Genomic DNA, 55887 nt, shown 5'->3' with positions numbered 1-55887 from the left:
TGGTGGCGTTGATGGCGCCGATGCCGAGCAGGCCGGTGATGTTGTGGCCGTTGGCGGCCAGAACGCGGAACGAGTCTATGCCCTGGAAATTGCTGTTGCTGGACACATTGAACGTCACCAGCGAGCCGCTGTTGTCGATATCGCTGACGCTCTGGCTCAACGTGGCGCCGCTGACGGCGGAACCGTTGAGGTAGCCCACCAGCTGGACGGTGCCGCCGGAGAAAGTGGAGTCGTAGCCATTCAGCACCACGCCGATGGAGTTCAGCGTGAACAGGCTGCTGTCGTTAGGCTTGACCGAGAAATAGTTGATCTGCTTGACCCCGTCGCTCAGCGCGTCCACCGTTTCCACCGAGCTGGAGCCGTCCTTCTCGATGATGATCATCTCGTTCTGGCCGTCGCTGTTGGAATTCATCTGCATCGTGAAATTCCAGCCAAGAACATTGCTGACCGTCAGCGAGGAAACGCCAGTGGGCACCACGGTGGTGGAGCCGTCCTGCGAGTCGAAGGTGGTGGTGCCGGAAGTGGGCCGGGTCAGCAAGCCGTTATAGTCAGTCAAGCTCAGCGCGGCGACGTGCAGCCGGTCGGTCGAAAATTCCAGCGTCCAGTCGCCGCCCAGGCTGGCGGCGCCGGTGGCGTCGGTGGAGGCGGCGGTCACCCGGCCGCTTTCCCGCGCGATGGCATTGACCAGCGCGGCGCCGTCGCTGCCCTCGGCCACGTCGCAGCCATACAGCAGGATGTCGCCGCCGGGGCGCAGCGCCTGCCCTATGGCGGCCAGCTCGGCCTGGTAGTTGGCGACGTTGGCGGTGGTCAGCTGGGCGGTGCCCAGTTGCAGGTCGTTTTCCTGGCCGTGCGAAATGATGTGGATGGCGCTGTAGCCGCTATGGGTTTGCGCCCACTGCGCGATCTGCGCCAGGCCGTCCTTGCTGCTGTCCAGAATCACCACCTGGTAATTGGACGGCAGCTGGGCGATCAGGCTCTGGTAGTTGGCGACGTTGGACTCGACGAACACCACCTGCGGCCCCTGCGCATGGGTGTCGCGCGCGCTGGCGGCGGCATCTCGCGGCTGGGCGGTGGCGGCGACCGCAGCCGCCGTCTCGCCGTGGCGCTGCTGGGCGTCGACGCGCGCCGCGTCGTGCGCGGGGTCGACATGATGCGCGGCCTCGCCGACCGAAGCCGCCACCCCGCCGTCGAACATCATCCTGGGCTCCAGCGCCTGCAGCAGCAAACGGCCGGCCGGACGTCCAGCCTGTTTGGCCGATTCCCGGCCCGTCGATTTCCACCACGCCATGTTCCTGCTCCCGCGCCTGCGCTACGGCTGCCGCCGATTGCGTTTGAATAAAAATATCCCTTCTAAAGAAATAGACTAGTTGAGCGCATAAAAAAATGTCGTATGAGTAAAGGTTCTTTAGATAAATCTACTTAGCACCCCTCCGCTGAGCGCCGCCGCTTCCCTTCACCCGGCCAGCCGCGGCTTGCGACGACGCTCCGCATCCCGTATCGTGCGCAACAGATTTTGAAGGACCGCCGATGACCGCCACACCGCTTTACTGCGCCGAACCCGCCCGCCTCGACGCCGCCCGCCGCCTGTGCGAGCGTTTCTCCTTGCCCCTGATCAAGCAGCGGCCGGCCGACGGCTACTGGCTGGAACTGGGCTCCGAACGGTTGGAATTGCTGACCACCGGCAAGCACGGCGCGGTATACGCCGAATTCGTCGATGGCGCGGCGCGCCACCGCCGCGAACAGGGCGGCGGCCGCGGCCAGCCGGTGGCCAAGGCGGTGGGGCTGAGGGGAGCGAGGGATCTGCCTCACGTGGTAGACGCCACCGCTGGCCTGGGCCGCGACAGCTTCGTGCTGGCCACGCTGGGCTGCCGGGTGACGATGGTGGAGCGCTCGCCGGTGGCGGCGGCGCTGCTGGCCGACGCGCTGGAGCGCGCGGAACGCGACGAAACCACCCGCGACATCGCCGCGCGGATGACGCTGGTGCTCGCCAACTCGCGCGACTGGCTGGCCGGCCTCGCCGAAGCACAGCGCCCCGACGTGGTGTTCGTCGACCCGATGTTCCCCGACACCGACAAGAAATCCGCCGCCGCCAAGAAAGACATGCAGGCCTTCCAGCACGTGATTGGCGACGACATGGACAGCGCCGAGCTGCTGGCCGCAGCCATCGCCGCCGCCAAGGTGCGGGTGGTGGTGAAACGGCCGCGACTGGGCGCGGCCATCGCCGGCGTGAAGCCGTCGGCGGTGCTGGACGGCAAGTCCACCCGCTTCGATCTCTACGTGATCAAGGCCCTGGCCTCAGGCTGAGTGCGCGGCGCGGCTGTCCGTCGGCGCCTGCCCGCGCTCGTTCATGCCGTAATCGCGCAGCACCGCCGCCACTCGCAGCCGGTAGTCGGCGAACACGCCTCCCCTTCCCGCCGCCTGCGCCATCCGGTGCGATTCCAGATTGCGCCAGGCGGCAAGCGCGGCCTCGTCCCGCCAGAACGACAGAGACAGCAGCTTGTCCGGCTGATTCAGGCTCTGGAAACGCTCGATGGAGACAAAACCATCCATCGTCCGCAGCTGCTCCGCCAGCCGCGCCGCCCATTGCAGATAGGCCTCGCGGCCGCCTTCGGCCAGCGTCGCCTCGAATATCACCGCGATCATGCTCGTTCTCCCGCGCCGAAGCGGCGCATTCTGACATTGGGCGGGCCAGCAAAGGTGACGCCGGCGCCCAGGGCCCCCCAGTCCGGACGGCTCTCCTCCAATGCATGCAAAGCGCCGCGGGCGGTGGCCAGGGCCAGCGCCTCGCCCGGGCAGGCATGCCGGCCGCCGCCGAAATCCATGGCCTCTGCCGGCCCGGCCGGATCGCGCGCGGCGGCGGCCAGCAACACCAGCACCTGGTCGCCGGCCCGCAAGGTCTGGCCGGCCAGCGTCACGTCCGCTTCGACGAAACGCCGGGTGTGGTGCAGCACCGGGTCTTGCCGCAAGCGCGCGCGCCACTCGACGGGATCGGCATGGTCCCACTCTCCTTCACAGCGCCAGGCGATGCCGGCCGACAGCAGCCCGGCGCCGGCATCGCGGCTCTGGAACAGGATGCCAAGCAAATTGGCGTACAGGGCGGCATCGTCCAGGCCGGCGAACGCATCGCGCCAGCGCCGCAGCCACCCATCGGCCGATAGAACGGCGAGATCGGTCAGCAAGGTCCGGCAAGCCTCCGCGCCCCGCTCGCGCGCCGCGGCATCGGCATCGATCGCCAAGGCCCGGCACACCCGCGCGATCCCTGCCGCCGCCTCCGCCAGCGCGGCTTCCGGCCAACCCAGCAGCGAAGCCAGCGTGGCGACCGGCAAAAAATCGACCAGCGCGTCCAGCCGGCGGCCATCGACCTCGCCGGTCGGCAGAAAAGCCCGCGCCAGCCGCCGCGCCGTCTGCTCCGCCTCGTCGCAGGACTGGGCCGCCAAGCCCTCGCCCACCGCCGTCCGCAAGCGGGCATGCGCGTCGCCCTCGCACATCCGCGGCCAGCGGCCGAACGCCTCTCCCAGCGGCGACCCGGCGATGCCCGCCGGCACCGGCTCCCGCGCCGGCCGCACGCGGCAGACGGTGCTGGCCAGCACCGCGTCCACCGCCCGGCGCGAGGCGGCCAGCCACAGCCCCAGTTGCTCGTCGCGCCGCCAGCCATCCTGCACCAACGCCCGGTAATAAGGATAAGGATCGGGATGGCCGGCGGCGGCCAACGCGTGTTCCGGCCAGCCGTTCATGCTCCGCCTCCCAGGTATCGCCGCCGCGCGCCGTCGACGCAGCGCGCGCGGGAACTGGCCGCGCGCTCGTGCGGCGCGAACCACGCCTCCACCTCGTCCAGCAGGTCCACCGCTCGGCGCAGCAAGGCCAGCTCGGCCTCCGGCAAAAAGGCTCGGGTCTGGCGTTCGGTCAGCCGGTCTATCAGGGCCACCATCGCCTCTTTGGCCGCGATCTGCTCCACCCGGCCATGGCGGGTGCAGACGCCGTAGGCGCCGGCCAGGAAATGCGCCCACTCCTCGTCCAGGCCGCCCGCAGGCTCCGCGGCAGGCAGCCCCTGCTCCGCCAGACGCGCCAGCTCGGCCCGGTAGCGCCGATCGAAACGCGCGCGCAGCGTCGCCGCTTCGGCATGCTCGGCCGCTATCAGCCACTCGGTCATCGCCTGCGGATACCAGGCCAGCTCGCCGCCCAGCGCCCGCTCGCCAAAGTAAGACGTAACGGTGCCGGCGCAGCGCAGCCGATAGGACGGCAGCGGCGCGCGTCCTTCACGTTGCAGCTCGGCCAGCCGCTCCGGCGCCAGTCCGCAGCGGAACAGCAGCTGCGGCTCGCTCATGAAATAGGTGTGTAGATAATCCAGCAGGGCGCGCATGTCGCAACTCCTTGGCATGTCGTTCGAATGCCCGTATCGTAGCCAGGCATCGACCACGATGTTTCACGCTGGAGTGAACCATGACCGCCGCCCATCTCCCCGACATCAGCCGCCTGGCCAGCCTGCTGGCCGATCCCGGCCGCGCCCTGATGCTGCTGTTGATGCTGGACGGCCGCAGCTACCCGGCCAGCGAGCTGGCTCAGCACGCCGGCCTCAGCGCCCAGGCCGCCAGCAACCACCTGGCCAAGCTGCTGCAAGGCGGCGCGGTCAAGGTGGAGCAGCATGGCCGCCATCGCTACTACCTGCTGGCCAACGCGGCCATCGCCCAGGCGCTGGAGGCGCTGAGCGCCGCCGCCCACGGACACGATCTGGCCCGGCCGCGCGCGGCCAGCCGGGTGACGCCGGAGCTGCGGCTGGCGCGCACCTGCTACGACCACCTGGCGGGCCGGCTGGGCATCGCCATCGCCGACGCGATGCTGGAAAACGGATTGCTATTGCTGGACGAGGACAGGCAGTTCGCGGTGACGGCAGCCGGCCGCGGCTGGTTCGCCGCGGCGCTGGAGGTGGAAGCGCCTGCCGGCGGCAAGCGGCCGCTGGCGCGGGCCTGCCTGGACTGGAGCGAGCGGCGGCCGCATCTGGCCGGCGCCCTCGGCGCGGCATTGTGCCGGGAATTCCTGCGACGGAACTGGGTGGAGCGGCGGCTGGACAGCCGCGCGCTGCGCGTCACCCCGGCCGGGCAAACCTTCCTGCGCCAACAGTGGGGCATCCGGCCGGATACGCTGGCGGAATAGACGCGGCGGCAGACTCAGGCAGTCAGCCGCTCGGCGAAGCCTTCCGGAATGGCGGGGCGGCCGCGTTCATTGATCGCGGTGCCGATCACCAGGCCATCCAGCACCACCTTGCCGTCGGCCGCGCGCACCACCTGCTGGCGGAAGCCGAAGCGCACCTTGGACACCGCTTCGAAAGCCACGGTGACGGCGAAGGTGTCGCCGCTGGTCAGCGAGGCCTTGTAGTCCATCTCCGAGCGCACCACCACCAGATTGATCTTGTCGCGCGCCAGCTGCGCGAAATCTATGCCCTTGGCCAGCAAGAACTCATGCCGGGCATGTTCCAGGTAATTGAAATAGACGCCGTTGTTGACGATGCCCTGCATGTCGCACTCGTAGTCGCGCACTTTGAATTCAACGGAAAAGACTGACATCAAGCGGCTCCCTGTTTCGAAACGATGAAGCGCCCGCCGCGGCGGACAAGCCGCTTGGACGCCGACGATGGCAGGGAGTTTCTCAGATAGGCGGCCGGGGAACCAGCGCCGCCATCCGATTTCAGCGGGAGGAAGGGGTTGTCGGCGGCGCGACGCGGCGCCATTCCACCTTGGGCGGCGCCTGCAGCGCGGTGCGGCCCAGCAGCCAGGCCAGCCAGTTTTCGTTGCCGGAAAAAATCATGACAGCCTCCTCCAGCCATGGTGGCGCAAACGCTGCTCGACCGCGGTGGCGGAACGGCGGCAGGCCAGCACCGGGATGCCCAGCGCGGCGGCGCGGTCGCGGTAATGCCGCATCACGTTGTGGCCGAGAAAATCGGTGAGCAGGATCAGCACGTCCGGCCGGCCGGGCAGCGCCGCCTTGCGTTGATGCGCGACGTTGCGGCCGCAGATGTGGCGGGCGATGCGGATGTCGTACAGGCTCAGCACCTCGGGAATATTGCCCAGGCTATCGGCTCCCACCAGCAGCGCTTCCATCTTGCCTCCTTGCCGCCTCGAGCGGAATCGGGTGATGGTTTGACTGTAAAGCGGCCGCTTAATCCCTCAAAGTAATAATAAATTTTATTTCAATACCCATTTGATATATAGATGGCATGGAAGGTCAGACTGCTAGACAGTCCCCGGCAAACCCGTTACCCTGCCCGCCCCGCGCAGCCGCGCATAAGCCACTGATTTGTCTATACAAATGAATGCCGTTGTACTAGCCGTGGGCGCCATGCTCACCCTGACCCTGCTGCGCACCCATGTCGTCATCAGCCTGCTGATCGGCGCCCTGGTCGGCGGCCTCGCCGGCGGACTGTCGCTGCCCGCCACCCTCGCCGCCTTCAACCAGGGCATCACCGGCGGCGCTTCGGTGGCGCTGTCCTACGCGCTGCTGGGCGCCTTCGCCGTCGCCATCGCCAAATCCGGGCTGCCGCACGCGATGGCCGACCTGGCGGTGAAGAAGCTGGAGCACGCCAGCGCCCACCGCAAGCTGAAATGGACGCTGATCGCGCTGCTGGGCTGCGTCAGCGTCGCCAGCCAGAATCTGGTGCCGATACACATCGCCTTCATTCCGATGCTGATCCCGCCGCTGCTGTACGTGATGGCGCGGCTGCAGCTGGACCGCCGGCTGGTGGCCTGCGTGATCACCTTCGGCCTGGTGACGCCGTACATGGTGTTTCCGGTGGGCTTCGGCGACATCTACCTGAAGCAGATCCTGCTGGGCAACGCCGCCAAGGCCGGCATGGACACCTCGGGCATCAACGTGATGCACGCGATGGCGATTCCGGCGCTGGGCATGGTGGCGGGCCTGCTGTCGGCGGTGTTCGTCAGCTACCGCAAGCCGCGCCGCTACTCGCTGGGCAAGATCGAAAACGCCGAACGCACCCACGCCCGCGTCAGCCGCAAGTCGCTGGCCACCGCCTTCGCCGCCATCGTCGCCGCGTTCTCGGTGCAGCTGTACACCGACTCGATGATCATGGGCGCGCTGTCGGGCTTCCTGTTGTTCCTCGCCGCCGGCGTGGTCAAGTGGAAGGACGCCGACGGCGTGTTCAACGAGGGCATGAAGATGATGGCGATGGTGGGCTTCACCATGATCACCGCCCAGGGCTTCGCCGAGGTGCTGCGCGCCAGCGGCGAGATCGCGCCGCTGGTCAAGGCCGGCGCGGCGCTGTTCGAGGGCCAGCGTTCGCTGGCCGCGCTGGCGATGCTGGCCATCGGGATGACGGTGACGCTGGGCATCGGCTCGTCGTTCTCCACCGTGCCCATCCTCACCGCCATCTACGTGCCGCTGTGCGCGCACCTGGGCTTCTCGCCGATGGCCACCGTGGCCATCATCGGCACCGCGGGCGCGCTGGGCGACGCCGGCTCGCCGGCGTCGGACTCGACGATGGGCCCGACCTCGGGCCTGAACCTGGACGGCCAGCACGACCATATCCGCGACACGGTGATCCCCACCTTCCTGCACTTCAACCTGCCGCTGATGACCGCCGGCTGGATCGCGGCGATGGTGTTGTAGAATGGCGGGCATGCATACCGAAAACGAAAACCGCGTCGAGGCGCTGGAAGTGCGCCTCGCCTTCCAGGACGAGCTGCTGGACGCGCTGAACGCCACCGTCGCGCGCCAGCAGAAGGAAATCGACCTGCTGCAGCAGCAAATCCGCCTGCTGTACCAGCAGTTCAGGAGCGCGCAGCCGGACGACGGCCCCGGCGGATCGCCGCGCGACGAGATTCCGCCGCACTACTGAGCGCGGCGCGCTTCACGCCGCGCGCGTCTCCCCGTTCACCGCATATGGGCAGCGCATTCCGCGCCGCCCATATTCGGGGAGACCGCCATGCGCACCTTCCGGCTTCATCTGGGCAATGGGTTCGAACACACCTTCACCTGCAGCCAGAACGCCAAGCTCACATTCCTGGTCAACGGCAGCCCCGCCGACTGCAGCGTCTTCGACATGACGGACGCTAGCGCGCCCAAGCTGCTGAGCCAACAGAAATCGATCTCCCCCGGCAATATCTCCAGACCGGTCTCGCTCAAGGCCAACACCCGCTACAAGGCGCAGATCAATCCCCACGGCGATCCCAAGCTGTCCCATGCCACGATCAACTGGTGAACGCCGCCTTATCGGAAAAACAGGTTTGCAAATGCAAAATCTTGCAGACAAATGTGTCGATATACCTGCTTTTATAGGATATCTGCCGACATAAATCGGCTGGCCGCAATCCCAGTATCCGCGCCCGGCCGCCAACGCTAGGCTGGTCACACTTCCCGCCGCCCCTGCGGCCACTACCCGAAAACGGAGACCTTCCATGACCGCGACACGCCCCCACGCCTTCTGCTGTTGACCAACCCCAACGCAGGAGTATCCGACATGGCACACAGCATCGCAGTGAACGTTCCCGCCAGGCAGGAAATCGAAGCCGCCGACGGCGTCGTCAAACAGCTGAAGGAGTATCAGTCGAAAAACTGGGCGATAGGCCTGAACGGCGACAACCTGGCGCCGGACAACTTCCTGGCCTTCTTCACCGAGCGCCAGCTGCCGTTCGCCTACTACGTCCGCGCGCAGGGCGTCAGCGTCGGCGAGCCGTCGGCCTATCAGATCAACATCGATACGCTGAACCACTACGTCGCGCTGATCCGCAGCGCCGAGGGCATCGCCGTGCACGGCGCGATCACGCAGCTGAACCACTACAAGGCCAATAATTGGGCGATCGGCCTGAACGGCAGCACGCTGCAGCCGGACGACTTCCTGCCCTTCTTCGACACCCGCGGCGTGGCGTTCGCCTACTACGTGCGCAGCGGCGGCGTCGAACTGGGCACCCCGGCCGCCTACGACAACAATGTCCGGGCGCTGCAACAGTACCTGGACAATCTGTAAACTCCCGCTTCCCGCCCCGCCGGCTCCCGCCGCGGGGCGGCCTCCCCCTCAGTCCCGCTTGCGCCGCCGCGACACCGTCGCCTCGATATTCTTGCGGCCGATCAGCTTGACCGGCTCCGGCATCGCCGGCGCTTCCGCCTCGCCCAGCCACTTGTACATCACCAGGCAGTCCACCAGCCCGTGGACCGCGTGACGGTACGCGCGCGGCAGCCGGCCGACGACGTCGAAGCCCAGCTTCTGCCACAACGCCACCGCCGCCGCGTTGGTGGCCACCACGCTGTTGAACTGCAGCGCCAGAAACCCCCGCTCCCGCGCGCGTTGCTGCGAATGCTCGCACATCGCGCGGGCCACGCCCTTGCCTCGCGCCGCCGGCGCCACCATGTAGCCGCAGTTGCCGACGTGGCCGCCGGGCCCGGCGGCGTTGGCCTTGAGGAAATAGCTGCCCAGCAGCTGGCCGTCGTCTTCCGCCAGCCAGGTTTCCAGCGGCGCCTCGCACCACAGCCGGCGCGCCGCCTCCTGGTCCATGTCCGGGTCGAAAGCGTAGGTTTCGCGGGCGGCCACCACCTCGCTGAACACCGGCCAGAACGCCGCGAAATCCCGCGGCTCCATCAATCTGATCTGCATCTTGTCTTTCCGATTCTCGATACTCAAGGCGTGGGCTGCGGCTTGCTGCCGGGCCGGCTCATGCCGCCGGACAGCAGGCTGGCGCCGGCGATCAACGCGCCGCCCAGCCACTCCTGCAGCGACATTTTCTCGCCGGCCAGCAGATAGGCCGACACCGCGGCGAACACCAGCTCCATCAGCATCAGCGTCATCGCCTGGGTAGCCGGCATGATGGACAGGCCGTACTGCGACACCACGCTGGTGCACAGCAGCACCACGCCCAGAATCGACAATACCAGCCAGCTCTCGGCCGGGATTTCCAGCATCCTGGGAAGCTCGCCGCTCTGCAGCAGGCAGAACGCGCCGATCAGCGCCACGCCGAACCACACCGTCGCCGACTTCACCGGCACCGGAATGCCGTGCGAGCGGCGGCTGATCACATTGCCCAGCGCGAAAGCCATGCCGCCTGACAGCGCCAGCCACTCGTAGCGGTGGGTCAGCGGCAGCTCGCCGGCGAATAGTTCCGGCCGGTAGATGAACACGCAACAGCCCAGCAGCGACAAGCCCACCACCGCCCAGCCGCGGCGGGTCAGGTGCTCGTGCAGCAGCAGCCTGGATAGCAACGCGGTCCACAGCGGCGACAGGTAGAACAACAGCAGCACCCGCATCACCTGGCCTTCGGCCACCGCCATCGTGTAGCTGAAATTGCACCAGCCGAACAACAGCGTCAGCAGCACCAGCACCGGCTCGAAATGGAACTGGCGCCGGTAGACTTTGAAGAACAGCGTCAGGCCGGCGGCGATGGTGACCAGATAGGTGGCCAGCGAGGCCATCGGCACGCTGACGCCCTGGGCGTTGAGGCTACGGAACGGGTACCACATCAGCCCCCACACCAGCGCGGTGGTGAGGATGCCGGAGGTGGCGACGATTTTTTGTTTTACAGGTGTCATGGCTGTTCTTAAGATGGTCGATTGCCTGTGCCGAATTTCCGATGGAGACGCCGCTTTGAATCCCCGCCTGGACCAATTGCACCCCTACCCGTTCCAGCGCCTGGCGACGCTGCTCGCCGATGCCAAGCCGCCGGCGGCATTGCCGCACATCAGCCTGGCGATGGGCGAGCCCAAGCATCCGGCGCCGCGACTGGTGAAGGACGCGCTGTGCGCGAATCTCGCCGGCCTGTCCGGCTACCCGGCGACGCAAGGCACGCCGGCGCTGCGCCAGGCCTGCGCCGACTGGGCCGAGCGCCGCTACGGCGTGAAGCTGGACCCGGCCGGCGAAGTGCTGCCGGTCAACGGCAGCCGCGAGGCGCTGTTCTCGCTGACCCAGTGCCTGATCGACGCCGGCGGCGCGTCCCAACCGGTAGTGGTGTCTCCCAATCCCTTTTACCAGATTTACGAAGGCGCGGCACTGCTGGCCGGCGCCGAGCCCTACTACCTGAACTGCGAGGCGGCGAACCGCTTCCAGCCGGACTGGGACGGCGTGCCGGATGACGTGTGGCGGCGCGCGCAGCTTGCGATCGTCTGCAGCCCCGGCAATCCCACCGGCGCGGTGATGGACCTGGCCGCCTGGGACAAGCTGTTCGCGCTGTCGGACCGCCACGGTTTCGTCATCGCCAGCGACGAATGCTATTCCGAGATCTATTTCGACGCGCCGCCGCTGGGCGGCCTGTCCGCCGCGCGCGCGCTCGGCCGCGGCTTGGAGCGGCTGGTGATGCTGACCAGCCTGTCCAAGCGCTCCAACGTGCCCGGCATGCGCTCCGGCTTCGTCGCCGGCGACGCCGCCGTCCTGAAGCAGTTCCTGCTGTACCGCACCTACCACGGCAGCGCGATGAGCCTGACGGTGCAGGCGGCAAGCCAGGCCGCCTGGAACGACGAGGCGCACGTCGAGTCCAACCGGGCCGCCTACGCCGCCAAATTCGCCGCGGTGCTGCCGCTGCTGCAGCCGGTTCTCGAGGTGGAGATGCCGGAAGCCGGCTTCTACCTGTGGGCGAAAGTGCCGGACGGCGACGACGCGGCCTTCGCCCGCGCGCTGTTCCAGCAGCGACACGTGACGGTGCTGCCAGGCAGCTTCCTCGCCCGCGACGCCCACGGCGCCAACCCCGGCCGCGGCTACGTGCGCATCGCGTTGGTGGCCGAGCAAGCTGAATGCGTGGCCGCCGCGCAAAGGATTGTAGAATTCCTCCAGACCCAGCGCGCCGCGACGCCGGCGTGACGCTCCGCCACAGGACCCAGAATCACAGATGACGACTTCGATTCACATTGCCAAAGGACTGAACCAGATGCATCCGATCCAAAGCCTGATCGAACAGGCATTCGAAAACCGCGCCGAGATCACCCCCGCCACCGTGTCGCCGGAACTGAAGGCCGCCATTGAGCAGGTCGTAACGGAACTGGACAACGGCCATCTGCGCGTCGCCGAGAAGCAAGGCGGCGACTGGGTGGTGAACCAATGGGTGAAGAAGGCGGTGCTGCTGTCCTTCCGCATCCGCGACAACGCGGTGCAGGACGACGGCGTCAACCGCTACTTCGACAAGGTGGACACCAAGTTCGCCGACTGGAGCCAGGCCCGCTTCCAGGAAGCCGGCTTCCGCGTGGTGCCGGGCGCGGTGGCGCGCAAGGGCAGCTTCATCGCCAAGAACACCGTGCTGATGCCGTCCTACGTCAATATCGGCGCCTACGTCGACGAAGGCGCGATGGTGGACACCTGGGCCACCGTCGGCTCCTGCGCCCAGATCGGCAAGAACGTGCACCTGTCCGGCGGCGTCGGCATCGGCGGCGTGCTGGAGCCGCTGCAGGCCAACCCCACCATCATCGAAGACAACTGCTTCATCGGCGCGCGCTCGGAAATCGTCGAGGGCGTGATCGTCGGCGAGGGCTCGGTGATCTCGATGGGCGTCTACATCGGCCAATCCACCAAGATCTACGACCGCGAAACCGGCGAAGTGATGTACGGCCGCGTGCCGCCGGGCTCGGTGGTGGTATCCGGCAACCTGCCGTCCAAGGACGGCAGCCACAGCCTGTACTGCGCGGTGATCGTCAAGAAGGTGGACGCGCAAACCCGCAGCAAGACCAGCATCAACGAACTGCTGCGCGGCGTGTGATCCCGATCCAAGACGCCTCCCGGCGTCTTGGCGCCGGCCGCGAACCGATCCACGGGCGCGGCCGGTGTGCCATTATGGCAACACCCCTGCCTCTGTCTTAATGACATAGGCATCAAACTGCGGCGATTTTGCACACCGTAACATAGCGAGATTTGGCGCAAAGTCGCCAACGCTATAAAATCCAGCTATTCGAGACCGGATAGTACGCTACCATAAACCGCGGCCGGCCTGATTCCCGCCGGTAGCGAAGCAGGTTGAATTTCACCGTCGCAGCGGGGTCAGATACGAGACCCCTCTTTCAAGCTGTTTGGAATTTTTGTGTCCACAGACCATTTCATCGAATTCAGGAACGTCAGCTTCGCCTACGGCGACCGGCCCATCCTGAAGAACCTTACGCTCAGCGTGCCGCGCGGCAAGCTGGTCGCCATCATGGGCGGCAGCGGCAGCGGCAAGACCACGCTGCTGCGGCTGATTTCCGGCCAGATTCGCCCGCAATCGGGCGAAGTGCTGGTGGACGGCCGCGACATCGCGCGGATGAGCCAGTCCGAGCTGTACCAGCACCGCCGCCGCATGGGCATGCTGTTCCAGTTCGGCGCGCTGTTCACCGACCTTTCGGTCGCCGACAACGTCGCCTTCCCGCTGCGCGAGCACACCAAGCTGCCGGAAAGCATGATTCAGGACCTCGTCACCATGAAGCTGGAGGCGGTGGGCCTGCGCGGCACGCAGAAGCTGATGCCGGCCGAACTGTCCGGCGGCATGGCGCGCCGCGTCGCGCTGGCGCGCGCGATCGCGCTCGATCCGCAGCTGATGCTGTACGACGAGCCCTTCACCGGCCTGGACCCGATCTCGCTGGGCGTGATCGCGCTGTTGGTCAAGAAGCTGAACGACGCGCTGGGCACCACCGCGGTGATGGTCACCCACGACGTGCACCAGTCGCTGGCCATCGTCGACCACGTGCTGTTCGTCGCGGGCGGCCAGATCATCGCCCAGGGCACGCCGGACGAAGTCCGTGCTTCCGACTCTCCTTGGGTGAAGCAGTTCATCAACGGCGAGGCCGACGGCCCGGTGCACTACAACTTCCCCGCCGCCACCTCGCTGGCTGCGGACCTGGGTCTGCAAGGAGGCGGGCATGCTTGACTTTCTGACCTCGCCGCTGCGCCGCCTCGGCCATGCCACCATCAACGCCGTCTGGCGGCTGGGCTTCGCCGCCCGCTTCCTGGCCGCCATCCTGCTCAACAGCGGCCAGAGCCTGCTGCGGCTGCAGATGACGATACGCGAGATCTACTTCGCCGGCGTGATGTCGCTGATCATCATCGTTGTCTCCGGCCTGTTCGTCGGCATGGTGCTCGGCCTGCAGGGCTACACCACGCTGGCCAAGTTCGGCTCCGCCGACGCGCTGGGCGCGATGGTGGCGCTGGCGCTGCTGCGCGAGCTGGGTCCGGTGCTGGCCGCGCTGCTGTTCGCCAGCCGCGCCGGCAGCGCGATGACCGCCGAAATCGGCCTGATGAAAACCACCGAGCAGCTGGACGCGATGAGCGTGATGGCGGTCAACCCGATGGCCCGCGTGATCGCGCCGCGCTTCTGGGCCGGCGTCGTCTCCATGCCCATCCTGGCCGCGCTGTTCAACGTGGTCGGCATCTTCGGCGGCTACCTGGTCGGCGTGGTGATGATAGGCCTGGACGCCGGGACGTTCTGGTCGCAGATGCAGGGCAACGTCGACCTGCACTACGACGTGGTCAACGGCATCATCAAGAGCCTGGTGTTCGGCATCGCCGTGACGCTGATCGCCGTGTTCGAAGGCTACGACGCCACCCCGACCGCCGCCGGCGTGTCGGCCGCCACCACCCGCACCGTGGTCACCTCGGCGCTGGTGATCCTGGCGCTGGACTTCGTGCTGACCGCCTTCATGTTCTAGGAATAAAACAAATGAAACGCTCTACCATTGATTTGTGGGTCGGCATTTTCGTCGCCCTCGGCATCGCCGCCGTCGTCTTCCTGTCGCTGAAGGTTGCCAACCTGACGCCGCAGAGCGCGTCGCAAACCTACATCGTCTACGCCGATTTCGACAACGTCGGCGGCCTGAAGGTGAAGGCCCCGGTCAAGGAAGCCGGCGTGCTGGTGGGCCGCGTGTCCGACATCCGCCTGGACCCGAAGACTTACCGCGCCCGCGTCGCGCTGAACATCGACAAGACCTACCAGCTCAGCGACGACGTCAGCGCCTCGATCCTGACCTCCGGCCTGCTGGGCGAGCAATACATAGGCCTGCAGCAAGGCGGCTCGGAAACCAATCTGGCGCCCGGCGGCACCATCACCATCACCTCCTCGGCGCTGGTGCTGGAACAGTTGATCGGTAAATTCATGACCGGATTTACCGGCAAAGACGCAAGCAAATAGCGTCGCAAGCGGGGCCAACCCTCCTCGCGGCACCGCGTGCCGCCCGACTAGTGAAAAATGGAATGTCGCAAATGAAGAAACTGCTTACCCTGTTCTGTCTGATGCTGGGCCTGTCCTCCACCCAGGTTCTGGCCGCCGCCGACAACCCGGTAGAGCTGATCAAGGACAGCTCGCGCCAAGTGCTCGACATCCTGAAGCAGGACAACGGCAAGAACACCAAACAAGTGCGCCAGCAGGCCGAAGCCGTCGCCGTGCCGCTGTTCGACTTCCCGCGCATGACCGCGCTGGCGGTCGGCCTGGGCTGGCGCCAGGCGTCGCCGGATCAGCGCAATGAGCTGACCCAGCAGTTCCAGACCCTGCTGGTGCGCACCTACTCCACCACCATGACCCGCTTCAAGACCGCCCAGGTCAATGTGCAGCCCAACCCGGTGGCCGGCGCCAACGGCAAGGACGTCACCGTGAAATCCAGCGTCACCCTGCCGGGCAACACCAATCCGGTGTCCGTCGACTACGTGCTGAACAAGGGCGACAAGGGTTGGAAGATCTACAACGTCAGCGTGGAAGGCGCCAGCCTGGTGACCGTGTACCGCAACAGCTTCAACGAGGAAATCCGCAAGAACGGCGTGGACGGCCTGATCAAGCTGCTGCAGGACAAGAACGCCGGCCCGGCATCTGCCGCTGCGGCCGCCAAGGGCAAGGGCTGATGCTGAACGCCACCGCCCCCGGCGCGGCCAGCCTGTCCGGCCGCATCGACATGGACAGCTGCGCCGGCTTGGCGCGGCCGCTGGTCCAGCTGGCGGCCCAGGGGCCGCTGCGGCTGGACCTGTCCGGCGTGGAAGCCGCAGACTCCGCCGCGCTGGCGCTGCTGCTGTCGGCGCGCCGCGCCGCCGCCGCCGCCGGCCACGCCCTGACGCTGTCCGGCATGCCCGCCGGCCTCGCCACGCTGGCCGGCCTGTACGACCTGGAGGCGCTGCTTTGCGCCGGAGAATGACCATGCGCCCCGCCCGATTCCTGGCCCCCGCCGCGCTACTGCTGCTGGCAGGCTGCGCCAGCCACCCCACCACCGCTTACGACCCGTACGAGCCGTACAACCGCGCGATGTTCACGGTTAACGACAAAGCCGATCAATGGGTGATCAAGCCGGTGGCCCAGGGTTACCAGGCCGTGGTGCCATCGCCGATCCGCACCGGAGTAGGCAACTTCTTCGACAACCTGAAGGATGTCTACAGCTTCGCCTTCAACATCCTGCGCGCCGAGCCGGAAAAAGCCGCCAACGACTTCATGCGCGTGGCGATGAACACCGGCTTCGGCCTGTTCGGCCTGATCGACATCGCCGACCAAGCCGGCTTGAAGAACAACAAGACCTCGTTGGGCGATGTGATGGTCTCCTGGGGCTGGAAGAACAGCAATTACTTCGTACTGCCCTTCTTCGGCCCGTCGACGGTGCGCGACAGCACCGGCCTCGCCACCTCGCTGGCCGGCCCCGGCCCGGAAAAGCTGGTCTACCACAACACCAACGAAGCCATTGCCTTCTACAGCGTCTACGGCGTCAACACCCGCGCCAAGCTGCTGGGCGCCGACAATTTATTGGACACCGCCGCGGTGGACCGTTACAGCTATACCCGCGACCTCTATATGCAATACCGCGCCAAACAGCTGGGCCAGCCGGACCCGACCCAGCCGGTGGACAACTTCAATCTGGACGACCTGGTGAACGGCGGCGACAGTTCCGCCCCGGCGGCAGAACGCAAAGCCGCGCCGGCGGAAGCCTCCGCGCCCGCCGCCGCGTCTGCCGCGCAATAAGCGCCTGCCTCGTCCCCATGCCGCTGCCGTCCCCCGGACGGCGGCGTTTTTCTTTTTCAAAACACAGGAGCCGCCATGAGCCAATTGCCCGCCTGTCCGCAATGCGGATCGGAATACACCTACCAGGACGGCGCGCTGTTCGTGTGCCCGGAGTGCGCGCATGAATGGAGCGACCAGCCCGCCGCCGCGGCTGAGGAACAACGCGTGGTGCGCGACGCTGTCGGCAACGTATTGCAGGACGGCGACAGCGTCACCGTGATCAAGGACCTGAAGGTCAAGGGATCGTCGCTGGTGGTCAAGGTCGGCACCAAGGTGAAGAACATCCGTCTGGTGGACGGCGACCATGACATCGACTGCAAGATAGACGGCATCGGCGCGATGGGCCTGAAGTCGGAGTTCGTCAAGAAAGCCTGACCCGCGCGGCGGATGCCGGCGATCGACGAAGGCGGCCCCGGGCCGCCTTTTTTCATCCCTTCTATACTCATGACAACTCCATCGCCAAGCGCCGACACCGATGATCCGCGTATTGTCCGGACTATGCGCCGGCCTGTGGCTATGCCAGGCCGCCGCCCAGCCTCCCGCCGTCCGCCTGTGCCATGAGGACGCGCCATCCTATCCCTGGCTGCTGGAAAACGGCCGCGGCCTCAGCCAGATCATGATGGGCATGGTGGCAGACCGGCTTGGCATCGCGATCCAGACCGAAGCGCTGCCCTGGGTGCGCTGCATGGCCGAGGTCAAGGCCGGCCGCCTGGACGGCCTGTACAAGGTCAGCTACGCGCCGGAGCGGATGGCGCTGGGCGAGTTTCCGCTGAAGCACGGCCAACCCGACGCCGCGCTGCGCATGCTGACCGACAGCTACCATCTCTACCGCGCCAGAAACGGCCATCTGGGCTGGGACGGCCGCCATATCGCCCACGCGGACAGGGGCATCGCCGCCCAGGCCGGTTTTTCCATCGTCGGCCAGCTGCAGCAATGGGGCCTGCGGGTGGACAGCAGTTCGCGCAGCGCGGCGGTCATCCTGCGCAAGGTGCTGCTGGGCAGGGTGGACGGCGCGGCGCTGCAAAGCCGGGCGGCGGACGACGCCATCGCCGCCGACCCATCGCTGCAAAACAAGCTGGACAAGCTGGAGCCGCCGCTGGCGGTCAAACCCTATTACCTGATCTTCTCGCACGATTTCTACCAACGCCAGCCGGCGCTCGCCCGGCGCATATGGGACGCCGTGGCCGAGGTGCGCGCTTCGCCGGCCTACGCCGCCGTCCGCCCCGGCCAGTGAGCGGCGGCAAACGCCGGCGCCGGACAAAAAACGCCGCGGCCCGAAGGTCCGCGGCGTTTTCCGTCATCGACGGCTCTGCGCTCAGCTGACGCGCTCGATCAGCGCGCCGACGGCGCCCAGCTTTTTCTCGATGTACTCGTAGCCGCGGTCCAGGTGGTAGATGCGGTCGACGATGGTCTCGCCCTCGGCCACCAGGCCGGCGATCACCAGGCTGGCGGACGCGCGCAGGTCGGTGGCCATCACGGTGGCGCCGGACAGCTTCTCCACGCCCTTGACGATGGCGGTGTTGCCTTCCACTTCGATGTTGGCGCCCATGCGGTTCAGTTCCGGCACGTGCATGAAGCGGTTTTCGAAGATGGTCTCGGTCACCACGCCGGCGCCCTCGGCCACGCAGTTCAGCGTCATCAGCTGCGCCTGCATGTCGGTCGGGAAGGCTGGGTACGGCAGGGTGCGGAAGTTGACGGCCTTGGGGCGCTGCTTCATGTCCAGCGAGATCCAGTCGTCGCCGCATTCGATCAGCGCGCCGGTTTCGCGCAGCTTGTCCAGCACCGCCTCCATGCTCTGAGGCGCGGCGTTGCGCAACACCACGTGGCCGCGGGTCATCGCGCCGGCCACCAGGAAAGTGCCGGCCTCGATGCGGTCCGGCATCACCGCGTACTCGGCGCCATGCAGCTTGTCCACGCCCTCGACCACCAGGCGGTCGCTGCCGATGCCGGAAATCCTGGCGCCCATCGCCACCAGGCAGTGGGCCAGGTCGGTCACTTCCGGCTCGCGGGCGGCGTTTTCCAGGATGGTGGTGCCTTCGGCCAGGGTGGCGGCCATCAGCAGGTTTTCGGTTCCGCCGACAGTCACCATGTCCATCACGATGCGGGCGCCGCGCAGGCGCTTGGCGCGCGCCTTGACGTAGCCGTGTTCGATCGACACTTCCGCGCCCATCGCCACCAGGCCCTTGATGTGCTGGTCCACCGGGCGGCTCCCTATCGCGCAGCCGCCGGGCAGCGACACCGTGGCTTCGCCGAAGCGCGCCAGCGTCGGGCCCAGCACCAGGATGGACGCGCGCATGGTCTTCACCAGCTCGTACGGCGCCACCAGGCTGTCCAGCTGCGAAGCGGTGATCTCCACCTCGTGCACATTGTCGGTCATCACCCGCACGCCCATGCCCTGCAGCAGCTTCTGGGTGGTGGCGATGTCGCGCAGCATCGGCACGTTGGTGAAACGCATGGTGTCGCCGGTCAACAGGCCGGCGCAGAGGATGGGCAGCGCGGCGTTCTTGGCGCCGGAGACTCGGATCTCGCCATTCAGCGGGCCGTTGCCGATGATTTTCAGTTTATCCATGGTATTGCTTTCAGGCTTGCTGTTTGGCCCACTCGTCCGGCGTGGCCGCCTTGACGATGGAGAGCGCGTGGATTTCGTTGCTGGCCAGGCGGCTGGCGATCACTTCCTTCACCATGCGGTGGCGGTCGATCAGGCGCTTGCCCTCGAAGGCGGCCGACACCACGGTGGCGTAAAAGTGGTGGCCGTCGCCTTCCACTTTCAGGAAAGCACAGTCGAGGCCGGCCTCGATATATTGTTTGACTTGCTCAGGGGTCATCTTGATTGTCCGAATGGCGAATAGGGTTCAGTGGCGCAGCTTGTAGCCGGAGCGGATCATGCCCAGCGCCAGCGCGCACAGCAGCGCGAAGCTGCCGGCCGCCACGCCGGCCGACAGCCAGGGGTTGACGTCGGCCTGGCCGAAGAAACCGTAGCGGAAGCCGTCGATCATGTAGAACACCGGGTTGGCGTGCGACACGGCGTACCAGAACGGCGGCAGGCTGTGGATGGAATAGAACACGCCTGACAGGAAAGTCAGCGGCATGATCAAAAAGTTCTGGAAGGCGGCCAACTGGTCGAATTTTTCCGCCCAGATGCCGGCGATCACGCCCAGCGCGCCCAGCACGCCGCAGCCGAGCACCGCGAAGACCAGCGCCCACAGCGGCTGGGCCGGCAACGGCAGGCCGAACCAGGCGGTGACGGCGAGCACGCCGGCGCCCACCGCCAGGCCGCGCACGATCGAGGCCAGCAGATAGGCGAAGAAGAACTCGGCCGCGGTCAGCGGCGGCAGCAGCAGGAACACGATGTTGCCGGTGATCTTGGACTGGATCAGGCTGGACGAGCTGTTGGCGAAGGCGTTCTGCGCCATCGACATCATCGCCAGGCCCGGGATCAGGAAGGCGGTGTAGTCGACGCCGGGATAGGCCTCGACATGCTTGGACAGCACGTGGGCGAAGATCAGCTGGTACATCAGCGCGGTCAGCACCGGCGCCGCCACGGTCTGGAACGCCACTTTCCAGAAGCGCACCAGTTCCTTCTTGAACAGGGTGAAGAAGCCGGTCATGCCGCGCCTCCATTCATCATCTTGACGAACACGCTTTCCAGATCCGCCTCCACCACGTTCAGTTCGCGCACTTCCACGCCGGCCAGGCGCAGCTCGGCGAGCACGCCCTCCAGCTCGGACAGCTCGGCCAGCTGCAGCACCGCGCGGCCGTCGTCGTCGCGCAGCTTGCGCGGCGCGAGGCTCGCGGGCAGCGGGCCGGACAGCTTGACCGCCACTTCGCGGCTCGCGCTGTGGGCCAGCAGCTTGTCCTTGTTCTCCAACGCCAGCAGCCTGCCCTTCTTCAGCATGGCGATGCGGCCGCACAAGGCCTCGGCTTCTTCCAGATAGTGGGTGGTCAGCACGATGGTGGTGCCGGCGCGGTTCAGTTCCTGGACGAAGGTCCACAGGCTCTGGCGCAGCTCGACGTCGACGCCGGCGGTGGGCTCGTCCAGCACCACCACGGGCGGGCGGTGCACCAGCGCCTGCGCCACCATCACCCGGCGCTTCATGCCGCCGGACAAGGCGCGCATATTGCTGTCGGCCTTGTCGGCCAGGCCCAGCTTGAACAGCAGCTCGTCGATCCAGGCCTCGTTGCGGGCCAGGCCGAAGTAGCCGGATTGAAAGCGCAGCGTCTCGCGCACCGACAGGAAGGGATCGAACACCAGCTCCTGCGGCACCACGCCGAGCGCGCGCCGCGCGTCGCGGAAGTCGCGCACCACGTCGCGGCCCATCACCCGGATGCTGCCGCTGTCGGGGCGGGCCAGGCCGGCCAGCGCCGAGATCAGCGTGGTCTTGCCGGCGCCGTTGGGGCCGAGCAAGGCGAAGAATTCGCCGGGCTCGACAGCGAAGCTCACCCGGTCCAGCGCCTGCAACTGGCCGTAGCGCTTGCTGACGGCCTCGATTTCGATTGCGTGGGACATGAAAACCATGGGGCCACCAAGGCGATGCCGTCCGGATGAACGCGCGCTAGTGGCTTGAGAAAAAAGCGCAATTATAGCGCCGGCTCAGCCGCAAGTGGTAAGTTGTTCCATCACCGGCGGCAGGAAAATGCCGCGGTACAAATACTGCAACAGCCGGCTGGCGGCCAGGGTGGCGTCCGGACACGGCGTCTCCACCAGCAGCCGGTTCATCAGGCCGTCGTGCAGCGACTGCAGCGCCACCGCCACTTCGTCCGGATCGACGCAATCGTAGGTCTGTCCCCGCTCCTTGGCGGCCCGCACCACCTGGCTCAGCATCCCGCGCGCCTCGTGCATGTGGGCGACGCATTCCTCGTGGATCGGCGCCAGTTCGCCGACGTGCTCGCTGCGCATGAACAGGATCAGCAGGATGCGCCTCACCTGCGGATTATGCTCGATCAGCGCCAGCAGACGGTGGCTGTGCTGCCACAGCGCCTGGGCCGGATCGGTGTTGGCGACAAGCAACAATTGCTCGCGCATGTCGTCGAACGACGGCGACACCCGGTCCAGCATCGCTCGGTACAGATCCAATTTGTTCTGGAAGTGCCAGTACACCGCGCCCCGGGTCAAGCCGGCGGCGGTGGCGATTTCCGCCAGCGTGGTGCGCGACACGCCCTGCTCGCTGAACAGCTGTTCGGCGGCGTCCAGCAGCAGCTGGCGGGTCTGTTCCGCTTCCTCACGTGTTTTCCGTGCCATTCCTGATTCTTTACGCTAGTACTAATTAATGAATTTTAACGCCTATCCCTAGCCGATATCGCAAAGCTGTTACATGACTCGACATTTCTTCATTTTACATACAGACGCGTATGTATGTAAAATGCGCAGACTCGGGGATATGACACCTCAGACCATTCCCCCAATAACAAAGTAATTCTCCATTACCTTTCCGGATTCTGCTTTCGAGGACTCGAAACCATGCAAGCAAGTGCAGTTTTCCCGCGCGCCGCGCGCGGGCTGATGCTGGGCGTAGTGGCCGCCAGCCTGGCGGCCTGCGGCCAGAAACCCGACGCCCAAGCCGGCGGCGCGATGCCGCCGGTGCCGGTAGCCGTGATCAAGGCGCAGCCGGCCGACGTGCCGGTGTCGTACGAATTCGTCGGCCAGGCGGCCGGCTCGCGCGAAGTGGAAGTGCGCGCCCGCGTCGGCGGCATCCTGCAGAAGCGCGCCTACGCCGAAGGCAAGCCGGTGAAGGCCGGCGACCTGCTGTTCCAGATCGACCCCGAGCCGTTCAGGGCGGCGCTGGACCAGGCCAAGGCGAACCTGCAGGTGCAGCAGGCGCAGCTGGCCCGCACCAAGCAGGACTACGAGCGCATCATGCCGCTGTTCAAGGAGAACGCGGTCAGCCAGAAGGACCGCGACGACGCCGTGGCCGCCTACAACGCCGCCAAGGCCTCCACCGCCGCCGCGCAGGCGCAGGTGGAACAGGCGCAGATCAATCTGGGCTACACCCGCGTCACCGCGCCGATCTCCGGCATCACCAGCCAGGAAGCCCGCTCCGAGGGCAGCCTGGTGGCGACCAGCGCCGACGCCAGCCTGCTGACCAAGATCTCGCAGCTGGACCCGATCTACGTCAACTTCAGCATGTCCGACGGCGACATGCTGAACCTGCGCAAGATGCAGCACGCCGGCAAGCTGAAGCTGGCCAACGGCGGCGGTTTCGAAGTCCAGCTCAAGCTGCCCGACGGCAGCATGTACGGCAAGTCCGGCCATCTGAACTTCACCGACAGCCTGGTGGACACCACCACCGGCACCATCCGCTCGCGCGCCACCTTCGCCAATCCGCAAGGCGGCATCCTGCCCGGCCAGTTCGTCCGCGTGCAGCTGAACGGCGCGGTGCGCACCGCGGCCATCACCGTGCCCCAGCGCGCGGTGCTGACCACGCAGCAGGGCAAGATGGTTTGGGTGGTCACCGCCGAAGGCAAGGCCGCGCCGCGTCCCATCGTCACCTCGCAGGAAGTGGGCATGGACGTGCTGGTCGAGCAGGGCCTGAAGGCCGGCGACCAGGTCGTCGTCGACAACATCATCAAGCTGCGTCCGGGCGCCGAGGTCAAGCCTCACCCGTTCCAGGCCGACGCCAGCGCGCCGGCCGCCGCGGCCAAGCAGTAAACCAGGGGGAACCTGATACATGTTTTCCGCTTTCTTCATCCGGCGGCCGATCTTCGCCAGCGTGATCTCCATCGTGATCATGCTGGCGGGCCTGGCCGCCATCAAGGCGCTGCCTATCCAGCAGTACCCTGAAATCGTGCCGCCGGTGGTGAACGTCACCGCCAGCTATCCGGGCGCTTCCGCCGAAGTGATCGCCAACACCGTGGCCGCGCCGCTGGAACAGGCGATCAACGGCGTGGACGACATGCTGTACGTGCAGTCCAACAGCGCCAGCAACGGCACGCTGTCGCTGACCGTGTCGTTCAAGATCGGCACCAACGCCGACCAGGCCACCATCAACGTCAACAACCGCGTGCAATCGGTGCTGTCGCAGCTGCCGGAAGAAGTGCGGCGCCAGGGCGTCAACGTGCGCAAGAAGTCCGCCACCATCTTGCAGGTGGTGTCGCTGTTCTCGCCCGACAACAGCCACGACACGCTGTTCATCAGCAACTACGCGCTCTTGAACGTGGTGGACGAGCTGAAGCGGGTGCAGGGCGTGGGCGACGTGGTGAACTTCGCCGGCCAGGACTACTCGATGCGGATCTGGCTGAAGCCGGACAAGCTGGCGCAGCTGAAGCTGACCCCCAGCGACGTGGCCGCCGCCATCCGCGAGCAGAACTCGCAGTTCGCAGCGGGCAAGCTGGGCGCCGAGCCGACGCCGCAGAAGCTGGACTTCACCTACACCGTGACCACCAAGGGCCGCCTGTCGGAGCCTGAGGAGTTCGAGAACATCATCGTGCGCGCCAATCCCGACGGCTCCGCGGTGAAGCTGAAGGACGTGGCCCGCGTCGAGCTGGGCGCGCTGTCCTACGACTTCCACGGCAAGCACAACGGCAAGGCCACCATCCCGATCGGCATCTTCCTGGCGCCGGGCGCCAACCAGCTGGCCACCGCGCAGGCGGTGGAAACCGAGATGCTGCGCCTGTCCAAGAGCTTCCCGACCGGCCTGTCCTACGGCATCCCGTACGACACCACCAAGTTCGTCGAAGTATCGATCGAGGAGGTGTACAAGACGCTGGGCGAAGCCATGGTGCTGGTGTTCCTGGTGGTGTTCCTGTTCCTGCAGAACTGGCGCGCCACGCTGATCCCCTGCCTGGCGGTGCCGGTGTCCATCGTCGGCGCCTTCGCCGGCATGTACGCCTTCGGCTTCACCATCAACACGCTGACGCTGTTCGGCCTGGTGCTGGCCATCGGCATCGTGGTGGACGACGCCATCGTGGTGCTGGAGAACGTCGAGCGCCTGATGACGCAGGAAGGGCTGTCGCCGCGCGAAGCCAGCCTGAAGGCGATGAAGGAAGTGTCCGGCGCGCTGGTGGCCATCGTGCTGGTGCTGTGCTCGGTATTCATCCCAGTGGCTTTCCTGGGCGGCATCGCCGGCCAGATGTACAAGCAGTTCGCGATGACCATCGCCGTGTCGGTGGTGATTTCCGGCATCGTGGCGCTGACGCTGACCCCGGCGCTGTGCGCGCTGATCCTGAAGGCCGAACACCAGCACCCGAACCGCTTCTTCACCTGGTTCAACAACTGGTTCGACCGCCTGACCGAGCGCTACGCCAGCGGCGTGGCCTTCATCAACAAGCGCGCGCTGCTGGCGGTGCTGCTGTTCGGCGGCCTGATCGCCGCCTCCGCCGGCCTGTTCCGCGTCATCCCGTCCAGCCTGGCGCCGGACGAGGACCAAGGCTACATCCTGGCCGCGGCCTTCCTGCCCGACGGCGCGTCGCTGACCCGCACCGCCGCCACCATGGACAAGCTGGACGCCATGATGGCCAAGAACCCCGCGGTGCAGGACCGGATGACCTTCGCCGGCTTCGACATCCTGTCCGGCGGCAACAAGACCAACGCCGGCGTGTCCTTCATCGTGCTCAAGCCCTGGGATGAGCGCAAGTCGCCCGAGCTGTCGTCGATGGCGGTGGTGAAGGATGTATTCGGCAAAGGCGCGATGGGCATCAGCGACGGCATCGTGCTGGCCTTCAACCCGCCGCCGATCTCCGGCATGTCCAACACCGGCGGTTTCGAAGCCTATGTGCAGGACCGCGCCGGCCGCACCCCGGCCGAGCTGGGCGACATCACCAAGAAAATGGTGGCCGCCGCCGCCAAACGGCCGGAGCTGAAGGGCGTGCAAACCACCTTCTCCGCCAGCGTGCCGCAGGTCTTCGTGCAACTGGACCGCGACAAGGCCAAGGCGCTGGGCGTGCCGATCAACAGCGTATTCGACACCATGCAGAGCACCTTCGGCGCGCTGTACGTGAACGACTTCAACAAGTTCGGCCGCACCTTCCGCGTGCAGCTGCAGTCCGAAGCGCCGTTCCGCACCAAGGTGGATGATCTGCGCAACGTCTACGTGCGCTCGCAGACCGGCCAGATGATCCCGCTGACCGCGCTGGTGAACATCCAGCAAACCACCGGCCCGGAAACGCTGGAACGCTTCAACGTGTTCCCCGCGGCCAAGCTGGTGGGCGGCCCGGCGCCGGGCTACAGCTCCGGCCAGGCGCTGACCGCGCTGGAGGAAGTAGCCAAGGAAACGCTGCCCGAGGGCTATAGCCTGGCCTGGACCGGCTCCGCCTTCCAGGAAAAATCGACCAGCGGATCGTCCGTTCTGGTGTTCGGCTTCGGCATGATCATGGTGTTCCTGATCCTGGCGGCGCAGTACGAACGCTGGAGCCTGCCGATCTCGGTGCTGATGGCGGTGCCCTTCGCCGTGTTCGGCGCGCTGATGGCCAACTGGCTGCGCGGCCTGGCCAACGACGTGTACTTCCAGGTGGCGCTGGTGACGCTGATCGGCCTGTCGGCCAAGAACGCGATCCTGATCGTCGAGTTCGCGGTGCAGCAGATGGAGGAAGGCATGGAAGCGGTGGACGCAGCGATGCAAGCCGCCCGTCTGCGCTTCCGCCCGATCGTGATGACCTCGCTGGCCTTCGTGCTGGGTTGCGTGCCGCTGGCCATTTCCAGCGGCGCCGGCTCCGCCAGCCGCCACTCGATCGGCACCGGCGTGATCGGCGGCATGCTGGCCGCCACCTTCATCGCCACCTTCTTCATTCCGCTGTTCTTCATCCTGATCATGAAGCTCAGCAAACAGAACAAGCCTCAGCAAAACGCCGAGGCCGGAGGAAACGCAGATGCTTAAGCGGGCCCTGATCCCCACCTTGCTGGCGCTGGCCGTATCCGCCTGCGCGGTGGGCCCCGACTACAGCCGGCCCAAGGTCGAGCTGCCGGAGGCCCAGGCCGGCGCCCAGGCGCCGGCAGTCGGCGCCGACTGGTGGAAACGCTTCGACGACCCGGTGCTGAACCAGCTGATCGAGGAAGCCGTCAAGAGCAACCTCGACCTGCAGGCCGCCGCCGCCCGCGTCGATCAGGCCGCGGCGCAGGCCGGCATCGCCCGCGCGGCGCTGCTGCCTCAGCTTAACGCCAACGCCGGCTACCAGAGCGGCCGCACCTCGCAGCAACTCGCCACCCCGGGCGCGCCGCTGGTCAACGACGTCCGCGCCGCCAACCTGACCGCCTCATGGGAATTGGACCTGTGGGGCAAGCTGCGCCGCGGCAACGAGGCGGCGCGCGCCAGTTACCAGGCCAGCCGCTATGACCGCGACGCCGCCCAGCTGTCGCTGGCGGCCCAGGTGGCGCAAACCTACTTCCAGATGCGGGCGCTGGACGCCCAGCTGGACATCGCCAAGCGCACGCTGCAAAGCCGCGAGGAATCGCTGAAACTGCAGACCAAGCGCTTTCACGGCGGCCTGATCTCCGAACTGGACCAGCGCCAGGCCGAGGTGGAAGCCGCGTCGGCCCGCGCCTCCGTGCCGCAGTTCGCCCGTTCGCTGGAACAGACCGAAACCGCGCTCGGCGTGCTGCTGGGCCACAGCCCCAAACAGCTGGTCGACAACAGCCTGGTCCGCGGCAAGGACATCAACAGCATGGCCAGCCCGCCCGACGTGCCGGCCGACCTGCCGTCCAGCCTGCTGGAGCGCCGGCCCGACGTCGCCTCCAGCGAGCAGCAGCTGATCGCCGCCAACGCCCGCATCGGCGTGGCCAAGGCCGCCTACTTCCCCAGCATCAACCTGACCGGCGCGCTGGGCTCGCAGAGCCTGTCGCTGGACAGCCTGTTCACCGGCCCCACCCGCACCTGGAGCTTCGCCGGCAACCTGGCCGCGCCTATCTTCAACTTCGGCGCCACCGGCTATAACGTGGACGCCGCGACGGCCGGCCAGAAGCAGGCGCTGGCGCAGTACCAGAAGACGGTGCAGTCGGCGTTCAAGGACGCGCTGGATTCGCTGGCCGCCAACAGCGCCTCCCGCGACATCCTGCAGGCGCAAACCACCCAGGCGACGGCGCTGAACCGCACGCTGAAGCTGGCCGGCCTGCGCTACGACAACGGCTACGCCAGTTACCTGGACGTGCTGGACGCGCAGCGCAACAGCTTCCAGGCCGAGCTGAATCTGGTCAACGCCAAGCTGGACAAGCTCAACTCCACCATCGGCGTCTACAAGGCGCTGGGCGGGGGATGGGAGGGGGAGAAGCGGCAATAACAGCTGAAACCTTCATCTGATATAAAGCCCGTCTTACTTCAAGACGGGCTTTTTCATCAGCAAACCAGTTCAAATTGGTTGCCTCGGCCAATCCTCCTCCTCTAGCTTCGGCCACATAGGCAATAGCTCGACGCGCGACAATTGCACGCAATAACGCTTCCAGTCCTCCAGTCTGCTCAGTTCGAACGACGAGGCCATGCCCAATTCGGCGGCATCCTCCAAAGGACGGCGATTCTGATAGGCGGCGGTCAGCCTCTCCTGGACTTGCCGCCGGGCAGCGACAGCTTGTGCTGCCGACTGCGCCGCGCTATCCACCCCCCAGGCATCGCCTCTCCAAGCGGCAAAGGGCGGCGGCTGCAATTCAGTGGCATTCAAACTATCCGGGGTATCTCCGATAATCGCGGATATTTGCCGGGCATCCGCCTTGCTCCACAACGGCACCTCCCGCCAATCTGCATGCAGCATCCAGGTTTGGTTATCGTACACGGCAATCTGGCGCTCGCCCGGCTGCGGAGGCTCCTGTTCTGTGGCAAAAGCCGGCACCAGCCAGAATTCCTTCGGATCCATGGGGGATAGGGTCGCCTGATTCGAACCGAGATATTCGCCGGTTTGCGGATGGTAGCTATAAACGGTTTTCTGTGTTTCCATCGCAGAAGTCCTTAGTATTTGATACAAGCAAGCAAAGCAACGTTGCGAGGACGGGTTTCTCCTCCTCCGGTTCGCTCAGTGAAATAGCGGCCCGTGCGCAAATTGCTTATTCCCGGACCAGAGTTATCTGCCGAGACAACGCCATCCCCGGAGTTGTCATTGATAATGAAGGCTGCAGTATTGAATACCTCGATGGTGTTGATGCCATGGCCATGCGCCTCGATGCTTTGAGCTTGCGACGCGCCAGCCAGCCGTCCGGCATCGACGCCACGGCCATCATCCAGACTACGGATGAATTCCCCCCGCAGTTCAGGCAGACAAAATAGATTGTTGGGATCGGCGTTGGGTCGTTTTGGATCAGGATTGGGAAACCTGTCTTGAATCACCGCATACAAACTGGCATAAGAAGCCTTGGGCACATAGGAGCCATCGCACTTCAACCAACCGGATGGCGCTTTGTCCGAAGCGAAGTAGGCAATCTGTCCCGTGGGAATCACACTGCCATTGATCTGGCTGCTGCCTAGCAATGGCAAGCCACTCACCAACTCAAATGCCACATCCAACTGCGCATCGGTGCTGCCGGGCGCATCTCCGCGATACCGCTCTACCCCCTGCCCTTCACCACAGCCGGCCCGGCCGATCAGAATATAAGCGCTGCGATATTGGAATTTATCGCTGGCGAAAACCTGGCTGCTGGCGCCACAACGATACATGGCTTGCGGAAATCCCCCGGTCAACCTTCCCCCTTGTGGTTCGTCGAAGGTATACACGATAACCGTCGCGCCATCGGGTGCCGCGTTCAGCCAGTCTGCCGCCACCTTATCCTGGCCGCTGCTCCCAGCAAGATCAAAGGTCGCTGCGCGATTGACAGTGCCGGTAACATCCAGCTGCACCATATTGTAGTTTCGCGCCGCCGGCCCGACCGCAACTCCATCGATCTCCACGCCAGCCGTGCCATTCTTCACGGAATAACCGCTGGCTCGGACACGGACCATCCGACGGCTGTTGATCTTGGCTGCCACTTTGGATAGATCGCTTGCGCTGGCGGCATCTACGATGCCATATCCCGCCAGCGTGGTCGCTTTAGCGGCAAACTTCTCATGCAACCAACCGTAAACGCCACTCCACAAACCATTCTTAGTCACACTCAACAACGCCTGGTTATCGATCTTCAACTGCAACTCCTGGGTTCCTAAATTGGAACCCGCGCCGCCAATCGCAAACAAGCCGGTATCCCCATCGGACTCAAAAGCATAACCGGTAGTACTGGCATCCGAGCCTATCGAATCTCCTTTCTTGGCCCGAAAAGCAGAACCCCATACCCGGCCATCTTGATCCTTGCCAGCAGCATCGGCAATGCCATAGCCCACCAAGGTAGTCGACTTGTCAGCCTTGCTGGACAACTGCTTAGTGATGGTCGCTGCGTAGTTGCTGTCGTTGCCAAGAGCAGCCGCTATCTCCTGTAGGGTATTCAATGCGCCTGGAGCGCCCGCGACGATGCCGTCGACAGCAGTCTTCAGCTCAACCTTGGATGCAAATTTCTCTTCCAATGCGCCATAGGCTGGCGTCCAGATGCTGCCATTTTTATAAACATTAAAAGCCTTGGCTGAATCGATATATAAGCTGAGGTTGTCGGTACCTGTATTTGGATTATTGCCAACAGCATCGGCAAACAGACCTGTATCACCATCAGCTCCAAACGCAAAACCAACGGCAGCGTCATCGTTACCCGGCGCCCCTTTGTTGCTACGGAAAGCGCTGGCCCATGCCCGGCCACCGGCATCTTTGCCGACGCCATCAACAATGCCATACCCCGCCAGCGTGGTCGGCTTGCCGCTCGCGATCTTGCCCCAGTCGTGCGCCGGCACGTCGTCTCCGATCATCTGGCGCGCCGCGGCGACGCGACCTTTAGCGTCCACGGTCACCATGCCGTAGCTGCCCGGCGTCACGCCGCTGTCGCGCAGCGTCAGCTGGCCGCTGACATCGCGGCTGCCATCGAACATCACATTCCAGCTGCCGTCGCCGGTCGCCTCGATCTTGCGCGCTGCGCTCAGCTTGGCGGCGTTGCCGGCCGGCTGTTTGCCGCTCGCTAGTTGCTCGACCTGGTCCTTCAGATAGACGGTGCGGTTGGCAAGCTGCTTGCCTTGCAGATTGTCGATGCCGTCCGGCCCGGCCAACACCGGGTCGGAGGTTTCCAGTTGATAGATGCCGGGTTCCCAAAACAGCTTTTCCTGCAGATTGGCCATGTCATTCCTCACGGTCATGAATAGTGATGGACTGCCGACCCGCAGGCGGCAGAAGCGAAATCATGACCGTGGCAATGAACGCATGCCTCCCCGTCCAAGCGCCTGAGCCGCGCTAGGTGCGCGGCAAAAAACCGGCCTCAGACAGAGGCCGGTCTTCCGGTCAGGACGACATGGTGCCTAATCTGGAAAGATAAAACTTCTAACCGTAATTAGAAAATCGCTTTAACACCATCAAGGCTTAATCCGAGAAAGTTGCAAGGGGTCTGGCTTGGAACCATTACTCCATGCGCGACAAGCATTAATAAAATCAGACATGGCACTCTTTTCGCCTTGAGAACCTTCACGCAGAACATTCATTTGTCTCCACACAGGATAGGCCTGTAATATATACTCCTCACAAACAGTTTTCGCCTCATCTACCGCACATAAACAACTGAACTCGTCTATATCAGACCCCAGCCGCTCTACCAGCATATCCAACAAATACTTCTCTTGAACAAAGCCATAAGGCTGGCCGTTTCTAAATACTTGCATACTCCCTCCTCAGCACGAGACCATATAGTTCTGATTAAACGGCACCGCCAAATATGGCAAAGCCATATAAACCTCCACATCCCCCTCGCCAACCCCCAAAGAAAATTGGGCACCACCTAGCGCTGTCACTCTTGAAATACTAACCATACCAGAATATCGATACCAGCCATCAGGAGCTGCCGCGGTCATTTTCGAATCAATGACCACCACCCCTGGATTAAATTGCATCCCTTTACTATCCCACATATAACCGGCATCGGAACCCAAGCCTATACTACCTCTAGCCACAAAAAACCAAGCAGAAAAATAAACGAGATTAGTTGAAAGAGGCAGTTTCACCCCCATAAAAACCGATCTAAAACCCGGGGTACGCGGCTGGTTTGGTGCCGTAATTTTCATAATGCCACCATTTAGCATGCCCCCCCAACCACCTGACAGCCCGCCTCTCTCACTCCGTCCACCCATATAATTCACGCCAAACCAGAATGGGCTATCCGGTGTTGCATTCGCTGGAGCGCTGGCTGTTGCGTTAGCCGGCTTCGTATCCGTATATGGTCCCTCATACCCTTTAGAGTAGGGATGGACTGCTTTAATCATCACCCCTCCCCCAATGACACTGAACCCCGCCGGAATTACGTTTTCATCAATTTGAGTCATATGGCTATTGGCAATTAAGTTTGGCGGCATCAAACTCACTACGCTACCGACTGCGCTATTCAAATCCGACTTACTTGCCGCATCGACAATGCCGTACCCCGCCAGCGTCGTCGCCTTGTCCGCCTTGCCCCCCAGCTTGCCGTCCACCGTCGCCGAGTACTTGGGGTCGTTGTTCACCGCGGCAGCCAGCTCCTGCAGCGTGTTCAAGTTGGCCGGCGCGCCGGCCACCAGGCCATTAACCGCAGTTTGCAAATCGTTCTTGCTGGCGGCATCGCCGATGCCATACCCCGCCAGCGTGGTCGGCTTGCCGGTGGATATCTTGTTCCAGTCGTGCGCCGGCACGTCGTCGCCGGTCATTTGCCGGCCTGCGGTGACCCGTCCTTTCCCATCCACGGTCACCATGCCGTAGCTGCCCGGCGCCACGCCGCTATCGCGCAGGGTCATCGCCGCGCTGGCGTTGCCGCTGCCATCGAACATCACGTTCCAATTGCCGTCGCCAGTCATCGCGATGTTGCGCGGCGTTTTCAGCCTATCGGCGAACTCCGCCACCAGCGCGCCGGAAACCAGATCATCGATCTGTTTTTTCAGATAGGCGGTGCGGTTGGCCAGCTGCTTGGCTTGCACGTTGTCCACCCCATCCGGCCCGGCCAATACCGGGTCGGAGGTTTCCAGTTGATAAATACCCGGTTCCCAGGCGGATTTTTCTTGCAGATTGGCCATCAGGCAGTCCCTCGGTTGAATTGCTTGTTGCGGCGGATGACGCCGTTGTGGCGGTTGGCCACAGCTTGGTACTCCAGGCTGGCCAGCTGGCAGCGCGCCGGCGCGTACAGCGCCAGCATGCGGCGCAGCTGGGCGGCCTGGTCGTTGGTGATGGGCTGGTTCAGCAGCACCCGGTATTGGTTCCAGCTGTTCGGGTCGCCATGGACGTAGTAGCCGTTGCGGCGGATGAGGCCGTCGCGGCGCTGGCCGGCCAGGCCCTCGATCAGCCCAACCTCGCCCAGGCCCAGGCGGCGGATCACCTCGCGTATCGCCCACGGCGTGCCCTTGTAGCGGTGCAGCTCGTTGGCGCTGTGCAACAACGCGCGGCGGGCATCGTCGGACTCGGCCAGCGTCCAGCCTTCCTCGCCGTGGATATGGAATTGCTCGGCCAAGAGCGGCAACACGTCCGGCTGCACAGTGTCGATCAGGTTGACCAGGAACACCGACAGATCAAGGCCCGACACCCGCTCGGTGAGCCGGGACAGCGGCCCGAAGCGCTGGTCGCGCGCCAGGATGGAGGGAACGGCGTCAGTCATCGCTCTCGCCTCCTGGCTGGGAATATCCGCCCGTCGCCGCTTGACGGCGCGGGCGAAGGCCGGGTTGCAGATGCATGGAGACCTCCTTGTGTTTGAACGGGGATGAGAGGTGGGACGGAGCGCCTGCGCGGTCCGCGAATGGGAAGGGAGCAATGGCGGCGGAACGGCCGCCGGAGAGGATTCAGCGAACGTGCATAGCCACGCGCAGCACGGCCAGCGAACGGAAGCGGCAGCTCAGCCGAGCGGGCTCTGGCTGGCTAGGCGCTTGAGGGCGGGATGGTTGATCGGATTGGGAAGACGGGGAGGACGCGCGCGCATCGGGCGCGGAGGAATGGGAGGGGAACATGGATGGGCTCCTGGAAGCCGAGAGAGGAGAAATATCGAAGTGGTGCGCACCAAAACGGTGGCAGAGAATACAAAAGGGAAGATCAGAGGAAGATTGCGTATCCAACTCGAGGGATGAGCAAGACAGAGTGTAAAGGCTAGGAGATTATAAAGACAAGTTTGGAAAGCAGGAGAGGAAGCCACCGAGCACAGGAACGAGCCCAGTGGCAGCAATACTATTTATATCCAAGACCTCTAGTTAAGTGATTAGAAAAGACTTTTCACACTCAATTGATTCGAATTATCAAACCCAAAGCTCTAGTTTAATTAATCGCCAAGCAGAGCCAGAATAATTCAAGCAGTCACCTTGCTGAATGCAGTCTGTAGAGCCAATAGCGCTTCAGAGTGATTTAAAGATTCCTCGATCTCAGCACGCCCTGTTTTTAAAATTTCACTCAGCTCAGACAACAGCAGTCTAACTTTATTAGCGCGTCCTACAATATCGTCCGCGGCACTACGAGCTGACATACCTTTCTCATCAGCCCATGCTTGAATCAAAATAGGTGGCACACTCTGATAGTTACTGGAAACGAATGCCAATGCAGCAGTTTCTGCCGCATAGGCATCAATCCAGCCAAATGCTTCTCTTATCGCCAGTTGCCGACGTTCAGAAACAAACTGGTTCAATCTTTGGCACAAACCGACATGCAGAGCAGGCAGCGGCATATCCTCTGCTTCGTAACCAATGTATTTTTCACCATCATACACAACATTTATCTTCCCAAACATATCTTATCCCTCAAAAAACATCAATATTAGTCAGAACCCAATTCAATGTGCTAGGCAATGTGCCGCCAGAAACTCCATAAACGTACTTTCCCTTCAAATTCTCAGAGAACTTCACCGATGACCCTACGAATGCAATAGCAGCGCCACCAGAATTAACCAACCACCCTTTAAAATCATCTGGAGCAAAAACAGTTGAGTTCCACAACTTAACCTGCATAACAGGTTGCCCACCCCAAGCTACCGAAGAAAAAAGACTTGTATAGCCAAAATTCATCTTATCAGGCTCATCCCCGACGACACTCGGCAACTTAAAATCTATGTTACCGACAGATACTGATGCGCCAAAATCAAACGAAAATCCAGATAGGATCCTGATCCTCTCACCATTGTAAAGATAGTCACAATACTTAACTGTATATTTCTTTCTATCACCAACACCAATGATATAAAGAAACTTTCCATTGACAGCAATACGCCTATCAGCCACATAATCACTATTCAAAAACACTACCGCCCCACCACCAAAAGGTGTGGCATTAAGCGCCGCCTCAATACTGAAAAATGGTGAACTTTCACTCCCATTATTTTTATCATCGCCTTTAGCTTGATCAACATACCAAGTTTTCAGCAAATTAGGCACAGCAGCCACCGCCTTCAACACAGACTGATCAATCTCATTCTTTTTGCCATTAAACGTAGAAATCAACCCATTCGTCGCCGTCACCAACTCGGCGATTTTTCCTTCCAAACTCATAATCATCCCCTGAGGTTAGGTACATCAAAACAGTGCGATATCCTGGCGATACCGGAGAAACTCCATCCAAACTCGGCTCGCCATTTTTATGTATTGGTATTCAACCTGCCTGCCGCGCCAGCTTGCGTTGCAAGATGGCTTGGGCCTGCTCCTGGCTGCGCAGCCAGTTGTCGCGGACCACTCCGCGCCGGGATTCGTCGATTTGGGCGGCGGCGACCGCCGCCATCCATTCCTGCCACTCCAGGCGCGCGGCCTGTTGCTGGGCCTCCATCCGGGACAGCTGCTGCTGCAGCAGATCCAACTGGCGGTTGAACACCTGCTGTTGCCGGTCCTGCGCTTGCAGCTGGTCGTCCCGCGCCACGCCGCGTCCTGCTTCGTCTATCTGCGCGCTTGCCAAGGCAGCCAGCTCGCCCGCCAGGCTCAGATTCAGGCCCGCCCCGGTGGACTGCACGGTCACGCAGTCTGCCGGCACGCCGGACAGCGCCAGGTCGTAGGCCAGCAGCAGCTGCATGCCGGCCTGCTTATAGGCCAGGGCTTGAGTGGGGTGGGACCAGATGGCCAGCGGCTGGCCGCTTTCCAGAATGAAGGCGACTTCGCGGATCCAGAACTCCTTGTCGTCGTCGGCCAGCGCGGTGAGATGCAGCTGGCGCGGGCCTTCGCTCCTGCCGTCGGCGATCGGGTAGCGGGCGCGCTCGCGCTTGAGCGTGGTCTGGCCGGCGCTGGGCGCGTAGCTGGCGTCGCCGAGGGCGACGTGGGTGATCCTCAGCTGGACGCCGTCTCGGCTGGCCAGCTGAATGGCGGCCAGGCCGCTATCCAGAATGATGGGGATCAGCGGGGTGCTGCTCATCGGTTTACCTCCATATTGGCGCGCACCACGGCCAGCGGCTGGATGGCCCCGGCCAGGCGCAGCGTTGCGAAAAACGGCTTGGCCGGCGGCGGCTCGCAGGCGGCTTGCGCCCGCCGCAGCGCGCGGCCCTGCAAGGCGCCGGCCAGCCGCAGCGGCTGGTCGAACGCGGCGCCCAGCCGGAAGCGGTAGGCGCTGCGCGCCGGCTTCACCTGGTCCACCATGCGCCGCAGGCGGCGATACAGCTCGGCGTTCAGCACCGGTTCGCCCGGCATCAGGTTGTCGTTGACCCAGGCCATCAGATCGAAGGTGTGGGGCTGGCCGGCCTGCTTTTCCTGCCACCACTCGGTCAATTTCACCTGCACGCCCAGTACCCGGAACACCTCGTTCACCGCCCACGGCGTGCCCTTGTAGCGATGCAGTTCGATCGCGCGCTTGATCAGCTCGCGCTGCTGCGTCTCGCCGGCGGCCAGCAGCCAGCCTTCGTCGCCGGACACGTGGAACTGCTCGGCCAGCAGCGGCAGCAGCCTGGGCTGCGCGCAATCCACCAGGTTGACCAGCAGATCCAGGGTGTCGAAACGGCCTTGCGTCTGCGGATTGGCCTCGTCCCCGCGCGGCACGCCCAGGCGGCGGGTCAGCTCGGCCAGCGGGCCGAAGCGGGCGTCCCGCGCCAACAGGCCCGGCGTCGCGTCCTTAGCCATTGTTGAGGCTGTCCACGGTCAGGCCCGCGATGCCGTTGGTGCAGTGCGCCCAGCCGTAGGACGGCACTTTCTGGACGGCGGCCGGCTGCTGCAGATTCACCTGGTACACGCCCGGCACCGACAGCGCCGCCACCAGCTGCGACGGCACGATGTCGTTGCCCAGCTTGGCCTGCTGGGTTTGCAGGTAGGCTTGCAGCGCATCCTGCGCGCGCTGCAGCACCTGCTTGGCGTCGGAGCCGGCATAGAGCTGCAAGCTGGCCGCCACCTGGTAGGCGAACTCCACCGGCGGCTTCACCGACACCCTGTCGGTCAGCGGCCGCACGCGATCGGCGCTGCAGGTGTTGGCTACCTTGGCCCGCAGGTCGTCGCTGGGCAGCCCGCCGCTCACCAGCGGATACAGCCAGACTTCGCCCGGCTGCGGCACATCCTCCGGTTTGCCGCCCTCTTCCAGATTGTTGGCGCTGACCACCGCCACATCGACGATGCTTTGGTCGGCGCGCAGCGCGTGGTGGCGATAGGCGGCGGCGCTGCCTGCCACGCTGAACGACTCCGGCGCCAGGCGGATGCGCTGGCGCAGCCGCTCGTCGTCCTCGGCGTCGGCGCCGCCGGCGCTGACTTCCGTGTTCCTGACGGCCACGCTCACGCTCAGGTCGTCCACCAGCTGGTTGATGGCGCCCGGCTCCTGGCCGTTGCCGTCCATGCCCGGCTCCACCGCCACCACGGCCAGCGTCACCGGCACCTCCTGGTCTTTCAGGATGTTCACCACCGCCTCATCGATGGTCTGGAACTGGATGTCGCCGCGGCCGGCCACCAGCGTCTGCCGCTTGATGACCACCGTCTGCGGAGCGCCGGCCGCGAAGGTGAAGCTCACCTTGCTGCGCGCCGGCTGCGCCGGCAAGCGGGTGACGCCCACCAGCTCGCCCAGGTAGTCCAGCATCGGCGCGCGGGCGAAGGCCACCAGGTTTTGCCGCCCGGCGTCATTGAAGGCGGCGCGGGCCACGCTTTCGCGGTAGGCGATCAGGTCGATCAGCAGCCGCTCCACCTGGCCCGGATACAGCGTCTTGCCGGCCATGTTCTGGTAGGCGGTGATCAGCTCGTTGGTGATTTGCTGCGGATCGTCGTCGATAAACTTCGGAAGGTCGGTCGTCGTCTGATTCATGGCTCTTGTCCTAGATTCACAGCCTGAGTTCGGTTTCGCGGATCACGCCGTCGGCCAGCTTCCATTGCGCGCACAAGTGCGCGCCGCCGTCGGCCTCGATGCTGAACAGCACCTTCAGCAGCTGGATGCGCGGCTCGCCGTACAGCGGATGGCTGATCGCCGCCACCGCCTCCCGCACCACATGCGGGCGGGCGCGGTCCACCGGGTAATCCAGATAGCGAAACAGGTCGCTGCCGAACTCCGGCCGCAACGGATCGCTGCCCTTGGGCGTGCCCAGGATGATCCGCAAGGCCTGGTGGATGTCGTCCAGGTTCTCGACGATGTCGGCGACGCCGGCGCCGGGTCTGGCATCGCGCGGCTGCAGCGCCGGCTGCCAGTGCAGGGATGAGATGTCGGTTAGCTGTGTCATGGCCTTATGGTGCCAAAGCGCCGCCGGCGGGGCTTTTAAACCGGATTAGGAACGGAGTGGAAACCCGCCCGTTTTCAGCGGGGGTGGCGGCGGCGCTTGGAGGAGAGTGGGTTGAGTCCGCCATCCGGATGCGGACGGGCTGGGGAAATGGCGCGCCCCGTTAAAAAAGGCGCGCCGGACAAGGCGAAGGAACAGATGAGCGGGATGGTCCGATCAGACCGCGGCCGGGCCGCTGGCCAGCACTTCGGCGGCCCGGCCCTTGCCGATCAGGCCGGCGGCCTCCAGCGCCTGGACGCCGTTCTGGGTGACCGCGTCATCCAGGCTGATGTCGCGCGCCAGGGTGAAGCGCTCCCACCAGGGCCGCAGCGCCGGATTGTCGCCGAAGGCCTTGAGCATCGCCTGGATCTCCGCGTCGGTGAAGCGCGCCATGAACTGCTTGTGCGTCATCCGGCGCGGAGCGGCGACAGCGACGTCGACCGCCCAGACGAAAGCCTGGACGCTCGCCGCGTCGGTCAGCGCGTCCACCGCCTGCTCGGCGGCGTTGGACGAGCGGCGGATCGCCTCGCGCTCGGCCAGCGCCGCGTCCACCTCGGCCAGGGTGCCCCAGCCGGCGGCCTCGCGCTCGCGGGCGCGTTGCAGCTTCCAATCATCGGCCTCGATCAGGTGGGCGGCCTCCAGCTTGATGCGGGCCTTGCGGGCCGATTTGGCCTGTTTGAGGAACGCTGACGGGTCGCGGACTAGACCCTTGCCGTCATAGGCCCACTCGGCGATGTCTGCCGACTGGAAGTCCTCCGGCAGATCCAGCAGTAGTTGATTTTTTTCCGCCGTCGCGCCGGCGTTGGCGATGCCAACGATGGCGTTGACGTTGAGATCGATGATCGCTTTTTGCATGTCGGCCATTCCTTAGTTCATGTTCACCACGTAAGCCTGGAACGGGAAATTGCTGGTCCAGGTGTAATGGCACAGGTTGTTGTAGGCCCTCACCCGAGGGGCCCAAGCGTTGGTGGTAGTGAATACATCGTCGCCAGCGCCGGAACCGCCAGCCAAGGTACGCATGTAGTTCGTGTCGTTGCCGCTGGCATTTTTCACGCGCAGCGTCATGCTCTTGCCGCTGACAAAGACGGCGGTGAGGTTGGATGGGTTGTTGTTCATCATGCTGACCTGCGGATGAGTCTGCAGCGCATCGAGCACCGCCGAAGGCGCGTTCTGGATCGCGGCCAGAGCCGTGGCGCTGGCCCAGATGGCGGCGCGGGCGACCGCGGAACTGAGCAAGGCGGACATCGTTGCCGCAGATGCGGCAACGACCGTCATCGCAGGTTGGGACGCCACCACCGCAGCCATCGCCGTCGGCGATGCCAACACCGCAGCCATCGCTGTCGGCGATGCGATCACCGAAGCCATCGCTGTCGATGCTATCGCCGTCATTGCAACCGACGACAACGACGCCGCCGCCATCGCCGCCGATGATGCAACCATCACCGCCATTGCAACCGATGATGTCGCCACTGCCGTCATCGCAGCCAGCGATGCGACTACGGCCGCCAACGCAGCAGGGGTCACCACCACCGCCGCCATCACAGCCTGCGATGCCGCCATTGCATTCATCGCCGTTGACGATCCCGCCACAGCAGCCATCGCCACCGGCGACGCCACCACCGCGGCTATCGCCGCTGGCGAGGCCAACGCCGCCGACATCGCGATTGACGATGCCGCCACTGCCGTCATGGCCACCGATGACGCCACTACCGCGGCCATTGCCGCTGACGATGCGACCACCGCAGCCATCGCGCTTGACGATGCCGCCAAGGCTGCCATCGCAGTCGGCGACGACACGACGATCGCCCACGCAGACAGGTTAGCCAGCAAAACAGACATCGCCGTCGATGATGTCGCGACTGCTGCCATCGCAACCGGCGACGACACGACGCTCGTCCACGCCGACGCGTTCGCCAGCAAGGCTGCCATCCCGGTCGTCGACGCCGCCATCGCGGCCATCGCCGTCGACGACACCGCCACGACCGCCATCGCCGCCGGAGAGGCGATCACGGCGACCATGGCCACCGCGCTGGCGGCCACCGCCTTCATCGCGGTGGCATTGCCAAGCAGCAGATTGGTGATAGGCGCATTGCCGACGATGGCCGTCATCGCCGGCGCGCTGCCGGCGACCGCGCTCATCGCCGTCGGACTGTCGGCGACGCCGGCCATGATGGCGGCGCTGGAGACGATGGACGGCATCACGCCGGCGGAGGCCAGCTGCTGCTCGAAGCGCGCGCGGTTCCCCGCCTGCTGCAGATAGTTTTCCAGCGCGGCGCCGTTCATGTCGCGCAAGTAGTCGATGTCCTGCAGATCCAGGCTGCTGACCAGGCTGTGCGCCCTGAGCAGCGCCGACTGCATCACCAGATCGGTGGCGCCGGCGTTGCCGAGATCGGCGCCCAGCAGCTGGCTTTTGATCCGCGCCAGGTATTGCGCGCGGTACTCCTGCAAATCTTTTGACATGGTTCCTCCGGGTTTACAGGCCCGCGCCGGCCAGCGCAGTCAGAGTTAACAGCTGGGCGTCGACCGCGTTTTTGCGATCGACGAACTGGGCGGCGGCGGCATCGATGTCGCTGCGGGCGCGCTTGAAGGCGGCCACCAGTTCCTGCACGGTGTCCAGGTTGAGGTCGTCGCTGGACAACAGCGCGTCCAGGCTGGCCATCTTCTGGTCCAGCGCCGTGAAGGCGTCGCGTATGCGCAGCACGTCCTCGGCCAGGCTGTTGCCGGGATTCGGCAGCGGCAGGTTCAGATGGGGGGTCTGATTGTCCATCTGCCCTCCCTTACAGCACGATCACGCGCAGATTGCGCACGCGCGGCCGGGCGGCGCTGTTGCCGGACAGGGTCAGCTTGACCCGGAGCATCGCCTCGCTGATGGAAGCCAGCTCGTGCGTCATTTCCATCCAGCCATCGCCCAGCGGCTTGCTGCCCTGGTAGGCCACGGCCTGGAAAACATCGCCGTCGTCGATGCCGGAGGCGGCAGCCGTCACGCTGGCGCCGGCCGGGATCAGCGCGTCGAACACCACCCGCACCCGGGCGTTGACGCCGGCCGGAATGGCGCGGCTGACGTAGTCGGCGCTCTGCGCGATCTGGCCGCTGACCAGCTGGGTGCCGGGGAACAGCACCGGGGACGCGCTCTCGGTGCCGAGCAGGCGGGCCGAGACGCCAACCTGCCCGCTCAGCGGGGCCGGCAGGCGCACCGGCTGGCCGTCGGCCACCTGCACCGCGCTGCCGTCGGGCAGGCCCAGGCTGTATTCGACGCGGGCGGCGGCGGACGGGCTGTCGGACAGCGACAGCAGCATCAGGTCGGTGGCGTTCTTCACGTCGATCTTGCCTAGGTCTACCGTTCTGGCGGTCACCGCGTAGCTGGCGGCCAACAGGCGGAAGGCCATGTCGCGGTCCTGATGCGCGGTCCAGCTGCTGGCGTTGCTGGACGACAGCAGCACGCCCACCTGGTAAGGCTGGCTGGTCACCCAGCGGCTGGCGCTGTTGTCCCACTTGCCCAGCTCGGCGATGGCCAGCGCGGCGTCGGCGTCGTCGCACAGCACCACCAGCGCGTATTCGACGCTGCCCTGCAGGTTCACCGGCGCGGCGAACTGGATGCGGGTGGGGCCGGACAGGACGATGTCGGCCGGCTGCAGATGCGCTTCGGCCAGCACCGAGCGGGACGGCACGCCGGTGGTGGTTTCGCGGATCTGCACCGCCACCGGGCTGGCGCCCTTGGCGGTGAACCACAGCTCGATGCCGCCCAGCTGGGTGTCGGCGTTCAGCGTGAAGGTCTGCGCCAGCGGGTCCACCTGCCAGCGGGTTTCGGTGATGCGGGTGATCTGCCGGCGCAGCTCGGTCTGCAGCTCGCCCTGGCCGACGAAGACCGCCTCGCCGCGGCTGCCGCCGGCGCCGACGAACTCGACGCGCTTGACGCCGGCCGGCACGCCGGGCGGGATGGTGAACTTGCCGGCGAGCAGGCCGGCGCTATTGGCATTGAGAGGCATGGTTTCTCCTTACTGGGCGGCGGGCGCGACGCTGATGCCGTCGAACTTTAGGCTGGACAGGGCTTCGTTGGGGCCGAAGCCGGACACGTTGAAACGCACCTCGATGGAGCGCAGGGTTTCGATCGGCTTGCGGCTGGTGGACAGCAGCGCGTCGGTGGTGGTCTGGCTGACGCTGGAGCGGTTGCCGCTGCCCACCGTCAGGCGCTCGGTCAGCGGGCTGGCCCAGCTGGTCTGCAGCTCGGTCCAACGGTCCAGCGCAGGGGTCAGCGTCACCGCGGCCGGCAGCGGGTCGAAGGCGAGATAGGGGTTGATCTTCATGCTGCCGGTGCGCATCGGCTGCTCCAGCGCCGGAACCAGGCTGAAGGCCAGACTGGTCCGGTCGGACACATCGTTGGGCACCGAAGCGGCGCTGGCGGCGATGGGCAGGGTCAGCTCGCCGCCGACGATGGCTGCGGCCTGGACGATGCCGGCGTCGCGCATGCCGTCGGACAGGAAAGGATCGACGAACAGGCCCTTCTTGGCGCCGGCTTCGCGCAGTTGGGCGTCCGAAGTCAGCCGCTGCTGGGCGATCAGCTCGGCCATGCGGTCCAGCCGGCCTTGCAGCCCGGCCAGGTCGGACATCGGCACCACCCGCACGCCGTCATTGCTGACCGCGCGGTCCCGGGTCCAGGTCTGGACAATGGAGGCCAGCGGCAGCAAGGACGCCGGCACCGCCGGCGGCTGCGGATTCCAGTCGGCGGCCACGCCCTTGATCCACACCAGCTCGCCGTCTGCGCCGATGGCCAGGCGGTCGATGCGCGGCAGTTTCTGGCTGTAGCTGACCAGCACCAGGGTGCCGGCCACCGCGCCCTCCACGGTGAAGCCGGCGGCGTCGGACTGTGTGGGCTGCGCCGCGGCGATGAACTGGTAGCGGACCGTGTAGGTGCTGCCCGGCGCCGGCTCGTTGCCCGGCAGGCTCCAGTCCAGCTTGCCGGCGCTGAGCTTGTAATCGGTGCCGGCCGCATAAACGGTGCCGCCCTGCTTCACTTCCAGCACCGAGATCACGGAAGTGTCCGGCAGCGGGTCCTGGGCGCCGGTATAGCCGCCATGGGTCAGCGTGGCGGTGACTTCCTTGGTGATGCGCACTTGGCTGATCAGGGCGATGGGCGCGCGGTCGACATTGATGCGCTGGGCGCCGGCGCTGGCGCTGGTATGCGGCTCGCTGTCGATGGGCCGCAAATCGGCCGCGGCCGGATAGACCACGCGCCGCGAGGTGCTGAGCTCCACGCCGTAGCCGTTGACGCGGGCGCGGCCCTCGCTGACGGTGTAGACCTGCTCGCCGCCGGGCAGATCGGCGGCGGCGGCCACGGCCAGGCCGGACACCACATAGGAGCCGCCCGAGCTGTCGCGGTCATAGCGCGCCAGCGCCTGGGTGACGCCGTCCAGCTGCGGCGGCGGCTCCTTGGCGCGCAGCACGCCGTTTTCCACCTGGTAGACCGGGAAGAACTCGCCGGCCTGGCCGTCGCCGGCGAAACCCCACACCGCCTCCACCTTCAGCCGCGCGGCGCCGGCTTCCTGATAGTTGCGCGCGCCCACCGCCGGATCGCGCAGGCTGGGGTCTTCCAGCTCGGTCACCACCGACTCCTGCAGATACAGGCCGATGGCGACCACGCCGACCACGGGAATCGTCAACTGCTTGGGCGCCACGCCGCGCACCGCGCCCTTCAGATAGACGGCGCCGGCCTCGCAAACGGCCTGGCCGCTGTCGGCATGGACGACGACGCGGGCGTCGCGCACCACGTTGCCGTCGCGGAACATCGCGTCGGCCACGCCCTGGATGCGGGCGGACAGACTGGACTGGACTTCATTGAACTCGGCCGCTTGCACCGCATAGCTCGCCCGGAACAGGTGGGCGTCGAAATGCTTGGCCGGATCGAAACGGTTGTAGTAACCGTCTGGCATGTTGGACATGGCTGCAATCCTTACAGGGAGATGACGTGTTCGAAGGTTTCGCGGGTGGCCGGCGAACGGTGGATGGGGGTGATGCGCTCCAGCGCGACCAGGATGCCGGGGGCGGCGATCTGGTCCGGCGTGAAGTAGCGCTGGCCGGCCGGCAGATCGGGCTGGGTCTTGCTGCCGGCGAAAACGGCCACTTCGCGGATCACCGCGGCCGGCGCGTCGCCGAACTCGAAGGCGATGCGCAGCAGCAAATGGCGCGTCGGATCGTTGGAAACGCGGTAGCGGCCGGTGGGGACGACGATTTCGCCGGCCGGGTCTTCGGTGACGAAGCGCACCTCGGTGATCAGGCGGCGGCCCACTTCCGACACCAGCGCCGTGGCGTCTATCGGTTCGGGAACGGGCTTGTCGTCCCAGGCCGCCTGGCCGATGCCCCAGGCGAAATGCAGGGTCTGGGACGCCAGCGCGGCAGCCAGCGCGGCGCGACCGCTATGGGTCAGGGTTGCCATAAGCTTGTTTTCCTCAGGTGGTTAAGGTTTGGTGGGTGAGAGAGAGATCGCCGCGCCAGCGCCGGTCATCCCAGCGGCCGCGCCAGCCATAGTGGTCGGCGCGCGGGCCAAGTCCGGCGGTGTCGCCGGTAGTCAGCCGGTACTCCAGCCGCCAACCGGTGGACTCGGCCAGCGGCCGGTCCGACCAGCGCAGGCCGCCGTCCATCCGGATCGCGCCGCGCCAGTCGATCTGGCCGGTGTGCAACGAACGTCGGGTGGTGCGCGCGCCCATCGCGTCGCCATCGTCGGGCCGGACTGCCGCCAGGCCGTGCGCCGCCACCTCGACCGCCTCGATGACCAGACGCGTTCGGCCGGGGTTGAAATCGGACAATTTGCATGCGGAGTCGGACCAGATGAAGCGCCCGGACGAGGTTTCGGCCCAGCCGCCGAAGCGGGTGTTCGGCTCGCCCAGCCGCGTGTCGCCGGACAGCACCAGCGCGGCGCGGGCGGTGCGCCGGTGCGGCGTCATCGGCAGCCAGCGTCCCCATGTTCTGTCGTCCCAGCCGCCAGTCCAGCTTGGCGAAGGCGGGTTGCCGGCCAGGATGACCGGATCGCGCAATCCCTCCTTGTTGCCCAGGCCGATCAGGCGGCTGCGCATCACCGGATGGTTGAGCACCGGCGCGTCGCCGAAGTGGGCGGTGCCATAGCGCAGCATGTCCGGGTAGAGCGTGCGCGACGCATGCGCGCGCCGGCGCCCCAGCCCGGTGGCCGCCGCCGGGCAAGCCGCGGACAGCGGCCGCCGCCGGCCAAAACTCAGCTGCACGCCGTCCCGCCACACGCCGGAATCGTCCGACAGGAAGGCATCCGACCAGCGGTCGCCGCTCGACGCGTTCAGCACGCGGCGGTCGTAGCCGCCGTACAGCCGCGCCAGGTGCGAGCGGGCCGGCGCGGCGAAACGGGCCAGCTCCAGCACCGTCAGCAAGGCGTCGCCGTCCACCGGCGCGTCCAGTTCCAGCTGGAATTCCGCCCAGCGGGTGGCCGGCGCGGCGGCGTCCTCCACCTTGGCCGCATAACCCGCCCACGACAGCGCGGCCTCCACCGACCAAGGCGAGCCCTTGGCCCGGTGCCACGCCGCCGACTCCTTGATCGCGCGCCGCTTGGCCGCGTCATCGGGCAGGTAGGCCCACAACGGGCCGACCACGTTGAATTGCTCGGCCAGCAGAGGCAGGAGCTCGGCCGGGGTCTGGTCGATCAGGTAGATCAGCGCCGGCGACAGGTCGAAGCCGGCGCTGCGCGCCGACAGCGCGTCGAAAGCCCGGCCGCGCGTATCGCCCGCCAGCGGCGGAACCAGCAGCTCAGCCATCGCTCACCATCCTTCCCAGCGTCACCTCCACCGCCGCGCAGCGCGGCCATTGAGACGACGACAGCACCCGCTTGTCGGCCGGCTCCAGCACGCGCACGTCGTACAAGCCGTCGATGTCGTGCAGCGTGGTCTTGATCTGCGACGGCACGATGTCGCCGCCCAGCCGGCGGGCCAGGTTGGCCGCGTATCCCTGGCAGCGCTCCTTCGCCATCCGGCACACCAGATCCGGGATGCGGGTGGTCAGCACGTCCACTTCCAGCCGGATCGCGTAATCCACCACCTCGGCCGGAACCACCTCTATCCTGTCGTTGATCATGCGGGCCTTGTCGTCCGCCAGCGCCGTCTGGACGCGGCGCAGGGTTTCGGCCGACGGCGCGCCGTCTTTCCCCAGCACCACCACCTGCACCGTGCCGTCCGGACGCGGCGAAATCACCCGCACATCCGCCGCGTCGGCCGCCGCCGTCATCGCCGTCAGCCGGTAGCGGTTGGCCGAGCCCCAGGAATAGGCTTCCGGCGCCAGCCGGATGCGCTGGCGCAGATGCTCGTCGTCCTCCGCCTCCGCCCCGCCCCGGGGCTTCTCCGCCCCGGCCACCTCCACCTTGACTCCGGGATCATCCAGCAGCTGGTTGAGATCGCCCGCCTGCGGCAGATTGCCCGCCTCGCCCGGCACGGTGGCCTCCACCTCGCAGGCCAGATCCTGCGGCTTGTCCGTCAGATTCACCGCCAGCGGGGCGGTGGTCTGGAACTGAACCGCGGCGCTGCCGGCGATGCGCGCGCCGGCGGGCAGAATCACTTGCTTCGGCCCGCCGTCGACATAGGCCGGAAAGGTCAGCGTCACCCGCGCCGCCGCCGCCTGGGCCGGCTGGCGCGCCACGCCCACCAGCTCGCCCAGGTAATCCAGCATCGGCGCGCGGGCGAAGGCCACCAGGTTTTGCCGCCCGGCGTCGTTGAAGGCGGCGCGCGCCAGGCTTTCGCGGTAGGCGAACAAATCGATCAACAGCTGTTCCACCTGACCCGGATACAGCCGCTTGCCGGCCATGTCCTGATAGGTCGCGGCCATCTGGGCGGCGACGGTTTTGGGATCGTCGTCGATGAATTTGGGCAGGTCGGCGGTGGCGAGTCCGGGCTGGCGGTTGGCCAGCATTTCCGTCAGCAGCTGCTCCATCTGTTTCGGGTACTGCTGCCGGCCGCCCAGTTTCAGATAGGCGTCGGCCATGGCGCTGGCGGCGGCGGCCGGATCGACCATGGGCAAGTCGGGCAGATCGGGAAGGTTCGGGCTCATGGACGGGTCCTTGTCGGTTGGCTTACAGCCTAAGAGCTGCTAACAAAACCTCGCAGAGAACCTGAGCCAAGGCGCGCCGGCGCAGGCAGTACCCGCCCGTACGACAAGGAGGCGCAACGCAGGATCAGGGGTTTTGTTAGCGGGTCTACGTTCGATTTCGTGGATCACGCCGCCGGCTGCCGGAGCAGCCGCGGTATGCCGGTCGTCGTTATCGTCACGTCATATTTGCAGGTTGCCGCGGCCGCGGCTTTTGAAGCGATTTAGGAAATCAGTTGAAGCGGGCGCGGATAGAGCGTGACCGCCTCCCGACACGGCAGGCCCATGCACCAGCGCAGCGGGATCCCGCCGTCCAGCCGCGTCCTCTGCCAAGGCAGAACCGTGACGGTCTCGACACCACCATGGGCCGCGCCCAGGCGCAGCGGCCCTTGTTGGCGCAGCTCGCGCCGCGCCTGCGGATACACGCTGGCCACCTCGCCGCCGGCGGAAACGGCGGCGACCACGGGCAGCCGCTCGCGCAGCTCCACCCGCAGGTCCAGGCTCTCCAGCCGGGAACGGGCATTGCGGTACTGGTCCAGCATCTGGCGCAAGGCCTGGTAGGTGGCCTCGCCCAGGCCGCGGCCGGACAAATCGAGATCGACCTTGAAATGGAAGGGCCGGCCCTGGTATTCGAACCACTCGCTGATCCTCCCATCCAGGCCCAGCGTGGCCAATACCCGCTGCAGCGCCCAGCGCGTGCCCTTGTAGCGGTGCAGTTCTATCGCCTGCTTGATCAGATCGCGCCGCTGCGCTTCGCCGCCGGCCAGCTGCCAGCCCTCGTCGCCGGCCACGTGCAGCTGTTCGGCCAGCAAGGGCAGAAAATCGGCCTCCACCTGGTCCACCAGGTAAACCAGGAAAGGCGCCAGATCGATGCGCTGCAAGCGCCGGCTCAGCTCGGCCAGCGGCGACAGCCGCGTGTCGCCGGCCAGCGCATTGGGAGTGATGTCGGTCATTGGATAACCTTGGGAAGGACGCGCCGGCCGGATGGCCGGGCATGGGGAAAACAGAAAACCGGCGGCGCGCGGCCGCCGGTCGGGGATCAAGCGCCCCGGGAAAACAGCTTGAGGGAGGAACGCCAGAAACCGCCGGCATTGACCGCATCGCCAGCCGGCGCGGCCAGCGCGTCCGGCGATTCGGCCAGTTGCCGCAGCTTGGCCAGCGCGTCCTCGGCCGCCACGCGCGCGGCATCGGCGTCGACAGCGTTGCGCACCGCCTCCTTGCCCGCCAGGCGCAGCGCCCGGATCGCGTACAGCGCCTGGTCGCCGGCGGCGGCCTTGGCCAGGATGCCGTCCGCCGCGTCCTTGCCGGACAGGCCTTTGGCGCTGGCCCAGGCCTGCACCGCCGGCGGCGCATCACCCTTGCAGCCGCCGTCTTTATAGGACTGGGCCTCGGCGGCGGCCTGCCGGTATTCCAGCGCGCGCAGCTCGCTGCCGACATAAAACTGGCTGGCGGCGTCGGCGGCGGCGTCAATATTCCGCAGCAGGCGCGGCAACAGCTGCGCCGGACTTTCCGCCGGTTCCGGCATGTTGCCCTCATCCAGCCAAGCCTGATAATCGGCCCAAAAGCGGTGGCCCTGCGGAATGTGCGCGCCATCTTCGATGCGGATGATCACATCCGTGCGATCGGTCAATCGATACATGATCTTATTCTCCGTTTACAGTTCGGCGTCGGCGGTCCAGCGGGTTAACAACGTTGCATCATTCACATTAACCGGCGTAAAAGCCGGATTGCCCCAAGTAAAACCATTTCTGAAATCGTCGCCGCTATAGTTGTAAAGTAATTTGACTGAAATCGGCCCCGAGCTATATATATTGGTCGCGTTATAAGTCAATGCCTGCCCTGCCACCTGAGTATCGGGATTAAAGAAGAAAACCGAAGTCGGCCCACGCTTACTCTGCCGATAAGCCACCCATCCCATGTTGTCGTCGCCTCCCACAAAACGAGCCACTGCATAGCTTGTTTCGTAATAACGCTGGCACAGTGCGAGCTCCTCTGCCGGAGCACGTCGCTCGTACAATGTCGCCACCGGCCCCTCCTCCAATTGCACCTGAGCGATATCGAACACGCCGGTTTGCGGGCCAGCGATGGCGCTATGCGCCGGCAACACCGTGCTGTATGACACGCCGAAAAACACCGAAAGATAATCATCGCCATTCGGGCCGATGGTCTTGCCTTGGATCGATGGCGAAGTGAAAGTGAAGCTGTAGCGCTGCCAGCCCGTTCCCAGCTGGATCGGCGTTTCATTCTGCGCACGGGCGATGGGGGAAACGCCATCGCCGCTGCCGAAGCCTTGCTCGACATAGAACAGAATGGTTTTGGCCGCATCGGCCTTGGCCCAGAAACTCAAGGTCATGGTCTTGCCGGAAAAGCGGCGAACCCCCTCCACCCGCTGAGTGATCTGACAGTATTCGCGCGCGGGGGCCGCCGGCACCTTGGTCACCGCGATACGCAGGAAATTGGCCGCTCCGCCCAACGCATCGGTATCCGCCGCACTGGCGACGACTTTGGAAACAGTCACACCTGACAAACCCGGCGGCACGCCCAGATCCAGGCACCAGCGGTCCGCAGAACCGTAACCGCTGACGGTCTGGCTCACCCCGCGCTGCCAAACGTCGAAACCGCCGTTGATCAGCGCATTCCGCCGGTAAGCCTGGATCGGGAAGGTCTGAGCCGGGTCGAAGGCCACCAGCTGCGAGCCGCCCAGCACCTCGCCGCGCGCACCCACCGTCACCCGGTTGTAGCTGCCGGCGGTGACGCCGGTGCGGCCGGAGACCCGCTCGAAGGAAAGCGGCGTATTGCCCAGCTCCACCGGCGCGCCGGCGTCCAGCAATTGCCAGATCGAACCGCCGTTGGCCGCGCCCCGCTCCACCGCGACGAACAAGCCCGGCGTCACTTCCAGGCTGATGTTGGCGTCGGCGGCGCGCGCCCAGCTGCCGGCGCCTGCTACATAGATGCCGTTGTCGGCGCCGGCGGCCTGGTTCTTGGCCAGCACCCGATCGCCCAACTGCAGCGCGACGCCGTCCACCGTCTGCAAGCCGGTCAATACAATGGGACCGGTGGTCGCGGCGCGGACCGACGGCTTGCCGTCCAGCTTGGCCAGCTCCTCGGCGATGCGCGCGTCGACGCTGCCGCGGGTGGCCAGCACCACGCTCGGGTCCACCATCAGCGTCACCACCGCGGCGTTGGATACTTCCAGGATCATCCTCACGTAGAGCTGCTTATTGGCGCCGTCGGCCAGCACCGGCTTGTAGCTCTCAGGGAACTTGCCGACCGCGAACAGCGCGCCGTCGGCGTCGAACACGCCCACTTCGCGGATGGTGAAGCCGCCCACCTGGTCCGGGATCACCAGCTCGGCGACGATCCAGCTGGGGTTGGCCGGATCGGTGGACAGGTGGTTGAGCCCGGCGCGCCAGGCCTCGCTTTTCAGCGCGGTCTGGCTTTCGGTCGGCGTGTAGTACGCGCCGTTGTCGCCCTCGCCCACCGCCATCTGGCTGAGCTTCAGCGGCGCGCCGCCGCTGGCTGCGGCGGCCAGCTTGGCCTTGCCGACGGCGGTGAGCAGGGTGAAGAAATCGTTGTTCATCATGGTCTCCAGTCAAACTGCGAATAAGATGGCGCCGCAGCTCAGAGCGGCGGGCTGGTCGGACCGTGCGCGCCCATGTGGTTGTGGCCCACCAGGCTCTTGCCGCTGGCGGTGACGTCGCCGCTGACGCTGACGCTGCCCGTTACAGTGGCGCCGCCGCCGCCCGAAACCGCCAGGCCGCCCTTGCCGGTGATCGCGCCCTGCACCGTCAGCGTGCCGCTGATCTCGGTGGCCGGCGCGTTGATGCTGACCTTGCTCCCGGCCTTGACGGTGACGGTCTGGCCGCCGTCTATGGTGATGCTGGAGGCGGCCTTGATCAGCACGTCGGCCTGGGTGTCCACCACCACGTGCTTGACCCCGCCGTTGACGGTCAGCTGGTTCTGCTGCCGGTCGTACTCCAGCACCGCGCCGTCGGCGAAGCGGCGCTGCCATTTATCCTCGCTCGCCACCGGCACCGCGTCCGCCTCGGAATAGATGGCGCCCAGCACCACGCCGTCCTCGCCGCGGGCGTCCATCAGCACCGCCACCTGTTCGCCGATGTCCGGCAGCCAATAGTCCTTGTCCTTCAGGCTCTTGCGGCTGAGAACCGGCAGCCAGGCGGTCAGCAGCTGGCCCAGCTCCGGCAGCCGCACCCGCACCCGCTGGGTGGGAGCGTCATGCTCGGCCACGCTGCCGAATTTCAGCGTCGCCAGCGCGTCGGGCAGGGAAACGTCGTTCATTTCTTCTCCTTGGCCGCGGCGGGCGCCGCGCGTTTCAGGTCCAGTTCGCAGATATAACCTTCCTGTCGCGACAGGCGGTGGCGGGCCCGCTCGATCAGGTAGCGGCCGGACAGCTTGCCGAAGCCGGACAACTCCACGTTGCGGCCGGCGGCCAGCTGCGGCGAGCCGTCCACGGTGACGCTCATCTCGGTACGCGCCAGTTGGCGGCGCTCCATCTCTGCCTTGGCCTGCAGCTCCGCCTGCGCCCGTCCGCCCGACTTGCGGGTGAGCTTGACCACGTCGGCGCTGCTGGCCTTGCCGCCGGGCGAGCGCGCGTCGGCGCCCACCCGCGCCGTCTGCAGCTTGCGCTTGTGCGGGTCGTGGTAGCTGACCTCCACCGCGCTGGGCACCTGCGACAGCTGGTCGCGCGCGCGCCAGGCGATCAGGTCCGACGGCGCGAACTGGCGCACGCTGGCGGACGCCACCAGCTCGGCGCGCTTCCAGAACACCAGCTTGCGGTTGTTGTCCATCACCTTGCAGACATAGCCGTAGTGGCTGGACACCCGCAGCAGGAATTGCAGGTCGGTTTCGTGGTACTGGGTCAGGCGCTCGATTTCGACATCCTCGATCTTGCCTTCCAGCTTCATGCCGTGGCGCTTGGCGATCCGCTGCGCCAGCGCCTGCAGCGTCAGCTTGTCGTAGGCGCGGCCCTCCGGCGTGCGCAGCGGATGCTGGACGCCGGTGGCCAGCGCGCGGATGTGGACCACCGACGGCGGCGCGCTGTAATCGACCTCGTCCACGTCGAAGCTGCCCAGCGCCACCAGCGCCGCGCCGCGGTAGCCCAGCTTGAAGTCCAGCGTCGCGCCCTTGTCCGGGTACCAGCCGTTCAGCCAGCGACCGTCGCAGTCTTCCAGTTCCACCTCCAGCTCGTCCGACTCTCCGGACAGATGGTCGGTGTAGCTGATGTTGAGCGCGTACTGGGCGATGTCGGCAGTGATGGACTTGCCGTTGTAGCTGAGCTCGAACGCCGGCGCCGCCACGTCCTGGATGCGACTGTCGGTCATGAGCGCCTCCACGGCGGCAGCTCATCCAGCGCCGCCTCGTCGCGCGCCTCCAGCAGCGGGATGGCCAGCTGGGTGCCGGCCGGCAGCGTCTCGCTGATCGGCGCCTGCGGATTGGCGGCGATCAGCATCACCATCTGGCCGACGTCGCCGTAATAGCGCCAGGCGATCTGGTCCCAGCGCTCCCCTTCCTGACAGATGTGCTTGAGAAACATGGTTCACTCCAGAATGCGGCGCAGCACCGCTTTGGCGGCCAACTTCGCCATCTCGATGTCGCGGGCTGGCCAGTTTTTGTCGATGTCGCGGACCGTCGCCTCCGCCTTGCCCAGCTTGTCGGCGACGTTGTCCAGCGTGCAGCCCTGCATCGTTTCGGCCAGCGCGCCAAGCTGGCGGCCCATGGCCTGAAACTGCGGGATCAGCGGCTTGATGCTCTCAGCCAGCCGCGAATACGGCTGGATGAACTGGTTCAGTCGCTCCACGCCCTGGGCGATGCCCGGCACCGCCGTCTGCACATCCTTCAGCACGCCCGGCACCCGTCCCAGCGCCGACAGCGGATCGCGCCGCGCCAGGTCTTTCAGCTCGCGCACATCGTTGACCACCTTGCGCGCCTGCACCGCCATGGTCTTGGCCTGGGACAGCGCCTTGCTCAGGCCGGACAGGTCCGGCTTGAAGCCGGCGCCGGCCAGCGACTGCTGCAGCTTGGCCTGCGGCAAGCCGCTGACGCTGCCCAGCAGGCCAGGCTTGGGCGACGGCGCCGCCTGGCCGCGGAATTCGCGCAGCGACAGCTGCGCCTCCACCGCCAGCAGATTGCCGGTGCGGTCGCTCTGGCGGCCGGTGCTGGTCAGCTCGGTGATCACGAAATGGCCTTTGTGATCGCCATTGCCCAGCACCAATGCCAGCGCCTGGTGCGTCTGGCGGGCGGCGTGCAGCCGCTGCAGCTCGGCGTCCGGCTGGCAATAGGCGGCGTGCAGCACCAGATCGATGCGGACCTCGTCCAGACGATCGCCGACGAACTGCAGCACCGGTTTGCCGCCTATCCGCGCGTGCTCGGCGTAATCGCTGCCGCCGCGCTGCTCCAGGCCGTCGAAATAACTGATCAGGTCGAACTCGATGTCACCCAGTACTGCGTACATCGTTTGCTCCTTTCTTCATGGATGCGTCTCCTCAACCCCGCGCCGCGTAGCTGCGCCGCTGACGGTCCGCCTCGTAGCGCTTCATCATTCGTTCGAACTCGGCGAAAGACTGCTGCATCGCCTGTTGCGCCTGCTGCTTGACGCCGGCCGACGCCGCGCCGTTGATGGTGATCTGCGGCGAGAAGGTGATGTTGAACACGGCGGCCGGACCGGCGGGCTTGGCCGCGGCCTTGTTGGCCGTCTGCTGGATGCGTCGCAGCTGTTGCGCCTGCTGCGCCTGAGCGGCCGGCTTGGCAGCGGGTTTGGGGACAGGTTTGGCTGGCGCCGCCGGCTTGGGAACCGCCACCGGCTTGGGCGGGATCGCCCGCTTGGGCACTGCCACCGGCTTCGGCGCGGCGCCCGGCTTGCCTGCCCAGTTGCCTATCTTCTCGCCCAGCCATTCGCCGCCCTTCTGCCCCAGCCAGCTGCCCACCTGCCGGCCGACAAAGGTGCCGACGCCGGGCAACAGCATGGTGCCGATGGCTGCGCCGGCCGCGCCGCCGGCCAAGGCCCCGGCGGTGCCGCCCAGCGTCTTGCCGTAGGCGGCCGCCTTGGCCTGCGGGCTCAGACTGGATCGGCTGGTGGACAGCAGATCCATGCCCACGCCCAGCAGATCGGCCTTGCCGATCAAACTCTTCAAGCCCTTTCCGCCCTTGCTCAGCGCTTTGAGTCCCGTGTTCAGCAAGCCGCCGCCGGACTTGGGCAGCTTCAATCCGGACAGCAAACTCTTGCTCTTGCCCGGCAGGCCGCGCGCTTCCTTCAGCGCATTGCCAGGCTTGACCGATGGTTTCGCCGCCGGCTTGGACGCGGCTTTAGGCTTGGCGGGAGACTCGGCCTTGGGAACCGGCTTGGCCCTTGTCTTGGGCTGGGGTTTGGAGGCCCCGCCGGTTTTCGGCGTTTTGGCCGCTGGCTTGGCGGCCGGGCGCTTTTTCCCCTTCCCGTCCTTGCCCCCGGCTTTGGCGCCAGGGTCGCCGCCGGAGTCATCGCCGGCCAACAAGGTGCCGGCGGCTGCCATCGCCTTTTGGAAAACGTTGCCGGACGCGCCGGAGTAAGCGCGCATGGCCTTGCCCGCCATCCCGCCGGCCTTGGACACGGTCTTGCCCAGTTCCTCCAGCTGTCCCAGCCCGCCCAATAGCGAATCGACGCTGGGCAGCACTCCGCCCAGCTTGGCGTTGAGCTTGCCGTGGAGGAAGTCCAGCGCCTCGCGCCCCTCGCCCTTGGACAACGCGGCACGCAGTCTGCCGCTGGCGTCGGCCACCACCGCGCCGCCGCGCTTGGCATAGTCGGCCGCGCCGGTCAGGCTCTTGCCGGCGTTGCCCGGTTTCAGGTCGGACCACTTGACGCCGTCCAGGCTGCGCAGCGTCGCGCCGGCCAGCTGGCCGCTTTTGGATACCACCTGGCCCACGGTCTCGGCGGTCTTGAGGCCGCCCAGTATCTTGTCGACGCTGGGCAATTTGCCGCCCAAGGCCTTGTCGAGCCTGCCGTGGACGAAGTCCAGCGCTTCGCGCCCTTCGCCCTTGGACAAGGCGGCATGCAGCTTGCCGCTGGCGTCGGCGATCACCGCCCCGCCGCGCTTGGCGTAGTCGGCCTTGCCGAGCAAGCTCTTGCCGGCGTCGCCCGGCTTGAGATCGGACCACTTGACGCCGTCCAGGCTGCGCAGCGCGGCGCCGGCCAGCTGGCCGCTCTTGGACACTACCTGGCCCACCGTCTCGGCGGTCTTGAGGCCGCCCAGGATTTTTTCGACGCTGGGCAGCTTGCCGCCCAAGGCCTTG

General features: G+C 65.7%; 58 protein-coding genes and 1 pseudogene (1 of these 59 only partly in view). 19 read left to right on the top strand and 40 right to left on the bottom strand.

Annotation, left to right across the window (positions count from 1 at the left end):
• On the bottom strand, positions 1–1288 hold part of the coding region annotated (locus tag VL52_RS16115; RefSeq protein WP_046157988.1) for a DUF4347 domain-containing protein (this coding region is incomplete at its 3' end). 1623 nt of the annotated region lie to the left of the window's left edge; 1288 of 2911 annotated nt are visible.
• A gap of 239 nt (positions 1289–1527) precedes the next feature.
• On the opposite strand from VL52_RS16115, the gene VL52_RS16110 reads away from it, so the two are divergent.
• On the top strand, positions 1528–2304 hold the full coding sequence (locus tag VL52_RS16110) for a class I SAM-dependent methyltransferase (protein WP_046157971.1): 777 nt from the start codon (positions 1528–1530) through the stop codon (positions 2302–2304).
• Here VL52_RS16110 and VL52_RS16105 read toward each other — a convergent pair.
• The 3 genes from VL52_RS16105 to VL52_RS16095 are packed head-to-tail and all read right to left on the bottom strand — an operon-like array spanning position 2296 to position 4360.
• Complete coding sequence (locus tag VL52_RS16105; protein ID WP_046157970.1) at positions 2296–2643, bottom strand: antibiotic biosynthesis monooxygenase family protein; 348 nt, start codon at positions 2641–2643, stop codon at positions 2296–2298. The two genes, VL52_RS16110 and VL52_RS16105, sit on opposite strands and share 9 nt — an antisense overlap.
• Positions 2640–3734: a cytochrome P450 gene (locus tag VL52_RS16100; RefSeq protein WP_046157969.1), complete on the bottom strand. Its 1095-nt coding sequence runs from the start codon at positions 3732–3734 to the stop codon at positions 2640–2642. The genes VL52_RS16105 and VL52_RS16100 overlap by 4 nt, the downstream gene beginning before the upstream one ends.
• Entirely contained in the window at positions 3731–4360 is a 630-nt protein-coding gene (locus VL52_RS16095) for a DUF6058 family natural product biosynthesis protein (RefSeq protein WP_052729349.1), read from the bottom strand. The genes VL52_RS16100 and VL52_RS16095 overlap by 4 nt, the downstream gene beginning before the upstream one ends.
• A gap of 80 nt (positions 4361–4440) precedes the next feature.
• Between VL52_RS16095 and VL52_RS16090 the strand changes: the two genes are divergently transcribed.
• Positions 4441–5151 carry an ArsR/SmtB family transcription factor gene (locus VL52_RS16090; RefSeq protein WP_046157968.1) on the top strand — a complete coding sequence of 237 codons (711 nt, stop codon included), beginning with the start codon at positions 4441–4443 and terminating at the stop codon, positions 5149–5151.
• Positions 5152–5165: 14 nt separating this feature from the next.
• On the opposite strand, the gene VL52_RS16085 is transcribed toward VL52_RS16090, so the two are convergent.
• Positions 5166–5561: an acyl-CoA thioesterase gene (locus tag VL52_RS16085; RefSeq protein WP_046157967.1), complete on the bottom strand. Its 396-nt coding sequence runs from the start codon at positions 5559–5561 to the stop codon at positions 5166–5168.
• Positions 5562–5798: 237 nt separating this feature from the next.
• Positions 5799–6095: a DUF2325 domain-containing protein gene (locus VL52_RS16080; protein WP_021475592.1), complete on the bottom strand. Its 297-nt coding sequence runs from the start codon at positions 6093–6095 to the stop codon at positions 5799–5801.
• A 208-nt stretch (positions 6096–6303) separates the two neighbouring features.
• Between VL52_RS16080 and VL52_RS16075 the strand changes: the two genes are divergently transcribed.
• The 4 genes from VL52_RS16075 (at position 6304) to VL52_RS16060 (ending at position 8974) form a co-directional block, all read left to right on the top strand.
• The gene (locus tag VL52_RS16075) at positions 6304–7617 is read left to right on the top strand and encodes a Na+/H+ antiporter family protein (RefSeq protein ID WP_046157966.1); all 1314 of its coding nucleotides are present in this window, start codon (positions 6304–6306) and stop codon (positions 7615–7617) included.
• Position 7618: 1 nt separating this feature from the next.
• The gene (locus tag VL52_RS16070) at positions 7619–7846 is read left to right on the top strand and encodes a SlyX family protein (protein ID WP_082107302.1); all 228 of its coding nucleotides are present in this window, start codon (positions 7619–7621) and stop codon (positions 7844–7846) included.
• Positions 7847–7933: 87 nt separating this feature from the next.
• Entirely contained in the window at positions 7934–8209 is a 276-nt protein-coding gene (locus tag VL52_RS16065; RefSeq protein WP_046157965.1) for a hypothetical protein, read from the top strand.
• 258 nt (positions 8210–8467) lie between these two features.
• Positions 8468–8974 (top strand): hypothetical protein, encoded by a 507-nt coding sequence (locus VL52_RS16060; protein ID WP_046157964.1) that lies wholly within the window; start codon positions 8468–8470, stop codon positions 8972–8974.
• Between the two features lie 48 nt (positions 8975–9022).
• Here the strand turns inward: VL52_RS16060 and VL52_RS16055 are convergent, their stop codons facing one another.
• Both VL52_RS16055 and VL52_RS16050 read right to left on the bottom strand, forming a co-directional pair.
• Positions 9023–9598 carry a GNAT family N-acetyltransferase gene (locus tag VL52_RS16055; RefSeq protein ID WP_046157963.1) on the bottom strand — a complete coding sequence of 192 codons (576 nt, stop codon included), beginning with the start codon at positions 9596–9598 and terminating at the stop codon, positions 9023–9025.
• Positions 9599–9621: 23 nt separating this feature from the next.
• Positions 9622–10527: a DMT family transporter gene (locus VL52_RS16050; protein WP_046157962.1), complete on the bottom strand. Its 906-nt coding sequence runs from the start codon at positions 10525–10527 to the stop codon at positions 9622–9624.
• Between the two features lie 55 nt (positions 10528–10582).
• Here VL52_RS16050 and dapC point away from each other — a divergent pair, with 55 nt between their 5' ends.
• The 10 genes from dapC (at position 10583) to VL52_RS16000 (ending at position 18147) form a co-directional block, all read left to right on the top strand.
• Positions 10583–11788, top strand: a complete 1206-nt coding sequence (gene dapC, locus VL52_RS16045) for a succinyldiaminopimelate transaminase (protein WP_046157961.1) — start codon at positions 10583–10585, stop codon at positions 11786–11788.
• Between the two features lie 67 nt (positions 11789–11855).
• Positions 11856–12677: a 2,3,4,5-tetrahydropyridine-2,6-dicarboxylate N-succinyltransferase gene (gene dapD / locus VL52_RS16040; protein ID WP_031295650.1), complete on the top strand. Its 822-nt coding sequence runs from the start codon at positions 11856–11858 to the stop codon at positions 12675–12677.
• Between the two features lie 318 nt (positions 12678–12995).
• A complete protein-coding gene (locus VL52_RS16035) occupies positions 12996–13814 on the top strand; it encodes an ABC transporter ATP-binding protein (protein WP_046157960.1) in 819 nt (272 codons plus the stop codon).
• On the top strand, positions 13807–14592 hold the full coding sequence (mlaE, locus tag VL52_RS16030) for a lipid asymmetry maintenance ABC transporter permease subunit MlaE (protein WP_046157959.1): 786 nt from the start codon (positions 13807–13809) through the stop codon (positions 14590–14592). The genes VL52_RS16035 and mlaE overlap by 8 nt, the downstream gene beginning before the upstream one ends.
• An 11-nt stretch (positions 14593–14603) precedes the next feature.
• Positions 14604–15071 (top strand): outer membrane lipid asymmetry maintenance protein MlaD, encoded by a 468-nt coding sequence (mlaD, locus tag VL52_RS16025; protein ID WP_046157958.1) that lies wholly within the window; start codon positions 14604–14606, stop codon positions 15069–15071.
• A 71-nt stretch (positions 15072–15142) separates the two neighbouring features.
• Positions 15143–15775 carry an MlaC/ttg2D family ABC transporter substrate-binding protein gene (locus VL52_RS16020; RefSeq protein WP_046157957.1) on the top strand — a complete coding sequence of 211 codons (633 nt, stop codon included), beginning with the start codon at positions 15143–15145 and terminating at the stop codon, positions 15773–15775.
• Positions 15775–16062, top strand: coding sequence for an STAS domain-containing protein (locus tag VL52_RS16015; RefSeq protein ID WP_052717641.1), 288 nt, complete (start codon positions 15775–15777; stop codon positions 16060–16062). Before VL52_RS16020 ends, VL52_RS16015 begins: the two co-directional genes overlap by 1 nt.
• Positions 16063–16064: 2 nt before the next feature.
• Positions 16065–16874 carry an MlaA family lipoprotein gene (locus tag VL52_RS16010; protein ID WP_046157956.1) on the top strand — a complete coding sequence of 270 codons (810 nt, stop codon included), beginning with the start codon at positions 16065–16067 and terminating at the stop codon, positions 16872–16874.
• Between the two features lie 75 nt (positions 16875–16949).
• On the top strand, positions 16950–17288 hold the full coding sequence (locus VL52_RS16005; RefSeq protein ID WP_021475023.1) for a zinc ribbon domain-containing protein YjdM: 339 nt from the start codon (positions 16950–16952) through the stop codon (positions 17286–17288).
• 100 nt (positions 17289–17388) lie between these two features.
• On the top strand, positions 17389–18147 hold the full coding sequence (locus VL52_RS16000) for a transporter substrate-binding domain-containing protein (RefSeq protein WP_052729348.1): 759 nt from the start codon (positions 17389–17391) through the stop codon (positions 18145–18147).
• An 81-nt stretch (positions 18148–18228) separates the two neighbouring features.
• On the opposite strand, the gene murA is transcribed toward VL52_RS16000, so the two are convergent.
• From murA to VL52_RS15975, 5 genes are all read right to left on the bottom strand, one after another.
• Positions 18229–19482, bottom strand: a complete 1254-nt coding sequence (gene murA, locus VL52_RS15995) for a UDP-N-acetylglucosamine 1-carboxyvinyltransferase (RefSeq protein WP_046157955.1) — start codon at positions 19480–19482, stop codon at positions 18229–18231.
• A gap of 10 nt (positions 19483–19492) precedes the next feature.
• Complete coding sequence (locus VL52_RS15990; RefSeq protein WP_046157954.1) at positions 19493–19738, bottom strand: BolA family protein; 246 nt, start codon at positions 19736–19738, stop codon at positions 19493–19495.
• Positions 19739–19765: 27 nt separating this feature from the next.
• Complete coding sequence (locus VL52_RS15985) at positions 19766–20521, bottom strand: ABC transporter permease (RefSeq protein WP_046157953.1); 756 nt, start codon at positions 20519–20521, stop codon at positions 19766–19768.
• Positions 20518–21420, bottom strand: coding sequence for an ABC transporter ATP-binding protein (locus VL52_RS15980; RefSeq protein WP_046157983.1), 903 nt, complete (start codon positions 21418–21420; stop codon positions 20518–20520). The genes VL52_RS15985 and VL52_RS15980 overlap by 4 nt, the downstream gene beginning before the upstream one ends.
• 84 nt (positions 21421–21504) lie before the next feature.
• A complete protein-coding gene (locus tag VL52_RS15975; RefSeq protein ID WP_046157952.1) occupies positions 21505–22152 on the bottom strand; it encodes a TetR family transcriptional regulator in 648 nt (215 codons plus the stop codon).
• Positions 22153–22371: 219 nt separating this feature from the next.
• Between VL52_RS15975 and VL52_RS15970 the strand changes: the two genes are divergently transcribed.
• Genes VL52_RS15970 through VL52_RS15960 form a run of 3 tightly spaced genes read left to right on the top strand, consistent with a single transcriptional unit; the run spans position 22372 to position 28118 of the window.
• A complete protein-coding gene (locus tag VL52_RS15970) occupies positions 22372–23559 on the top strand; it encodes an efflux RND transporter periplasmic adaptor subunit (RefSeq protein ID WP_046157951.1) in 1188 nt (395 codons plus the stop codon).
• A 19-nt stretch (positions 23560–23578) separates the two neighbouring features.
• Positions 23579–26722 carry an efflux RND transporter permease subunit gene (locus VL52_RS15965; protein ID WP_046157950.1) on the top strand — a complete coding sequence of 1048 codons (3144 nt, stop codon included), beginning with the start codon at positions 23579–23581 and terminating at the stop codon, positions 26720–26722.
• Complete coding sequence (locus VL52_RS15960) at positions 26715–28118, top strand: efflux transporter outer membrane subunit (protein WP_046157949.1); 1404 nt, start codon at positions 26715–26717, stop codon at positions 28116–28118. Before VL52_RS15965 ends, VL52_RS15960 begins: the two co-directional genes overlap by 8 nt.
• 69 nt (positions 28119–28187) lie before the next feature.
• On the opposite strand, the gene VL52_RS15955 is transcribed toward VL52_RS15960, so the two are convergent.
• From VL52_RS15955 to VL52_RS25040, 27 genes and pseudogenes are all read right to left on the bottom strand, one after another.
• Positions 28188–28766 carry a tail fiber assembly protein gene (locus VL52_RS15955; RefSeq protein WP_046157948.1) on the bottom strand — a complete coding sequence of 193 codons (579 nt, stop codon included), beginning with the start codon at positions 28764–28766 and terminating at the stop codon, positions 28188–28190.
• An 11-nt stretch (positions 28767–28777) separates the two neighbouring features.
• A complete protein-coding gene (locus tag VL52_RS23460) occupies positions 28778–31012 on the bottom strand; it encodes a tail fiber protein (protein WP_052729347.1) in 2235 nt (744 codons plus the stop codon).
• Between the two features lie 231 nt (positions 31013–31243).
• Positions 31244–31546 (bottom strand): hypothetical protein, encoded by a 303-nt coding sequence (locus VL52_RS24705; RefSeq protein WP_144410296.1) that lies wholly within the window; start codon positions 31544–31546, stop codon positions 31244–31246.
• A 9-nt stretch (positions 31547–31555) separates the two neighbouring features.
• A complete protein-coding gene (locus tag VL52_RS15945; protein WP_046157947.1) occupies positions 31556–32923 on the bottom strand; it encodes a hypothetical protein in 1368 nt (455 codons plus the stop codon).
• A complete protein-coding gene (locus VL52_RS15940) occupies positions 32923–33498 on the bottom strand; it encodes a phage tail protein (protein ID WP_046157946.1) in 576 nt (191 codons plus the stop codon). The genes VL52_RS15945 and VL52_RS15940 overlap by 1 nt, the downstream gene beginning before the upstream one ends.
• A gap of 678 nt (positions 33499–34176) precedes the next feature.
• Positions 34177–34611: a hypothetical protein gene (locus tag VL52_RS24700; RefSeq protein ID WP_144410295.1), complete on the bottom strand. Its 435-nt coding sequence runs from the start codon at positions 34609–34611 to the stop codon at positions 34177–34179.
• A gap of 10 nt (positions 34612–34621) precedes the next feature.
• Positions 34622–35365 (bottom strand): hypothetical protein, encoded by a 744-nt coding sequence (locus tag VL52_RS24695; protein WP_144410294.1) that lies wholly within the window; start codon positions 35363–35365, stop codon positions 34622–34624.
• Positions 35366–35465: 100 nt separating this feature from the next.
• Entirely contained in the window at positions 35466–36212 is a 747-nt protein-coding gene (locus VL52_RS15935) for a phage tail-collar fiber domain-containing protein (RefSeq protein WP_144410293.1), read from the bottom strand.
• Positions 36209–36910, bottom strand: coding sequence for a phage tail protein I (locus VL52_RS23455; protein WP_052729346.1), 702 nt, complete (start codon positions 36908–36910; stop codon positions 36209–36211). The genes VL52_RS15935 and VL52_RS23455 overlap by 4 nt, the downstream gene beginning before the upstream one ends.
• Entirely contained in the window at positions 36903–38069 is a 1167-nt protein-coding gene (locus VL52_RS15925) for a baseplate assembly protein (protein WP_046157945.1), read from the bottom strand. The genes VL52_RS23455 and VL52_RS15925 overlap by 8 nt, the downstream gene beginning before the upstream one ends.
• Before the next feature lie 16 nt (positions 38070–38085).
• On the bottom strand, positions 38086–38478 hold the full coding sequence (locus VL52_RS15920; RefSeq protein ID WP_021476611.1) for a GPW/gp25 family protein: 393 nt from the start codon (positions 38476–38478) through the stop codon (positions 38086–38088).
• 213 nt (positions 38479–38691) lie between these two features.
• On the bottom strand, positions 38692–39369 hold the full coding sequence (locus VL52_RS15915) for a hypothetical protein (RefSeq protein ID WP_046157979.1): 678 nt from the start codon (positions 39367–39369) through the stop codon (positions 38692–38694).
• 12 nt (positions 39370–39381) lie between these two features.
• Positions 39382–40974, bottom strand: a complete 1593-nt coding sequence (locus tag VL52_RS24690) for a hypothetical protein (RefSeq protein WP_144408888.1) — start codon at positions 40972–40974, stop codon at positions 39382–39384.
• 13 nt (positions 40975–40987) lie between these two features.
• A complete protein-coding gene (locus VL52_RS15900; protein ID WP_021476606.1) occupies positions 40988–41281 on the bottom strand; it encodes a hypothetical protein in 294 nt (97 codons plus the stop codon).
• A 10-nt stretch (positions 41282–41291) separates the two neighbouring features.
• A complete protein-coding gene (locus VL52_RS15895) occupies positions 41292–42500 on the bottom strand; it encodes a hypothetical protein (protein WP_046157943.1) in 1209 nt (402 codons plus the stop codon).
• A 9-nt stretch (positions 42501–42509) separates the two neighbouring features.
• Entirely contained in the window at positions 42510–44450 is a 1941-nt protein-coding gene (locus tag VL52_RS15890; RefSeq protein ID WP_052729344.1) for a DUF4815 domain-containing protein, read from the bottom strand.
• 11 nt (positions 44451–44461) lie between these two features.
• Positions 44462–44944, bottom strand: coding sequence for a BW3TFN family phage tail fiber component (locus VL52_RS15885; RefSeq protein WP_046157942.1), 483 nt, complete (start codon positions 44942–44944; stop codon positions 44462–44464).
• Between the two features lie 13 nt (positions 44945–44957).
• Positions 44958–46286, bottom strand: a complete 1329-nt coding sequence (locus VL52_RS23445) for a phage tail protein (protein WP_052729343.1) — start codon at positions 46284–46286, stop codon at positions 44958–44960.
• A complete protein-coding gene (locus VL52_RS15875) occupies positions 46279–47568 on the bottom strand; it encodes a baseplate J/gp47 family protein (protein ID WP_082113792.1) in 1290 nt (429 codons plus the stop codon). Before VL52_RS15875 ends, VL52_RS23445 begins: the two co-directional genes overlap by 8 nt.
• Before the next feature lie 260 nt (positions 47569–47828).
• Complete coding sequence (locus tag VL52_RS15870; protein WP_046157941.1) at positions 47829–48557, bottom strand: phage tail protein I; 729 nt, start codon at positions 48555–48557, stop codon at positions 47829–47831.
• Between the two features lie 86 nt (positions 48558–48643).
• Positions 48644–49243 carry a hypothetical protein gene (locus tag VL52_RS23440; RefSeq protein WP_052729341.1) on the bottom strand — a complete coding sequence of 200 codons (600 nt, stop codon included), beginning with the start codon at positions 49241–49243 and terminating at the stop codon, positions 48644–48646.
• A 15-nt stretch (positions 49244–49258) separates the two neighbouring features.
• Positions 49259–51184: a phage tail-collar fiber domain-containing protein gene (locus VL52_RS23435; protein ID WP_052729340.1), complete on the bottom strand. Its 1926-nt coding sequence runs from the start codon at positions 51182–51184 to the stop codon at positions 49259–49261.
• Between the two features lie 41 nt (positions 51185–51225).
• The gene (locus VL52_RS15855; RefSeq protein ID WP_046157940.1) at positions 51226–51903 is read right to left on the bottom strand and encodes a phage baseplate assembly protein V; all 678 of its coding nucleotides are present in this window, start codon (positions 51901–51903) and stop codon (positions 51226–51228) included.
• A complete protein-coding gene (locus VL52_RS15850; protein WP_046157939.1) occupies positions 51900–52946 on the bottom strand; it encodes a phage late control D family protein in 1047 nt (348 codons plus the stop codon). Before VL52_RS15850 ends, VL52_RS15855 begins: the two co-directional genes overlap by 4 nt.
• Positions 52943–53158, bottom strand: a complete 216-nt coding sequence (locus tag VL52_RS15845; protein WP_046157938.1) for a tail protein X — start codon at positions 53156–53158, stop codon at positions 52943–52945. The genes VL52_RS15850 and VL52_RS15845 overlap by 4 nt, the downstream gene beginning before the upstream one ends.
• A gap of 3 nt (positions 53159–53161) precedes the next feature.
• On the bottom strand, positions 53162–54076 hold the full coding sequence (locus tag VL52_RS15840; protein WP_052717717.1) for a phage tail protein: 915 nt from the start codon (positions 54074–54076) through the stop codon (positions 53162–53164).
• 31 nt (positions 54077–54107) lie between these two features.
• Positions 54108–55887: pseudogene (locus VL52_RS25040) on the bottom strand (hypothetical protein); the annotation flags it as partial.

The organism is Chromobacterium vaccinii, assembly GCF_000971335.1.
Taxonomy (GTDB): Bacteria; Pseudomonadota; Gammaproteobacteria; order Burkholderiales; family Chromobacteriaceae; genus Chromobacterium; species Chromobacterium vaccinii.
Note: the sequence above shows the minus strand (reverse complement) of the source record. Positions and strands in the feature narration are given on the sequence as shown.

Coding starts and splice junctions, on each gene's coding strand:
- VL52_RS16110 (WP_046157971.1), top strand. CDS start 1,528: ATGACCGCCACACCGCTTTACTGCGCCGAACCCGCCCGCCTCGACGCC.
- VL52_RS16105 (WP_046157970.1), bottom strand. CDS start 2,643: ATGATCGCGGTGATATTCGAGGCGACGCTGGCCGAAGGCGGCCGCGAG.
- VL52_RS16100 (WP_046157969.1), bottom strand. CDS start 3,734: ATGAACGGCTGGCCGGAACACGCGTTGGCCGCCGCCGGCCATCCCGAT.
- VL52_RS16095 (WP_052729349.1), bottom strand. CDS start 4,360: ATGCGCGCCCTGCTGGATTATCTACACACCTATTTCATGAGCGAGCCG.
- VL52_RS16090 (WP_046157968.1), top strand. CDS start 4,441: ATGACCGCCGCCCATCTCCCCGACATCAGCCGCCTGGCCAGCCTGCTG.
- VL52_RS16085 (WP_046157967.1), bottom strand. CDS start 5,561: ATGTCAGTCTTTTCCGTTGAATTCAAAGTGCGCGACTACGAGTGCGAC.
- VL52_RS16080 (WP_021475592.1), bottom strand. CDS start 6,095: ATGGAAGCGCTGCTGGTGGGAGCCGATAGCCTGGGCAATATTCCCGAG.
- VL52_RS16075 (WP_046157966.1), top strand. CDS start 6,304: ATGAATGCCGTTGTACTAGCCGTGGGCGCCATGCTCACCCTGACCCTG.
- VL52_RS16070 (WP_082107302.1), top strand. CDS start 7,619: ATGGCGGGCATGCATACCGAAAACGAAAACCGCGTCGAGGCGCTGGAA.
- VL52_RS16065 (WP_046157965.1), top strand. CDS start 7,934: ATGCGCACCTTCCGGCTTCATCTGGGCAATGGGTTCGAACACACCTTC.
- VL52_RS16060 (WP_046157964.1), top strand. CDS start 8,468: ATGGCACACAGCATCGCAGTGAACGTTCCCGCCAGGCAGGAAATCGAA.
- VL52_RS16055 (WP_046157963.1), bottom strand. CDS start 9,598: ATGCAGATCAGATTGATGGAGCCGCGGGATTTCGCGGCGTTCTGGCCG.
- VL52_RS16050 (WP_046157962.1), bottom strand. CDS start 10,527: ATGACACCTGTAAAACAAAAAATCGTCGCCACCTCCGGCATCCTCACC.
- dapD (WP_031295650.1), top strand. CDS start 11,856: ATGCATCCGATCCAAAGCCTGATCGAACAGGCATTCGAAAACCGCGCC.
- mlaE (WP_046157959.1), top strand. CDS start 13,807: ATGCTTGACTTTCTGACCTCGCCGCTGCGCCGCCTCGGCCATGCCACC.
- mlaD (WP_046157958.1), top strand. CDS start 14,604: ATGAAACGCTCTACCATTGATTTGTGGGTCGGCATTTTCGTCGCCCTC.
- VL52_RS16020 (WP_046157957.1), top strand. CDS start 15,143: ATGAAGAAACTGCTTACCCTGTTCTGTCTGATGCTGGGCCTGTCCTCC.
- VL52_RS16015 (WP_052717641.1), top strand. CDS start 15,775: ATGCTGAACGCCACCGCCCCCGGCGCGGCCAGCCTGTCCGGCCGCATC.
- VL52_RS16010 (WP_046157956.1), top strand. CDS start 16,065: ATGCGCCCCGCCCGATTCCTGGCCCCCGCCGCGCTACTGCTGCTGGCA.
- VL52_RS16005 (WP_021475023.1), top strand. CDS start 16,950: ATGAGCCAATTGCCCGCCTGTCCGCAATGCGGATCGGAATACACCTAC.
- VL52_RS16000 (WP_052729348.1), top strand. CDS start 17,389: ATGATCCGCGTATTGTCCGGACTATGCGCCGGCCTGTGGCTATGCCAG.
- murA (WP_046157955.1), bottom strand. CDS start 19,482: ATGGATAAACTGAAAATCATCGGCAACGGCCCGCTGAATGGCGAGATC.
- VL52_RS15990 (WP_046157954.1), bottom strand. CDS start 19,738: ATGACCCCTGAGCAAGTCAAACAATATATCGAGGCCGGCCTCGACTGT.
- VL52_RS15985 (WP_046157953.1), bottom strand. CDS start 20,521: ATGACCGGCTTCTTCACCCTGTTCAAGAAGGAACTGGTGCGCTTCTGG.
- VL52_RS15980 (WP_046157983.1), bottom strand. CDS start 21,420: ATGTCCCACGCAATCGAAATCGAGGCCGTCAGCAAGCGCTACGGCCAG.
- VL52_RS15975 (WP_046157952.1), bottom strand. CDS start 22,152: ATGGCACGGAAAACACGTGAGGAAGCGGAACAGACCCGCCAGCTGCTG.
- VL52_RS15970 (WP_046157951.1), top strand. CDS start 22,372: ATGCAAGCAAGTGCAGTTTTCCCGCGCGCCGCGCGCGGGCTGATGCTG.
- VL52_RS15965 (WP_046157950.1), top strand. CDS start 23,579: ATGTTTTCCGCTTTCTTCATCCGGCGGCCGATCTTCGCCAGCGTGATC.
- VL52_RS15960 (WP_046157949.1), top strand. CDS start 26,715: ATGCTTAAGCGGGCCCTGATCCCCACCTTGCTGGCGCTGGCCGTATCC.
- VL52_RS15955 (WP_046157948.1), bottom strand. CDS start 28,766: ATGGAAACACAGAAAACCGTTTATAGCTACCATCCGCAAACCGGCGAA.
- VL52_RS23460 (WP_052729347.1), bottom strand. CDS start 31,012: ATGGCCAATCTGCAGGAAAAGCTGTTTTGGGAACCCGGCATCTATCAA.
- VL52_RS24705 (WP_144410296.1), bottom strand. CDS start 31,546: ATGCAAGTATTTAGAAACGGCCAGCCTTATGGCTTTGTTCAAGAGAAG.
- VL52_RS15945 (WP_046157947.1), bottom strand. CDS start 32,923: ATGGCCAATCTGCAAGAAAAATCCGCCTGGGAACCGGGTATTTATCAA.
- VL52_RS15940 (WP_046157946.1), bottom strand. CDS start 33,498: ATGACTGACGCCGTTCCCTCCATCCTGGCGCGCGACCAGCGCTTCGGG.
- VL52_RS24700 (WP_144410295.1), bottom strand. CDS start 34,611: ATGTTTGGGAAGATAAATGTTGTGTATGATGGTGAAAAATACATTGGT.
- VL52_RS24695 (WP_144410294.1), bottom strand. CDS start 35,365: ATGAGTTTGGAAGGAAAAATCGCCGAGTTGGTGACGGCGACGAATGGG.
- VL52_RS15935 (WP_144410293.1), bottom strand. CDS start 36,212: ATGAGCAGCACCCCGCTGATCCCCATCATTCTGGATAGCGGCCTGGCC.
- VL52_RS23455 (WP_052729346.1), bottom strand. CDS start 36,910: ATGGCTAAGGACGCGACGCCGGGCCTGTTGGCGCGGGACGCCCGCTTC.
- VL52_RS15925 (WP_046157945.1), bottom strand. CDS start 38,069: ATGAATCAGACGACGACCGACCTTCCGAAGTTTATCGACGACGATCCG.
- VL52_RS15920 (WP_021476611.1), bottom strand. CDS start 38,478: ATGACACAGCTAACCGACATCTCATCCCTGCACTGGCAGCCGGCGCTG.
- VL52_RS15915 (WP_046157979.1), bottom strand. CDS start 39,369: ATGCAAAAAGCGATCATCGATCTCAACGTCAACGCCATCGTTGGCATC.
- VL52_RS24690 (WP_144408888.1), bottom strand. CDS start 40,974: ATGTCAAAAGATTTGCAGGAGTACCGCGCGCAATACCTGGCGCGGATC.
- VL52_RS15900 (WP_021476606.1), bottom strand. CDS start 41,281: ATGGACAATCAGACCCCCCATCTGAACCTGCCGCTGCCGAATCCCGGC.
- VL52_RS15895 (WP_046157943.1), bottom strand. CDS start 42,500: ATGCCTCTCAATGCCAATAGCGCCGGCCTGCTCGCCGGCAAGTTCACC.
- VL52_RS15890 (WP_052729344.1), bottom strand. CDS start 44,450: ATGTCCAACATGCCAGACGGTTACTACAACCGTTTCGATCCGGCCAAG.
- VL52_RS15885 (WP_046157942.1), bottom strand. CDS start 44,944: ATGGCAACCCTGACCCATAGCGGTCGCGCCGCGCTGGCTGCCGCGCTG.
- VL52_RS23445 (WP_052729343.1), bottom strand. CDS start 46,286: ATGGCTGAGCTGCTGGTTCCGCCGCTGGCGGGCGATACGCGCGGCCGG.
- VL52_RS15875 (WP_082113792.1), bottom strand. CDS start 47,568: ATGAGCCCGAACCTTCCCGATCTGCCCGACTTGCCCATGGTCGATCCG.
- VL52_RS15870 (WP_046157941.1), bottom strand. CDS start 48,557: ATGACCGACATCACTCCCAATGCGCTGGCCGGCGACACGCGGCTGTCG.
- VL52_RS23440 (WP_052729341.1), bottom strand. CDS start 49,243: ATGTATCGATTGACCGATCGCACGGATGTGATCATCCGCATCGAAGAT.
- VL52_RS23435 (WP_052729340.1), bottom strand. CDS start 51,184: ATGAACAACGATTTCTTCACCCTGCTCACCGCCGTCGGCAAGGCCAAG.
- VL52_RS15855 (WP_046157940.1), bottom strand. CDS start 51,903: ATGAACGACGTTTCCCTGCCCGACGCGCTGGCGACGCTGAAATTCGGC.
- VL52_RS15850 (WP_046157939.1), bottom strand. CDS start 52,946: ATGACCGACAGTCGCATCCAGGACGTGGCGGCGCCGGCGTTCGAGCTC.
- VL52_RS15845 (WP_046157938.1), bottom strand. CDS start 53,158: ATGTTTCTCAAGCACATCTGTCAGGAAGGGGAGCGCTGGGACCAGATC.
- VL52_RS15840 (WP_052717717.1), bottom strand. CDS start 54,076: ATGTACGCAGTACTGGGTGACATCGAGTTCGACCTGATCAGTTATTTC.